At 74.3% G+C, this 55808-nt stretch carries 58 protein-coding genes (1 of these 58 running past the window's edge); 30 read left to right on the top strand and 28 right to left on the bottom strand.

The genetic code is table 11. The annotated features are described in order from the left end of the window. Positions 1–409: transposase (locus C8D89_RS26000; protein WP_133252072.1), on the top strand; the 409-nt coding region annotated here is incomplete at its 5' end. Between the two features lie 181 nt (positions 410–590). Here C8D89_RS26000 and C8D89_RS26005 read toward each other — a convergent pair. Further along, positions 591–1001, bottom strand: coding sequence for a helix-turn-helix domain-containing protein (locus C8D89_RS26005; RefSeq protein ID WP_116711051.1), 411 nt, complete (start codon positions 999–1001; stop codon positions 591–593). A gap of 156 nt (positions 1002–1157) precedes the next feature. Between C8D89_RS26005 and C8D89_RS26010 the strand changes: the two genes are divergently transcribed. The 5 genes from C8D89_RS26010 to C8D89_RS26030 all read left to right on the top strand — a co-directional run bounded on the left by C8D89_RS26010 (position 1158) and on the right by C8D89_RS26030 (position 5608). Beyond that, positions 1158–1661 carry an ATP-binding protein gene (locus C8D89_RS26010; protein ID WP_116711052.1) on the top strand — a complete coding sequence of 168 codons (504 nt, stop codon included), beginning with the start codon at positions 1158–1160 and terminating at the stop codon, positions 1659–1661. A 73-nt stretch (positions 1662–1734) separates the two neighbouring features. Then, positions 1735–4260 carry an HAD-IC family P-type ATPase gene (locus tag C8D89_RS26015; RefSeq protein WP_116711053.1) on the top strand — a complete coding sequence of 842 codons (2526 nt, stop codon included), beginning with the start codon at positions 1735–1737 and terminating at the stop codon, positions 4258–4260. Then, on the top strand, positions 4257–4913 hold the full coding sequence (locus C8D89_RS26020) for an O-methyltransferase (protein WP_116711054.1): 657 nt from the start codon (positions 4257–4259) through the stop codon (positions 4911–4913). Before C8D89_RS26015 ends, C8D89_RS26020 begins: the two co-directional genes overlap by 4 nt. 172 nt (positions 4914–5085) lie before the next feature. Continuing rightward, on the top strand, positions 5086–5277 hold the full coding sequence (locus C8D89_RS26025) for a hypothetical protein (protein ID WP_116711055.1): 192 nt from the start codon (positions 5086–5088) through the stop codon (positions 5275–5277). Continuing rightward, entirely contained in the window at positions 5261–5608 is a 348-nt protein-coding gene (locus tag C8D89_RS26030) for a hypothetical protein (protein ID WP_116711056.1), read from the top strand. Before C8D89_RS26025 ends, C8D89_RS26030 begins: the two co-directional genes overlap by 17 nt. Before the next feature lie 24 nt (positions 5609–5632). Here the strand turns inward: C8D89_RS26030 and C8D89_RS26035 are convergent, their stop codons facing one another. Continuing rightward, positions 5633–7768 (bottom strand): molybdopterin-containing oxidoreductase family protein, encoded by a 2136-nt coding sequence (locus C8D89_RS26035; protein ID WP_116711101.1) that lies wholly within the window; start codon positions 7766–7768, stop codon positions 5633–5635. Positions 7769–8019: 251 nt separating this feature from the next. On the opposite strand from C8D89_RS26035, the gene C8D89_RS26040 reads away from it, so the two are divergent. From C8D89_RS26040 to C8D89_RS26050, 3 genes are all read left to right on the top strand, one after another. After that, a complete protein-coding gene (locus C8D89_RS26040) occupies positions 8020–9000 on the top strand; it encodes an AraC-like ligand-binding domain-containing protein (RefSeq protein ID WP_165825951.1) in 981 nt (326 codons plus the stop codon). A 118-nt stretch (positions 9001–9118) separates the two neighbouring features. Beyond that, on the top strand, positions 9119–9457 hold the full coding sequence (locus C8D89_RS26045; RefSeq protein WP_116711058.1) for a hypothetical protein: 339 nt from the start codon (positions 9119–9121) through the stop codon (positions 9455–9457). 193 nt (positions 9458–9650) lie between these two features. Next, complete coding sequence (locus tag C8D89_RS26050; protein WP_116711059.1) at positions 9651–10406, top strand: GAF and ANTAR domain-containing protein; 756 nt, start codon at positions 9651–9653, stop codon at positions 10404–10406. Positions 10407–10411: 5 nt separating this feature from the next. On the opposite strand, the gene C8D89_RS26055 is transcribed toward C8D89_RS26050, so the two are convergent. Further along, positions 10412–10618, bottom strand: a complete 207-nt coding sequence (locus C8D89_RS26055; RefSeq protein WP_116711060.1) for a hypothetical protein — start codon at positions 10616–10618, stop codon at positions 10412–10414. Positions 10619–10814: 196 nt separating this feature from the next. Here C8D89_RS26055 and C8D89_RS26060 point away from each other — a divergent pair, with 196 nt between their 5' ends. From C8D89_RS26060 to C8D89_RS26070, 3 genes are all read left to right on the top strand, one after another. Then, positions 10815–12131 (top strand): hemolysin family protein, encoded by a 1317-nt coding sequence (locus C8D89_RS26060; RefSeq protein WP_116711061.1) that lies wholly within the window; start codon positions 10815–10817, stop codon positions 12129–12131. 71 nt (positions 12132–12202) lie between these two features. Next, entirely contained in the window at positions 12203–12556 is a 354-nt protein-coding gene (locus C8D89_RS26065) for a GNAT family N-acetyltransferase (protein ID WP_116711062.1), read from the top strand. Further along, entirely contained in the window at positions 12553–12894 is a 342-nt protein-coding gene (locus C8D89_RS26070; RefSeq protein ID WP_116711063.1) for a UBP-type zinc finger domain-containing protein, read from the top strand. The genes C8D89_RS26065 and C8D89_RS26070 overlap by 4 nt, the downstream gene beginning before the upstream one ends. Here the strand turns inward: C8D89_RS26070 and C8D89_RS26075 are convergent, their stop codons facing one another. After that, positions 12895–13602 (bottom strand): FAD-binding oxidoreductase, encoded by a 708-nt coding sequence (locus C8D89_RS26075; RefSeq protein WP_116711064.1) that lies wholly within the window; start codon positions 13600–13602, stop codon positions 12895–12897. A gap of 28 nt (positions 13603–13630) precedes the next feature. Next, positions 13631–14242 carry a sulfite oxidase-like oxidoreductase gene (locus C8D89_RS26080; protein ID WP_207787441.1) on the bottom strand — a complete coding sequence of 204 codons (612 nt, stop codon included), beginning with the start codon at positions 14240–14242 and terminating at the stop codon, positions 13631–13633. A gap of 205 nt (positions 14243–14447) precedes the next feature. Between C8D89_RS26080 and C8D89_RS26085 the strand changes: the two genes are divergently transcribed. From C8D89_RS26085 to C8D89_RS26095, 3 genes are all read left to right on the top strand, one after another. After that, on the top strand, positions 14448–14858 hold the full coding sequence (locus tag C8D89_RS26085; protein WP_116711065.1) for a GlcG/HbpS family heme-binding protein: 411 nt from the start codon (positions 14448–14450) through the stop codon (positions 14856–14858). 66 nt (positions 14859–14924) lie between these two features. Then, a complete protein-coding gene (locus tag C8D89_RS26090; protein WP_207787442.1) occupies positions 14925–15986 on the top strand; it encodes an LLM class flavin-dependent oxidoreductase in 1062 nt (353 codons plus the stop codon). Between the two features lie 46 nt (positions 15987–16032). After that, on the top strand, positions 16033–17124 hold the full coding sequence (locus C8D89_RS26095) for an Ldh family oxidoreductase (RefSeq protein ID WP_116711066.1): 1092 nt from the start codon (positions 16033–16035) through the stop codon (positions 17122–17124). Positions 17125–17745: 621 nt separating this feature from the next. Here the strand turns inward: C8D89_RS26095 and C8D89_RS26100 are convergent. Further along, the gene (locus tag C8D89_RS26100) at positions 17746–18981 is read right to left on the bottom strand and encodes a PucR family transcriptional regulator (protein ID WP_243418391.1); all 1236 of its coding nucleotides are present in this window, start codon (positions 18979–18981) and stop codon (positions 17746–17748) included. A 146-nt stretch (positions 18982–19127) separates the two neighbouring features. Between C8D89_RS26100 and C8D89_RS26105 the strand changes: the two genes are divergently transcribed. The 5 genes from C8D89_RS26105 to C8D89_RS26125 all read left to right on the top strand — a co-directional run bounded on the left by C8D89_RS26105 (position 19128) and on the right by C8D89_RS26125 (position 24174). After that, positions 19128–19961, top strand: coding sequence for an ABC transporter ATP-binding protein (locus tag C8D89_RS26105; RefSeq protein WP_116711104.1), 834 nt, complete (start codon positions 19128–19130; stop codon positions 19959–19961). Further along, complete coding sequence (locus C8D89_RS26110) at positions 19958–20740, top strand: ABC transporter ATP-binding protein (RefSeq protein ID WP_116711068.1); 783 nt, start codon at positions 19958–19960, stop codon at positions 20738–20740. The genes C8D89_RS26105 and C8D89_RS26110 overlap by 4 nt, the downstream gene beginning before the upstream one ends. A gap of 25 nt (positions 20741–20765) precedes the next feature. Beyond that, positions 20766–21644 (top strand): branched-chain amino acid ABC transporter permease, encoded by an 879-nt coding sequence (locus C8D89_RS26115; RefSeq protein ID WP_116711069.1) that lies wholly within the window; start codon positions 20766–20768, stop codon positions 21642–21644. 98 nt (positions 21645–21742) lie between these two features. Beyond that, complete coding sequence (locus tag C8D89_RS26120; protein WP_116711105.1) at positions 21743–22837, top strand: branched-chain amino acid ABC transporter permease; 1095 nt, start codon at positions 21743–21745, stop codon at positions 22835–22837. Next, on the top strand, positions 22834–24174 hold the full coding sequence (locus C8D89_RS26125) for an ABC transporter substrate-binding protein (RefSeq protein ID WP_116711070.1): 1341 nt from the start codon (positions 22834–22836) through the stop codon (positions 24172–24174). Before C8D89_RS26120 ends, C8D89_RS26125 begins: the two co-directional genes overlap by 4 nt. Here the strand turns inward: C8D89_RS26125 and C8D89_RS26130 are convergent. The 6 genes from C8D89_RS26130 to C8D89_RS26155 all read right to left on the bottom strand — a co-directional run bounded on the left by C8D89_RS26130 (position 24171) and on the right by C8D89_RS26155 (position 30542). Next, the gene (locus tag C8D89_RS26130; RefSeq protein ID WP_116711071.1) at positions 24171–25001 is read right to left on the bottom strand and encodes an oxygenase MpaB family protein; all 831 of its coding nucleotides are present in this window, start codon (positions 24999–25001) and stop codon (positions 24171–24173) included. The genes C8D89_RS26125 and C8D89_RS26130 overlap by 4 nt on opposite strands. A gap of 4 nt (positions 25002–25005) precedes the next feature. Then, entirely contained in the window at positions 25006–26142 is a 1137-nt protein-coding gene (locus tag C8D89_RS26135) for an acyl-CoA dehydrogenase family protein (RefSeq protein ID WP_116711072.1), read from the bottom strand. 20 nt (positions 26143–26162) lie between these two features. Next, on the bottom strand, positions 26163–26858 hold the full coding sequence (locus tag C8D89_RS26140; RefSeq protein WP_116711073.1) for a GntR family transcriptional regulator: 696 nt from the start codon (positions 26856–26858) through the stop codon (positions 26163–26165). Positions 26859–26972: 114 nt separating this feature from the next. Beyond that, a complete protein-coding gene (locus C8D89_RS26145) occupies positions 26973–28298 on the bottom strand; it encodes an MFS transporter (protein ID WP_116711106.1) in 1326 nt (441 codons plus the stop codon). A 52-nt stretch (positions 28299–28350) separates the two neighbouring features. Continuing rightward, a complete protein-coding gene (locus C8D89_RS26150; protein WP_116711107.1) occupies positions 28351–29187 on the bottom strand; it encodes an IclR family transcriptional regulator in 837 nt (278 codons plus the stop codon). Positions 29188–29351: 164 nt separating this feature from the next. After that, positions 29352–30542: a cytochrome P450 gene (locus C8D89_RS26155; protein ID WP_207787443.1), complete on the bottom strand. Its 1191-nt coding sequence runs from the start codon at positions 30540–30542 to the stop codon at positions 29352–29354. A gap of 148 nt (positions 30543–30690) precedes the next feature. On the opposite strand from C8D89_RS26155, the gene C8D89_RS26160 reads away from it, so the two are divergent. Continuing rightward, positions 30691–31935: an aromatic ring-hydroxylating dioxygenase subunit alpha gene (locus tag C8D89_RS26160; protein WP_116711075.1), complete on the top strand. Its 1245-nt coding sequence runs from the start codon at positions 30691–30693 to the stop codon at positions 31933–31935. Then, a complete protein-coding gene (locus C8D89_RS26165) occupies positions 31932–32930 on the top strand; it encodes a PDR/VanB family oxidoreductase (protein ID WP_116711076.1) in 999 nt (332 codons plus the stop codon). Before C8D89_RS26160 ends, C8D89_RS26165 begins: the two co-directional genes overlap by 4 nt. Before the next feature lie 201 nt (positions 32931–33131). On the opposite strand, the gene C8D89_RS26170 is transcribed toward C8D89_RS26165, so the two are convergent. The 11 genes from C8D89_RS26170 to C8D89_RS26220 all read right to left on the bottom strand — a co-directional run bounded on the left by C8D89_RS26170 (position 33132) and on the right by C8D89_RS26220 (position 42439). Then, a complete protein-coding gene (locus tag C8D89_RS26170) occupies positions 33132–33746 on the bottom strand; it encodes a hypothetical protein (protein ID WP_116711077.1) in 615 nt (204 codons plus the stop codon). Between the two features lie 2 nt (positions 33747–33748). Beyond that, complete coding sequence (locus C8D89_RS26175) at positions 33749–34255, bottom strand: hypothetical protein (RefSeq protein ID WP_116711078.1); 507 nt, start codon at positions 34253–34255, stop codon at positions 33749–33751. Positions 34256–34348: 93 nt separating this feature from the next. Further along, positions 34349–35128 (bottom strand): SDR family NAD(P)-dependent oxidoreductase, encoded by a 780-nt coding sequence (locus tag C8D89_RS26180; RefSeq protein WP_243418392.1) that lies wholly within the window; start codon positions 35126–35128, stop codon positions 34349–34351. 22 nt (positions 35129–35150) lie between these two features. Further along, a complete protein-coding gene (locus C8D89_RS26185; RefSeq protein WP_116711079.1) occupies positions 35151–36185 on the bottom strand; it encodes a uroporphyrinogen decarboxylase family protein in 1035 nt (344 codons plus the stop codon). 22 nt (positions 36186–36207) lie between these two features. After that, a complete protein-coding gene (locus C8D89_RS26190; protein WP_243418393.1) occupies positions 36208–37104 on the bottom strand; it encodes a dioxygenase family protein in 897 nt (298 codons plus the stop codon). Positions 37105–37171: 67 nt separating this feature from the next. Continuing rightward, positions 37172–37981, bottom strand: a complete 810-nt coding sequence (locus C8D89_RS26195) for a citryl-CoA lyase (protein WP_116711081.1) — start codon at positions 37979–37981, stop codon at positions 37172–37174. Further along, positions 37978–39156 carry a CaiB/BaiF CoA transferase family protein gene (locus tag C8D89_RS26200; protein ID WP_116711082.1) on the bottom strand — a complete coding sequence of 393 codons (1179 nt, stop codon included), beginning with the start codon at positions 39154–39156 and terminating at the stop codon, positions 37978–37980. The genes C8D89_RS26195 and C8D89_RS26200 overlap by 4 nt, the downstream gene beginning before the upstream one ends. Before the next feature lie 89 nt (positions 39157–39245). Further along, a complete protein-coding gene (locus C8D89_RS26205; RefSeq protein ID WP_116711083.1) occupies positions 39246–39449 on the bottom strand; it encodes a ferredoxin in 204 nt (67 codons plus the stop codon). Between the two features lie 43 nt (positions 39450–39492). Next, on the bottom strand, positions 39493–40680 hold the full coding sequence (locus C8D89_RS26210; protein ID WP_116711084.1) for a cytochrome P450: 1188 nt from the start codon (positions 40678–40680) through the stop codon (positions 39493–39495). 92 nt (positions 40681–40772) lie between these two features. Beyond that, complete coding sequence (locus C8D89_RS26215) at positions 40773–41462, bottom strand: alpha/beta hydrolase (protein WP_116711085.1); 690 nt, start codon at positions 41460–41462, stop codon at positions 40773–40775. Next, positions 41459–42439 carry an AraC-like ligand-binding domain-containing protein gene (locus C8D89_RS26220; protein WP_116711086.1) on the bottom strand — a complete coding sequence of 327 codons (981 nt, stop codon included), beginning with the start codon at positions 42437–42439 and terminating at the stop codon, positions 41459–41461. The genes C8D89_RS26215 and C8D89_RS26220 overlap by 4 nt, the downstream gene beginning before the upstream one ends. A gap of 180 nt (positions 42440–42619) precedes the next feature. Here C8D89_RS26220 and C8D89_RS26225 point away from each other — a divergent pair, with 180 nt between their 5' ends. From C8D89_RS26225 to C8D89_RS26235, 3 genes are read left to right on the top strand one after another with little or no spacing between them, the layout of a single operon-like run. Next, positions 42620–43600 (top strand): VOC family protein, encoded by a 981-nt coding sequence (locus C8D89_RS26225; RefSeq protein WP_116711087.1) that lies wholly within the window; start codon positions 42620–42622, stop codon positions 43598–43600. Then, positions 43597–44658 (top strand): alpha/beta fold hydrolase, encoded by a 1062-nt coding sequence (locus C8D89_RS26230; RefSeq protein WP_243418394.1) that lies wholly within the window; start codon positions 43597–43599, stop codon positions 44656–44658. The genes C8D89_RS26225 and C8D89_RS26230 overlap by 4 nt, the downstream gene beginning before the upstream one ends. Further along, on the top strand, positions 44655–45860 hold the full coding sequence (locus C8D89_RS26235) for an acyl-CoA dehydrogenase family protein (protein ID WP_116711088.1): 1206 nt from the start codon (positions 44655–44657) through the stop codon (positions 45858–45860). Before C8D89_RS26230 ends, C8D89_RS26235 begins: the two co-directional genes overlap by 4 nt. Before the next feature lie 12 nt (positions 45861–45872). Here the strand turns inward: C8D89_RS26235 and C8D89_RS26240 are convergent, their stop codons facing one another. Further along, positions 45873–46679 (bottom strand): IclR family transcriptional regulator domain-containing protein, encoded by an 807-nt coding sequence (locus C8D89_RS26240; RefSeq protein ID WP_116711089.1) that lies wholly within the window; start codon positions 46677–46679, stop codon positions 45873–45875. Positions 46680–46912: 233 nt separating this feature from the next. On the opposite strand from C8D89_RS26240, the gene C8D89_RS26245 reads away from it, so the two are divergent. After that, positions 46913–48364 (top strand): amidohydrolase family protein, encoded by a 1452-nt coding sequence (locus C8D89_RS26245; protein ID WP_116711090.1) that lies wholly within the window; start codon positions 46913–46915, stop codon positions 48362–48364. A 59-nt stretch (positions 48365–48423) separates the two neighbouring features. Here C8D89_RS26245 and C8D89_RS26250 read toward each other — a convergent pair whose 3' ends face one another. Next, positions 48424–49083 (bottom strand): hypothetical protein, encoded by a 660-nt coding sequence (locus C8D89_RS26250; protein ID WP_116711091.1) that lies wholly within the window; start codon positions 49081–49083, stop codon positions 48424–48426. A 276-nt stretch (positions 49084–49359) separates the two neighbouring features. Further along, positions 49360–49545, bottom strand: a complete 186-nt coding sequence (locus C8D89_RS26255) for a hypothetical protein (protein ID WP_133252073.1) — start codon at positions 49543–49545, stop codon at positions 49360–49362. A 97-nt stretch (positions 49546–49642) separates the two neighbouring features. On the opposite strand from C8D89_RS26255, the gene C8D89_RS26260 reads away from it, so the two are divergent. Further along, the gene (locus C8D89_RS26260; protein WP_116711093.1) at positions 49643–50443 is read left to right on the top strand and encodes an enoyl-CoA hydratase/isomerase family protein; all 801 of its coding nucleotides are present in this window, start codon (positions 49643–49645) and stop codon (positions 50441–50443) included. Between the two features lie 134 nt (positions 50444–50577). Beyond that, positions 50578–51954 (top strand): MSMEG_0569 family flavin-dependent oxidoreductase, encoded by a 1377-nt coding sequence (locus C8D89_RS26265; protein ID WP_116711094.1) that lies wholly within the window; start codon positions 50578–50580, stop codon positions 51952–51954. Positions 51955–52038: 84 nt separating this feature from the next. Here C8D89_RS26265 and C8D89_RS26270 read toward each other — a convergent pair whose 3' ends face one another. Beyond that, the gene (locus tag C8D89_RS26270) at positions 52039–53274 is read right to left on the bottom strand and encodes a fatty acid desaturase family protein (RefSeq protein WP_116711095.1); all 1236 of its coding nucleotides are present in this window, start codon (positions 53272–53274) and stop codon (positions 52039–52041) included. A 107-nt stretch (positions 53275–53381) separates the two neighbouring features. Beyond that, on the bottom strand, positions 53382–54506 hold the full coding sequence (locus tag C8D89_RS26275; RefSeq protein ID WP_116711096.1) for a ferredoxin reductase: 1125 nt from the start codon (positions 54504–54506) through the stop codon (positions 53382–53384). Positions 54507–54674: 168 nt separating this feature from the next. Here C8D89_RS26275 and C8D89_RS26280 point away from each other — a divergent pair, with 168 nt between their 5' ends. Next, entirely contained in the window at positions 54675–55454 is a 780-nt protein-coding gene (locus C8D89_RS26280) for a MerR family transcriptional regulator (protein WP_116711097.1), read from the top strand. Next, a protein-coding gene (locus C8D89_RS26285; protein WP_116711098.1) for a sigma-70 family RNA polymerase sigma factor crosses the window boundary here: on the top strand, positions 55451–55808 show its beginning. It continues 677 nt past the right edge of the window; only the first 358 of its 1035 coding nucleotides appear in the window; it begins with the start codon at positions 55451–55453; its stop codon lies beyond the right edge, outside the window. The genes C8D89_RS26280 and C8D89_RS26285 overlap by 4 nt, the downstream gene beginning before the upstream one ends.

Raw genomic sequence — 55808 nt, forward strand, 5'->3', positions numbered from 1 at the left:
CGCTGAGATCTACCTCAGCCAGCCGGGACTCGGGACCGTGCTGGGCGCCCGGGTGCTCGCCGAGTTCGGCGACGACCCGCACCGCTACCAAGATCACAAGGCTCGCCGGAACTACGCCGGCACCTCCCCGATCACCCGCGCCTCGGGACGCAGGACCGTCGTGCTCGCGCGCTACGCCCGCAACCGCCGCCTCGGCGACGCGGTCCACCAATGGGCGTTCTGCGCGCTGAACGCCTCTCCCGGCGCGCGGGCCTACTACGACCAACTACGCGCCCGCGGCACCAGCCACCACGCCGCGCTACGACAGCTCGGAAACCGCCTCGTCGGCATCCTGCACGGCTGCCTCAAGACCCGAACCCGCTACGACGAGACCAACGCCTGGGCCCACCGGCAGGCCGCCGCCGCTTGACCTCCCGCCCCATGGGATGTCTGAGGCGCCGCGGGGGACCCTTCGGGAACCGAAGCGTTCCCGCCACCCCCACGACCCGCCGACCACGGCGGGCGGTGTCACACCGCAGGCACCACCAGGTCCGCGTCGGTGTCGCCGTCGGTGCCAGGAGGTCACGCCACGCGCGGCGGACACGGGTGCCTCAACCGCCGTCGTCGACGACGCCGGCATCCGACTCCCGCACCAGCACCGACGCCCGCTGGCGTGTCACGCCGAACAGGGCCGCGATGGCGTTGATCGACAGCCCCTCGGCATGCAGCGAGCGGGCCTCCTCCCGGCGCCACCGGCTGCCCGCGCGGTTCAGGCCGTCCAGGGCCTCCGAGACGAGCTCGACGATCAACGGCCGCGCCTCGGCCGACACCGCCTCACGCCAACTGCAGTCGGCGGCGCGGAGAGCCCGCAACTGCTCGCTGCGCTCCAGCGCGGCCTGCAGGCCCGCGACGCAGGCGGTGAGCTCCTCGGCGAGGCCGGCCAGCGCCGCGTCCGCGGTGTCGGCGTCCTCCACCGACGCCGCTCCCGCCCCGTCCGCCACCGCGCTCCCCGATCCGGTCATGCTCGCCAGGGGACAATACCTGTTGCACGCGACACCCATTGCGGCTCCTCGTGCCCCATTGATTCTGTGACACTCTGTGGATAGCCGCCGGTGCAGACCGCGCGCCTGCTGCCCCGAACGAGTGTTCCGGCCCCAGACCGAGAGATCGGAGGACTCATGTCGACACTGTCCGCAACAGTAGACCTCCCGGTCACCGCCTACACCGTCCGTGATGCACGCGCCCTCACGTTGGCGCTGGTCGCCGCGTGGGACAGCGGTGTCTCCCGCGAGGACCTGGCCCTGCTCATCGACGACCTCACCGCCGACGTCGTCGACCACGCGAGCGCGGAGGCGAGCCTGGTGCTCGAGCTGAGCCTCGCCGACGAGCTGCTCCGGGTCGGCCTGGTCGACGGCAGTGCCGTGCGGCCCGTGGCCGATGACGTCACCCGGCTCGGGGGCCACTGGGCGCTCGCGCACCGCTGGGGCGACGAGCCCTACCAGAACGGGCACCGCGTCTGGTTCGAGCTCCTCCCGCCGCTGCCCGGCCCCGAGGCGGGCGGCGTCGTGGCCGGCCCCGCGGACATGGCGGTGTTCGCCGCCGCGCTCACCGCGGCGGTGGGCACGATCGACGGGGTGGTCGCCGAGCCGGCCGGGGTCGCACCCGAGTCCGGCACCACCTGACCCGCCCCTTCAGCTCCGCGTCAGGCGCAACGAGGACGATCGTCCGCGTGCGACACGGGGAGCGGGGGACCGGATGACGACGGCGACCGTCGAGGGCCTGACCGAGGCGCGGGCCCGCGAGCTCGCCCGGGAGGGCCGGGCGAACACCCCCGTCTCGGGCTCGGGCCGCACCACCGCCCGCATCCTGCGCACGACCGTCTTCTCGTTCTACAACAACACGCTCTTCGTCATCGGGATCGCGCTGCTCGCGCTCGGGCGCTACAGCGACGCCCTGGTCAGCGTCGGTCTCGGCATCATCAACGCGGCGCTCGCGGCCGTCCAGGAGCTGCGCGCCAAGCGCCAGCTGGACCGCCTCCAGTTGCTGGCGCGCGAGCCGGTCACCGTCGTGCGCGACGGCACCGAACGGCAGGTCCCGCCGTCGGAGGTCGTCGTCGGCGACCTCGTGCGCGTGCGCACCGGGGACCAGGTGGTGGTCGACGGGCCGCTGGTCACCGCGGACGGGCCCGGCGCGCGCGTGGAGGTCGACGAGTCGCTGCTCACCGGCGAGTCCGACCCGATCGCCAAGGCCGTGGGCGACGTCCTGCTCTCGGGCAGCTCGTGCTCGGGCGGGGAGGGGCTGCAACGCGCCGAGGCCGTCGGGGCGGACAGCCACGCCGGACAGCTCACGATCGCGGCCCGCGCGGACACGACCGCGCTGACCCCGCTGCAGTGGCGCATCGAGCTGGTGGTGCGCATCGTCATCACCCTCGTGCTGCTGATGAGCGGCGCGATCCTCGCGCAGGCCGCCCTCGACGGCTCGACCGTGCTGCGCTTCGTGCAGACCTCCGCCGTGCTCTCCGGCCTCGTCCCGTACGGACTGTTCTTCCTGATCGCCGTGGCCTACAGCGTGGGTGCCGCGCGGATCGCCGGCCGCGGCGCGCTCGTGCAGCGGACCAACGCCATCGAGGCCCTCAGCCGCGTCGACGTCGTCTGCACCGACAAGACCGGGACGCTGACGAGCGGACGGCTCACCCTCGCCGAGATCGTTCCCGCCGGTGGCGACGAGGCCCGCGCACGCGAGCTGCTCGGCACGTTCGCTAGGTCCGTGTCGAGCACCAACGCCACCGCGTCCGCGCTCGCCGCCGACGAGACCCTGCCCGGGGACCGCCGCGAGGTCGTCGACGAGGTCGAGTTCCGGTCCTCGCTGCGCTGGAGCGGGATCACCCTCGCCGACGGCACCTCGGTGGTGCTCGGGGCGCCCTCGACGGTGCGTCCGGCTCTCACCGACGCCGACCTGGTCACCGACGACGCCGTCCGCCGGCGTACCGACCAGGGGCTGCGGGTGCTCGTGCTGGCGCGCGGCACCGGCCCGCTGCGCGACGCGGGCGGCCGCCCGCGGCTGCCGCGCCTGCGCCCGGTGGCGCTCGTCGCGATGGCCGACGAGCTGCGCGACGGCGTCACCGACGTGCTGACCGGCCTGGCCGCCGAGGGCGTGGCGGTCAAGGTCATCTCGGGCGACGACCCCGACACCGTCGCGGCGCTCGCCCGCCGCGCCGGCCTCGACGCACCCGGTATCGCGGGCGCGCAGCTCGCCGCCCTCGAGGGGCACGACACGACGGCGTTCGACGAGGCGGTGGACACCCACGGCGTCTTCGGGCGCGTCGTCCCGGAGCAGAAGGAGAAGATCGTCGCGTCGCTACGCCGCGGCGGGCACCGCGTGGCGATGGTGGGGGACGGCGTCAACGACGCCCGCGCGCTGAAGCAGGCGGAGGTCGGCGTCGCGATGCGTTCGGGCAGCTCGGTCACCCGGGACGTGGCCGACATCGTGCTGCTCGACGACTCGTTCACCACGCTGCCGCCTGCGCGCACCGAGGGACGCCGCATCATCGCCGGTGTCAGCAGCTCGATGTACCTGTTCCTCGCGCGGGTGGCGACGCAGATGCTGGTCATCCTCACCGTCACCCTGCTCGGCCTCGGCTTCCCCTACACCCCCACGCAGGTCGGGCTGACGCTCTTCACCGTCGGCGTGCCGACCTTCTTCCTGACGATGTGGGCGCGCCCGAAGCCCCCGCAGGAGGACCTGCTGGTCTCGCTGGCGCGGTTCGTCATCCCGGTCGGCGTGCTCACCGCCGGGTTCGGCACGGCCATCTACGCCTTCCTGTATCAAAGAGTGACGACCGGGCTCTCGGGGACACCGTTCCCGCGCGCGGTCGACCTGTTCGAGAGATACACCGGCCTCACCTACGGCGTCGACGCGGACTTCGTCGAGGCGTCAGCCACCCTGGGAGCCCAGTCCGGTCTCTCGATCTTCGTGTCCACCAGCTCGCTGATCCTGATCCTGTTGCTCGAACCGCCACAGCGACTCTTCACGGCGTGGGCACCGGTGAGCGAGGACCGCCGACCCCTCTGGCTGGCGCTCGGGCTGTTCATCGCCTTCGCGGTCGTGCTGCTCGTCCCGGCGACCCGCGCGTACTTCGGCCTCACGGCGCCGGACCCGCCAGTGGTCAGGACCGCGGCACTCGGCGTGGTGGCCTGGTTCATCACGCTGAGCCTGGTGCTGCGCCACCGCGTGCTCGAGCGGGTCCTGGGCCTGTACCAGCGGCCTACGGTCGGGGCATGAGCCCGACTCCCGACGACGTCGACGTGTTCTTCACCGACCGGCTGCACCTCGAGGACGACGCCCTGCGGGCCGCGCGCGACCGGGCGCACGAGGCCGGGCTGCCCGACATCGCCGTGACGCCGGGCCACGGCGCGCTGCTGGCGCTGTTGGCGCAGGTCACGGGCGCACGGCGGGTGCTCGAGGTCGGCACGCTCGGCGGCTACTCGACGATCTGGCTCGCCCGCACGGTCGGACCCACGGGACGGGTGACGAGTTTGGAGATCGACCCGCACCACGCCGAGGTCGCCCGCGCGTGCGTCGACGCGGCGGGCGTCGGCGACCGCGTCGAGATCGTCGTCGGGCGCGCGCTCGACACGCTGCCGGCCGTGGAGGGGCCGCTGGACCTCGTCTTCGTCGACGCCGACAAGGAGAACAACGCCGCGTACGTGCGCGCGGCGCTGGAGCTCACGCGTCCGGGCGCGGTGGTCGTCGTCGACAACGTCGTGCGCGAGGGCCGGGTCGCCGACGACACCGACGACTCCCCCACCGTGCGCGGGATCCGGGAGGTCGTGGACCTCGTCGCGGCCGACCCGCGCCTGGACACCGCGACCGCGCTGCAGACCGTCGACCGCAAGGGGTGGGACGGCCTGCTCCTCGCCCGCGTGACCGGCTGACCACCGGCTGTCTCGGTCCAGAACCCCCTCACCTGGCGCGGGCCCCGTGACCTGGCCCACCATGAAAGAACCGTGTTCAGATCGCGAGCAACGGTCGATCCTCCGTGCTCGGTCCGGGGCCTCGCGGCTCCCGCGCGCACGGCCCCGGTGGTGGACGAGGAGGTCCCCGCCCATGTGGCACCTGCACTGGCGCGCCGACACGGCGCGCCGGACCCGCCCGGCCGAGTCGGCCGGCGACGGGACGCGCGCCGTCCGGCGCCGCCCCGTCCCCGCGCGCGGCTCGTTCCAGCACGTCTGGCACGACACCCCCGCCGCCGCGCAGGCGGGCGACGTCCCGGAGTCGGTCCGTGTCCGCGGACGCTGACGCCGGGCCCGATGTGCGGGCGGAGGAGCGGCCGGACGAGCGGACCGAGGCGCGGGCCGAGGAGTGCCGCCGCGCCGCCCGCGCGCTGGCCCCGTGCACGCGTCACGACGGCGGACTGACCCTGTCCGGGTCGTCCGCGGCGGCGCTCGCCGAGCTCCTGCGGGTACTCGCGCGCGACGGCGCCGACGTCACCGACGCCGTGGTGCGCGCGGCCCGGCGGCTGCACGCCGAGGCGCAGGCCCAGTCGGGCACGCCGACCGCCGCGACCGCCGGGGCTCCCGCGCCGCGGGCCGCGGCCGACGCGGCGCCCGGGAGCCTCGCGGCGCGCTGAGCCGACCGGCCGCACAGGGGAGCCTCACACCGGCGTGACCTCCACCCGTGTGTCCGAGAACGTCGGCGCGTTGCCGAGGTCGGCGAAGGCGAACGGGTTGACCGCGTTGACCGTGCTCTGGTCCTTCGCGTTCTTGGGCCACGCGCCCATCGGCGCCACGGCGACCCCGGGCGCCACCTCGTCGCTCACCCGCGCGAGCGCGACGAACCGGCCGCGGTCGTTGTGGACCGCCACGTAGACCCCGTCGACGATGTCGCGGGCCGCCGCGTCCGCGGGGTGCAGCGTCACGGTCTGCTCGCCCTGCACCCGCTTCTGCATCGCCTGGTCGCCGGCACTCGAATTGAGGTAGGCGTGCGACTTGGGCGAGATCAGGTTCAGCGGGTGGCTGTCGCCGGTCTCGCGCGGGGGGACGTAGTGCGGCAGCGGGTCGACGTACCCGCCCGGCTGGTACTCCTCCGACAGCTGGCGGAACAGCGGGACGACGAAGTTGCCGGCCGCCTCGAGCGCCGACGAGCGGAACTCGGTCCTCCCCGACGGCGTCGGGAACCCGCCGTCGGCGTGCGGGCGGTACTCGTCGGGGCCGGGCAGGTTCAGCCGGGCCCAGCCGCTCTCGCGGAGGGACTCCAGCGTGATGCCCTCCATGACCGGCGACGACCAGTCGTACGCCTGGGCCAGGAGCTCGGAGTCCGACAGACGGAAGTACTCGTCGTCGAAGCCCATCCGGGCGGCGAGGCGGCGGAACAGCTCGGTGTTCGGGACGGCCTCGCCCTCCGGCGCGACGGCCGGGGTGTTCAGCGTGACGTAGAAGTGGCCCCAGCTGAACATGATGTCGTGCTGCTCGAGCTGGGTGGTCGCGGGCAGCACGATGTCGGCGTGGCGGGCCGTGTCGGTGAGGACGTGGTCGCTGACGACGGTGAACAGGTCCTCCCGGGCCAGGCCGCGCGCGACCTTGTCCTGCTCGGGGCAGACGACCATCGGGTTGGAGTTGTAGACCACCAGTGCGGTGATCGGCGGGTCGAGCGGGAGCTCGCCGGTCAGCGCCCGGCCGATCAGGTACTGGTTGACGACCCGCGTACCGGGCGTGGCCATCTCCGGGTGGATGAACGCCGGCCAGTTCACGGGGTGCGCCCAGAGCGGGAGCTGCAGCAGGCCACCGCCGACGTGGCGCCAGGCCCCCACCAGCGCGGGCAGGCAGGCGATGGAGCGCACGGTCTGGCCGCCACCCGCGTGCCGCTCGATCGCGACGCCGATACGGATCAGCGAGGGGTCCGTGGTGGCGTACTCGCGGGCGAGCGTGCGGATGTCGTCCGCGGGGATGCCGGTCTCCTCCGACGCCCACTCCGGCGTGTACTGCCGGACCCGCTCGGCCAGCTCCTCGTAGCCGAGCGTGTGCTCGCGGACGTAGTCCTCGTCGGCCAGCCCCTCGCCGATGATCACGTTCATCATCGCCAGGGCGAGGGCGCCGTCGGTGCCCGGGCGGATCGGGATGTGCCAGTCGGCGCGTCGGGCCGTCTTGTGCCGCACGGGGTCGATGACGACGACCTTCGCGCCCCGCTTCTGGGCCTCGGCGACCACCGGCCACAGATGCAGGTTGGTCGAGACCATGTTGCAGGCCCAGATGATGATGTAGCGGGAGTGCACGAGGCTCTCGGGGTCGACGCCCGCGGTGGCGCCGACCGTGGCGGCGTAGGCGGTGCAGGCCCCGGAGTCGCAGTAGGTGCGCTCGGTGACGGTGGCGCCGAGTCGGTGGAAGAACGCGTCGCCGACCGACAGGCCGTTCAGGATGCCCTGCGTGCCCAGGTAGCTCACCGGCATGACCGTCTCCGGCCCGTGCTCGGCGATCTTCGCCCGGAACTGCTCCGCGATCGTGTCGAGGGCTTCGTCCCACGTGATCTGCTCGAAGCGCCCGCTGCCCTTGGGCCCGGTGCGGCGCATCGGGTGCAGCACGCGGTCGGGGTCGTAGACCTTGTCCTGGTAGTTGTTGACCTTGACGCACAGCCCGCCGCGCGTGAACGGGTGCTCGGGGTCGCCGCGTACGCCCGTGGCCACGCCGTTCTCGACGGTCACGACCATCGCGCAGGTATCGGGGCAGTCGTGCGGGCAGGCCGCGCGCACCGTGGTCGTGGTGGGCGTCAGCGGCAGGTCGTCGAGCGCGGTCACGGGGGCTCCCGGGGGCGGCACGGGCGGCGGGTGACCGCCGCGTCGGTGGTGGGCCGGGCGGTCGGCGACGACCGCGATCCCGGCAGCCTGCGCGACGCCGGGGGGCGGGCGCTTGTCGCTGCGCGACGGATCAGGCACGCTGCGCGCCGAGTCCGGCCCGGCTCCCGTTGACCGACGACGCCGCGCTCCCTAGCGTCGAGCCACCTCGTCGAGCACCCTGCGAGCCGCCCGTGGCGACCACCACCCGCCCCGTGGGTCCCGTCCCACGGCCTCCCGCGATCGCGCGCGCCGCCGGCGCGTCCGCGGTCGAGGGCCGTGCCGACCGGCTGGACGGCTGGCGCGACCTGTTGCGCGAGCACTTCGTGGCCCTCGACGTCCACGCCGACGGCGACGCGCCGTTCGGCGGCACGGTGCGCAGCAGCCCGCTCGGGCACCTCGCGGTGGCCACGGTCGGCTCCACCGGCCAGGACTGCATCCGCACACCCGGCCTGGCCCGCCGCGACGCCGACGCCTACCTGCAGGTCGGGATGATCGCCCGCGGCCGGGCGGTGGTGCGCCAGGACGGGCGCGAGGCCCTGCTCGGACCCGGCGCCTACGCGATCTACGAGACCGGCCGGCCCTTCGCGTGGCGGTTCCACGGGCCGTGGCGGCTGCTGGTGTTCACGTGGCCGCGCGAGCTCGTGGGCCTCGACGAGGACACCTCGCGCGCGGCCACCGCGCGGGCGCTGGGCGGTGACCGCCTGGGCGGGATCGTCGGGCGCACGCTCGCCGACGTCGTCGCCACACCGCCGAGCCTCTCCCCCGCCGGCGGCGACCGGCTCGCGACCGAGCTCGCCGACCTCGTCGGCACGGTCGCCGGCGAGGCACTGCGGCGCGACGACGTCCCGGGGCCTCGCGGGGCCGCCGAGCTGCGCACCCGGGTCGAGGCGTTCGTCGCCGAGCACCTGGAGGACCCCGACCTGGGGCCGGACATGATCGCCCGCGCGCACTTCGTCTCCACCCGCCAGCTCCACCGTGCCTTCGCCGACGCCGCGACGACCGTCGGCCGACTGGTGCGACAGCGGCGCCTGGAGCACGGTCGGCGGGAGCTGGCGGACCCCCGCCTCGCCGACCTCTCGGTCACCGACGTCGCGCTGCGCTGCGGCTTCTCCGACCTCGCCGCGTTCAGCCGCGCGTTCAAGGACGCCTTCCACGAGCCGCCGAGCACCTTCCGGCGCCGTCACGGCGGGTGACCGCGCGCTCGCGGAGGAAATTGCCTGGCCGGCGGGGAACATCCGGCCCCGCCCGCACCGTCGAAGTGCCGAACGCCCACCACGACGGGCACCGAGCACCCACAGGAGCGAGCAGGCCATGAGCACCGACACCAACGCCGGGGACCGCCACTTCGCCGCCGACGGCAACATCTACGAGGCCGACGGCACCGTGGTCGGCACCTACCAGCTCGACGAGCACGGCCACCTCGCCTCCACCTCCACCGACGAGGACGGCAACGGCTACATCGACACCGTCGTCGCCGACACCGACCACAACGGCACCTTCGAGACCGGCGTGGTCGACACCAACGCCGACGGCTACGGCGAGACCGTCCTGGTCGACACCGACGACGACGGCGACTTCGACTCGGCGGCGGTCGACACCGACGCCGACGGCACCTTCGAGACCACCGCCACCGACCCGGACGGCTTCTGACCAATGTGAGCGGACCTCGCGCCTCCAGGCGCGAAGTTCGCTCACATGGGCGGGCGTGTCCGCACCGTGACCCGGCAGCGCCCCGGTGGTGACCGCCCGGTAGGTTCTCCCGCCGAGCACGGTGGTTGAGACGCTCACGCCACCGGAGGTGCTGTCCCGTGCGCGGGACCAGGATTCTCCCCGGAGTGAGCGCATGCCCGCCGTCGGCGACCAGCCCGCGATCCCCGGTCGCGACGCGCGACCGCCCGCCCCGGCGGACCGCGGACTGAACGCGGTCGCGGGCCTGCTCGAGCGCCTGGCCGACAGCCCGGGGGACGCCGACGCCGCCGACCGCGTGGTCTGGGCCGCGGCCGAGCAGGCCCTCCCCGCGCTCACCGGGGTGGCCGGGTGCGGGGTGACGGTACTGCGCCACGGCGTGCCCGAGTCGATCGCCCGCGACCTCGCGCGATTCACCCGGCTCGAGGACGTGCAGTACGCGGCCGCCGAGGGCCCGGTCGTGCAGGCCCTGCGCGAGCATCGGGTGATCACCGCCGACCGGACCGCGGCCCGGACCTGGCCCGCCTACGCGTCGTGCGCCGACGAGCTCGGCGTGCGGTCCTGCCTCGTGGTCCCGCTGTCCGCGGACGGGCGGGCGCTCGGCAGCCTCAACCTCTACGCGACCGACCCGGACGCCGACCTGTGCGCGGCACAGCCCGCCGCCCGGCTCGCCGCGGACCTCGCGTCCACCGCGCTCGCCTCGCAGCTCCGCCACGCCGCCTCCGTGAAACTGGCCGACGAGCTGCGCACCGCCCTGGAGTCACGGGCGGTGATCGAGCAGGCCAAGGGCCTGCTGATGGCGCGCGGCCACGACGACGCCGAGGCGTTCGCGGTGCTGCGCCGGATGTCGCAGAACCACAACATCAAGCTCCGCGAGGTCGCCGCCCTCGTCGTCGACCTCGCGCGCAGCTGAGGCTCCTACTCCCAGGTCTGGTGACGCCGGTACGCGGCGACCACCCCCGGTGGGAGCGGGCCCACGCTGGGCACCGGCAGGCCCTGCTCGCGCGCCCACATCCGCGCGGCCTCGATCATCCCGTGGACGTTGCCCTTGCGCACCGGCTCGTCGGCGTCGTGTCGCTCGAGCGGCTTCGTGGGCTCTCGCCGAGCCCCGGCATCCGCAGCCATCGCACACCTCCGATGACGTCGTCGTCATCGTCGTCCGTCGGTCCCGGCCGTCGGCGGGGACCACCGCCCTGCCCGGCGGTCCGTCGAGGTTACCCCGGTCACACCGTCGCGACGCGTTCGCCGCCCGTGCGGCCCCGAATGCCGGGCGCACCGCCGTCCGACTCCTCCGGAACCTCCCGGCTGGGAGGATCACGGCGTGGACGTCGCGCTCGAGATCGGGCTGGTACTGCTGTTCGTGCTGGTCGGCGGCTTCTTCGCCGCCGCCGAGATCGCGCTCGTCTCGCTGCGGGCGGGGCAGGTGTCGGCGATGGAGGAGCGCGGCGCGCGGGGCCGGGCGGTGGTCCGCCTGCGCGGCGACTCCAACCGGTTCCTGTCCGCGGTGCAGATCGGCGTGACGTTCACCGGCTTCTTCGCCTCGAGCTACGGCGGCGCGACCCTCGCCACGCGCCTCGCGCCGGGGCTGGAGGGGCTCGGGCTGCCGATCGCGCTCGCCACGACCCTCGCGCTCGTCCTCGTCACCGCGTTCGTGTCGTACCTGTCGCTGGTCGCCGGCGAGCTCGTACCGAAGCGGCTGGCGCTGCAGAAGCCCGAGGCGGTGTCGCTGACCACGGCCCCGGTGCTCGACCGCCTGGCCTCGCTGACCCGCCCGCTCATCTGGCTGCTCTCGGTGTCGACCAACGCGGTCGTGCGGGTGCTCGGCGTCGACCCCAGGCAGACCGAGGACGAGGTCAGCGAGGACGAGCTGCGCGACATGGTGCGCACCACCAGCGCGCTCACCGCCGCCGAGCGCCGCCTGCTGAGTGACGCCTTCGCAGCCACCGACCGCGTCATCAGCGAGGTCATGGTGCCGCGCACCGAGGTCGACTTCCTCGACGCCGACGTCACCGCGGCCGACGCGGTCGCCCACGTCAGCGACCGGCCCCACTCGCGCTACCCCGTCATCGGCGAGTCCGTCGACGACGTCGTCGGCTTCGTCCACGTCCGTGACCTGCTCACCGCGCGCCCCGGCGCCGACGGCACCGCGCCGCGGCTGCGCGACCTCGCCCGCACCGTGACGGTCCTGCCCGGTAGCAAGCCCGTGCTCGACACCCTCTCGCTGATGCGCCGCGGCGGCGGGCACCTCGCCGTCGTCGTCGACGAGTACGGCGGCACCGACGGCATCGTCACCGTCGAGGACCTCGTCGAGGAGATCGTCGGCGAGATCCGCGACGAGTACGACCCCAAGGCGGTGCCCGCGCGGCCGCTCGCCGAGGGCGTCCACGAGGCCGACGGCCTGCTGCACCGCAGCGACGTCGCCGAGCAGACCGGGGTCACGCTGCCCGAGGGGCCGTTCGACACCCTCGGCGGGTTCGTGCTGCAGGAGCTGGGGCGGATGCCGAAGGTCGGGGACGTCGTCGAGGACCTGGGCCACCGCTTCACCGTCGCCGCCGTCGACGGTCGACGCGTGGCCCGGGTGCGCATCACGCCGCTGGCCACCCACGGCGCCGAGGCGGAGGGCCGCCGCGAGTCCTGAGTCACCGGCGGGGCGCCCCCGGCGGGAGCAGGATGGGAAGCGGTCGTGCCACCGCACCGAGGAGGAGACCGATGGACGACGAGAGCGACGTCCGGGTGGACGAGGACCTCGACCGCGGCGCGTTCGTATTGCGTGTCGACGGTGTCGAGGCAGGACGGGCGGACGTGCGGCGCCGCCGGGGCGACGCGCCGGCGATCGTGCTGGTGCACACCGAGGTCGACGAGGCGTACGCCGGTCGGGGGCTGGCCGGCCGGGTCGTGCGCGCGGTGTTCGACGCCGCCCGCGCCGAGGGTGTCGCGGTCGTGCCGCGCTGCCCCTACGCGCAGCGGTGGCTGCGCTCCCACCCCGAGTACCTCGTCGACGTGCCGCCGCGCGACCGCGCGGAGCTGGGCCTGAGCGAGCCGCAGACCGAGGAGGCGTCGTGACCACGGAGATCGACCCGCACGCGCTGCCGTCGGGTACGGGCTGCGTCGAGTGCGAGGAGTCCGGTGGCTGGTGGTTCCACCTGCGCCGCTGCGCCGCCTGCGGGCACATCGGCTGTTGCGACTCCTCGCCGGGCCAGCACGCCACCCGCCACGCCCGCGAGCACGACCACCCGATCCTGACCAGCTTCGAGCCGGGCGAGGACTGGTTCTTCGACGACCGCGACGGATCGGTGATCCACGGCCCCGTGCTCGCCGGGGCGCAGAACCACCCGGAGGACCAGGGCGTGCCCGGGCCCACGGACCGGGTGCCGGCCGACTGGCGCCGCCGGCTGCACTGATCAGCCGGTGGGGCCGAACCGCTCCACACGGATGGTCCCGGCGGGCTGGCCCGCGTCGACGAGCAGCGTCTCCATCGCGCCGGTGAAGCGCGCCGAGCCGCACAGGTAGACCGTGGTCTCGGGGTCGACGAGCGCGGCGATCGCCTCGGCGTCGAGGCGCCCGGCGTGGTCGGCACCGGGCTCGCGGGTCAGGGCGATGCGGGCGCCGGCGGCCTCGAGCTCGCCGGCGTAGGGCAGCCGGGCGCGGGTGGTGGCGCTGACCGCGAGGCGCAGCCGCTCGGGGTGCCCGAGGTCGACGCCGTGGCGCAGCATGCCGACCAGCGGGGCCACGCCGCTGCCGCCACCGATCCCGATCGCGGGGGTGCGCCCGCTCCAGACGAACCAGCGCCCGATGGGCCCGCGCACCTCGAGCTCGTCGCCCGGCTCGACGACGTCGGCGAGGTAGGTCGACACCTCGCCGTCGTCGATCCGCTCGACGAACAGCTCGACGAGGTCGTCCGCGGGCGCCGACGCCACCGAGTACGAGCGCTGCGCGGTGTAGCCGTCGGGCGCGCGCAGGCGCACCACGTAGTGCTGGCCGGGGTGGTGCTGGACGCGCTCGGGCACCGCGAACCGCAGCACCACGGCGTCGACCGCGGGGTGCGCGACCTCGACGACCCGCGCGTCGCGCCACCGCGCGGCCGCCCGCCGGTCGTTCGGCCCGCCCACGCGATCGTCGGGGGCACCGAGACCGTCGTCAGTCCCCGTCGAAGCGCTGCTCGCGCCAGGGGTCGCCCCGCTGGTGATAGCCGTTCACCTCCCAGAAGCCGGGCTCGTCGTGGTCGAGCAGGGTGATCTTCGTGATCCACTTGGCGGACTTCCAGAAGTACAGGTGCGGCACGAGCATGCGCACCGGCCCGCCGTGCTCACGGGTCAGCGGCTTGCCCTCGTGCTCCCAGACCAGCCACGCCTTGCCGCCGCGCACGTCGTCGAGCGGCAGGTTGGTGGTGTAGCCGGTGGTCGACGTCTCGACGATGAACTTCGCCTCCGGCGCCACCCCCACCGCGTCGAGCAGCGTGTCGACGGAGATGCCGGTGAAGTTGGTGTCGAGCTTCGACCACGTGGTCACGCAGTGGATGTCGCCCGCGTAGACCGACGGCGGCAGCAGCCGCAGCTCCCGCAGCGTCCAGGTCGTGGGGGTGTCGACGAGGCCGTCGACGGTGACCGTCCACCGGTCGGGGTCCACGCGTGGCGTGGCCTCCGCGGTGAGCACCGGCCACCCCGCGCCCACGTCGTACTGCCCCGGGGGCAGTCGGGGGTCGCGCTCCCGCCGTCGGCCGACAAAGCCCCGCGTGGTCGCCACGATCATCACTCCGTCTCGACCGTCGTCCTGTGACTCGCCGCCGACAGTAGTGAACAACCGTCCCGCCGTGCCTCGTCGACGACGCATTCCCACGTGACCCCGGCGACGGCACGGGGTCGACGGCGACCCGGTGCCGTGGCCACGATGGGGCGCGACGTCGACCCATCCGGCGTGCTCGTGTCCCGCACCCCTCCGGAGAGGACCGACACCCATGCGCACGATCGAGACCGTCACCCTGGAGGACGCCCGCCGCGTCATCGCCGCGGGCGAGCAGGAGGCCGACAGCCAGGGTCAGCCGATGAACATCGCCGTCGTCGACGCGGGCGGGGTCCTCGTGGCGCACGTCCGTCAGGACGGCGCCTGGATCGGGAGCGTCGACGTCGCCATCAACAAGGCCTTCAGCGCGCGGGCGTTCGACGTCTCGACGCAGGGCCTCGCGGAGAACGCCCAGCCCGGCGGCCAGTTCTACGGCATCCAGGACTCCAACCACGGTCGCATCATGATCTTCGCGGGCGGAGTGCCGCTGATGTCGGGCGACGCCGTGGTGGGCGCCGTCGGCGTCAGCGGCGGCACCGGGGACCAGGACCAGGCCGTCGCCTCCGCGGCGGCCGCCGCCCTGTAGGGGGAATCGCGGGACGGGAGCGGCGGTTGTCGACGACCAGACGGTCCCGTCCCGCGAGGAGCTGCCGTGCCGACCCCGTCCGAGCCGCTCGAGCAGCTGGGCTTCCTCACGATCGGCCTGTTCGACGGGGACGACCCGGCCCCGGGCATGGAGAGCACGCTGCGGGTCATCGAGCTGGGCGAGCAGCTCGGCTTCGACAGCGCCTACCTGCGACACCGCCACTTCCAGACCGGCATCTCGTCCCCCGTGGCGATCATGGCGGCGGCCTCGCAGCGCACGCGCCACATCGCGATGGGGACGGCGGTCACGCCGCTGGCCTGGGAGAACCCGGTCCGCCTGGCCGAGGACCTCGCGACCGTCGACCTGCTCGCCGGCGGCCGCATCCACCCCGGGGTCTCGGTCGGCCCGCCGATGAACTGGGAGCACGTGCGGGGCGCGCTCTACCCCGACACCGCCGACGCGGAGGACTTCTCCTACGAGCGCGTCCTCCGGTTCGTGCGGCACCTGCGCGGCACGCCCGCGAGCACGTTCGCCGGGACGCGGGGCACGGAGCAGTTCTCCGCCCGCGTCGAGCCCCACTCCCCCGGCCTCGCCGACCGCGTCTGGTACGGCGCGGCGAGCCGGCGGTCGGCGGCATGGGCCGGCGAGCAGGGCCTCAACCTGCTCACCAGCAGCGTCGTCAGGCCCGAGCCCGCCGACGAGCGCTCCGACGGCACCTGGGACTTCGCGGCGATCCAGGCCGAGCAGATCCGTGCGTTCCGCGCCGACCACCCCGCCGGGGCGCGGGCGCGCGTGTCGCAGGGCCTGGTCGTCATCCCCACCGACTCGGCCACCGCCGCGCAGCGCGCGACGTACGCGGCGTACGTGGAGGCCCGGCAGCCGCGCACGGCCCGTCCGCAGGGACCGGGCCTGCTCTTCGCCCCGGACCTGCTGGGGACCTCGGCGGAGATCGCCGAGGCGCTGTACGCCCATGCCGGGTTCCGCGAGGTCCGCGAGGTCGTCTTCGCCCTGCCGTTCAGCTTCGAGCACGACGACCACGTGCAGATCCTCAGCGACATGGCCACGAAGCTCGGCCCGGCGCTGGGGTGGTCGCCGACGGTGGGCCGACCGGCGGTCGCGGCCCGTTGACACCGCGGGGGTGAACGTGCAAAGACGGCGTCGGACGGAGGCGGCGATGGCGCACGACCCCCACGGACCGGACCGGACGGTGGCCCCCGGCGAGCTGCAGCGGTGCCTGCAACGGGTCTTCGAACGGCTCGGGCTCGATGGCGAGGACGCCGGGCCTCTCGCCGGCCTGCTGCTGGACTCGGAGCTCCGCGGGCACCGCGATCACGGTGTGGCGGCCGTGGGGATCCTGGGCGACTTCTACCGGGGCGGGTCGCTCAACCCGCGTCCGCAGGTCCGGGTGGTACGGGAGACCCGCGGCGCCCTGCTGCTCCACGGAGACCGGGGCTGCGGCCCCGGCGCCCCCGCCCGGGCGATGCAGTGGTGCATCGACCGCGCCCGCGAGGGCGGGGGCGTGGCCGCGGCCGCCCTCGACGCATGGCAACTGCTCGTCGCCGGCCCCTCCGTGCGACGCGCCGCGGAGGCGGGCGTGGTCGGCTTCGCCTGCACGAACTTCGCCCCGCTGGTGGCCCCGCCCGGAGGACGCTCCGCCGTCTTCGGCACCAACCCGCTCGCGTACGGGCTCCCCACCCGGCGGCATCCGCCCGTGGTGCTGGACATGTCCACCAGCACCAGCTCGATGCAGAAGGTCCGGCTGGCCGCAGAGGGCGGGTCGACGGTGCCCGAGGGCATCGTGCTCGACGCCGACGGCGAGGCTGCCGTCGATCCGCAGGCGCTGTTCGCCGGCGGATCGTTGGCGCCGCTGGGCAGCCCCCTCGTCCCGCACAAGGGGTTCGGGCTGGCCCTGCTCGTCGATGCCCTCACCGGGGTGCTGAGCGGGGGCCGGTTCGCCCGCGAGGTCGAGCGAGGTCCCGCGGCGTGCTTCTTCGCGGCGCTCGATCCCGAGTGGTTCCTCCCCGGCGGCGAGTTCGCCGCACGGATGGACGAGCAGATCGACCAGGTGAAGGCGACCCCGGTCAGGGCCGGTTGCTCCGAGATCGTCGTTCCCGGAGAGGGCGGCGAACGACTGCGACAGCAGCGCATCGCCCAGGACTCGATCCCGATCTCCGACGCGAGCTGGCGACTCCTCGCCGCCCGCTGCGAGGAACTCGACGTCGCTCTCCCCGGCTTCCGCAGCGACGGACCGACGGTGCCGTCCTGATCGCCGACGAGACCGTAGCCCGCCAACGCCGCGTCGTCGTCCACCCCGGCCGGGCCGGCGTCGAGGTGTCGGCGGCGACCACCTCCCGGTCGTAGCCGCCGCGCGCGCCGTGCTGGGGGTCGGGCTGGGCGTCGGCGTCGATGATCCACTCCTAGGCCCACCGTGTGACCTGGACCGCGACGTGCTCCCAGCGGCGAACACCGCGGCCAGCCGGCGCTTCTGCCTGTCGGTGAGCAGCGAGAGCCGGGTGCGCAGCACACGGAGCGCGGTAGAGCGGGTCCCGGCGCGGCCGCGGTGCCCGAAGGGTGCCCTGCTGGGCGGCGCCCCTGGGTCGGTGAGCTGCACCCGGTCGCCCGGGCGGAACGGGCCCGACCGCACGGGGCCGCGCTCCTCGTCCGTCACCGATCCCTCGTCCTGCACGATGGTCCACCCTGGGGACCGGCCCCACGGGGCGGACGAGGGGCACGTTGCGCAGGCCTGAGCCCGCGGCCCCTGTCGATCATGCGATACGTACCCCTCGCGTCGGCGGAGCGGCGGAGATCGCTCGTGCTGCTGCGGCGACCTCGTGAGCGTGTGAGATGGCCGCCTGCCCTCGGAGGAGAAGCGACGTGGGCATCCTGATCAGCGCCCCGCGAGCACCGCGAGCGAGAGCAGCAGCCGGTCCCGGGGTTCGGCGAGCCGGCGTGCGGTCAGCGCCTCGATGCGCGAGAGCCGGTACATGACGGTGTTGCGGTGGCAGTACAGGCTCGCCGCGGCGTGGGTGGGCGAGCCGCCCTGCGCCAGGACCACCTCGAGGGTCCGCAGCAGCGTGCGCCGATCGGCCTGAGGCAGATCGAGCAGGCCGCCGAGCACGACGCGGCGCAGCCGCTCGGCGACCTCCGGGCTGTCGGCGAGCAGGGCCTCGGGCAGGCGGTCGTCGAGCACGGCGACGGCGGGGTGCTCCGCGTCGGGGGCCCGCGCGTCGAGGGTCCGCGCGGCGAGGCGGGCGAGCCGGCGACCGGCGTCGACCCCGGCCAGGCCCGCGACCGGCGGGGACACGCCCACCGGCCCCGACGCGCACGGCTCGAGGAGCTCGGCCACCTCCCGCGCGGCGGCGGTGGCCTCCCGCCCGCTCCCGCCGAGCGCGACCAGGCCCACCACCTCGGCGCGCCGCGGGTGCCACAGCGACGCGTAGCCCGCGGTGAGCAGGGTCTCGCGCGGGGCGCGCAGGGGGTCGTCGGAGATGTCGCCGACCGGCGCGACGACGCAGGCGAGGTCGCCGTGCTCGGGCAGCCCCAGGGTCAGGGCGGCCTCGCGGGCGTAGGCCGGGTCGCTGCCCCGCCCGTCGAGCAGACCCTCGACGACCGAGTAGCGGCGGCCCAGGTCGCGGCTGTGCTGCCGGGCCTCTTCGTCGCGGTAGGCGTCGACGAACCGGGCGGAGCTGCCGTCGATCATCCGCCACACCTGGTCGGCGACATCGAGCAGCGCGCGGTCGTAGGCGCCGCCGTACCGGTCGCGCGACGCCGCCCGCATCCGGTCCCACAGCAGCCGTCCGCACAGCCGGTAGGCGCGCAGCACCACCTCGAGCGGCACGCCCTGGCGCGCCCGCCGGTGCGCCGTCGCGACGGTCAGCGACGCCGGGTCGGTGTCCGGCGGCACGTCCCCGCTCAGCACGAGCAGCGCCCGCTCGAGGTTGGCGCGGCAGGTCTCGCGCACGTCCTCCCGGATCGGGATCCCCAGCTCCCGGTAGATGTCCTCCCGGTCGAGGATCATGAGGGTCAGCTGGTCGGCGAGGCCGTCCACGTCGTCGCGCAGGGCACGACACAGCACGCCGAGGGCGTCCGCGGACGCCTCCGATGACCCCGTGACCTGCGCCACCGCCGCAGGATGCACCCAGCGTTCCCACATCGAGAAGCCCGTCGTGCTCGGGGCTGCATGACCCAGGTCACATGTAGTGCTCCGAGCCCATGGCCCCCATTGGGCGATGCGCCCAAGGTGTGAGCGGTCGAGTACGGGAGGTGACCATGACGTCCGCCGTGCACCAGCCGCCGGCCGCGGGCGGTCCGGGAGCCGCCCCGGCTTTCGCCGTCGAGGACGTCACCGTGCGCTTCGGCGGCCTCACCGCCCTGGACGCGGTCTCGCTCGAGTTGGGGGCGCGCGAGGTGCACGGGGTCATCGGACCCAACGGCGCCGGCAAGACCACGCTGCTCAACGTCTGCTGCGGCTTCCAGCGCCCGGACTCCGGGACGCTCTCGCGCGCCGGGCGCCCGCTCGCCGCCCTCGCCCCGCACCAGCTCGTGGACCTCGGGATCGCCCGCACCCTGCAGGGCGTCGGCCTGTTCCGGGGGCTGACCGCGCTCGAGAACGTCATGGTCGGCGCCGACCGCCACCGCCGCGCGGGCTTCCTCGCGGCCCTGCTGGGACTCCCGCGGGCCGAGGCCGACCGCCGCGCGCTGGCCGAGCGCGCACGGAGCGCGCTCGCCGAGGTCGGCGCCGCCGACGTCGCCGACCGCCTCCCCGCCGCACTGCCCTACCCGGTGCGCAAGCGCGTGGCGCTGGCGCGCGCCCTGGTCGCCGAGCCGGAGATCCTCTTCCTCGACGAGCCGGCCGGCGGGCTGGGCTCCGACGACATCGACGAACTCGCCGGGCTGATCCGCCGCCTCGCCGAGCGCGCGACGGTCGTGCTCGTCGAGCACCACATGGATCTGGTGATGGCGGTCTGCGACCGGATCACCGTTCTCGACTTCGGGCGGGTGATCGCGGTCGGCGATCCGGCGGCGGTGCAGGACGACCCGGCCGTCGCCGCGGCCTATCTCGGCGAGGAGTCCGCGCGCGGGGACGAGGGAGGGACGGCGTGACCGCGCCCGAACGCCGCTCCGAACGTCCAGCCCCGCGATCCACCGCCCCGCCGGCCCTCGTCGTCGAGGGACTGACCGCGACCTACGGCCCCGTCACCGCGCTGCGGGAGGTGTCGATCCCGACCGAACCCGGGCGGGTGACCGCGGTGCTCGGCGCCAACGGCGCGGGCAAGACGACGCTGCTGCGCACGATCTCCGGGCTCGTGCGGCCGCAGGCGGGGCAGGTGCGTCTCGGTGAGCGCGACCTGACCGGCGCCGCGCCGGAGACCGTCGCCGGCGCGGGCGTCGCCCACGTGCCCGAGGGCCGCGGAGTGATCACCGAGCTGACCGTCGAGGAGAACCTGCGTCTGGGGTCCCTGCTGGGCCGCCGCCGCGCCTCCGGGCGCGGGGGGCCGGCCCGGGGATGGTCGCTGGACGACGTGCTGGAGCTGTTCCCGGCGATCGCCGAGCGCCGGCGGCGACCGGCGGACACGCTCTCGGGCGGCGAGCGCCAGATGCTGGTGATCGGGCGGGCCCTGCTCACCGAGCCCGACGTGCTGCTGCTCGACGAGCCCTCGCTCGGGCTGGCCCCGCGCGTCGTCACCCAGATCTTCGCGGTACTGCGCGACCTGACCGAGCAGCACGCCCTGACCGTCGTCCTGGTCGAGCAGAACGCCCGCAGTGCCCTCGAGGTGGCCGACACGGGCGTGGTGCTCGCCCTCGGTCGCGTCGTCGCGGTCTCCGAGGCCGCCGAGCTGGCCGCGGACCAGGCCCTGCGCCACGCCTACCTCGGCTTCTGAGCCGGACCGACCCGGGAGGAGCCCCGTGCAGCAGTTCCTCGACCTGACCCTCAGCGGGCTGTCCCAGGGCGCGATCTACGCCGCGTTCGCGCTGGCGCTGGTGCTCATCTGGCGCTCCACCCGTGTCGTGAACTTCGCGCAGGGCGCGATGGGGATGTTCACGACCTACCTGGCGCTGCTCGCCGTCGACGCCGGATGGTCCTACTGGGCGGCGCTCCTGCTGGCGCTCGGGTCGGGCCTGCTGCTCGGGGCGTTCATCGAGCGGGTGGTGATCCGCCCGGTGGAGAACGGCCCGGAGCTCAACCCGGTGATCGTGACCCTCGGGGTGTTCATCGCCCTGCAGGCGCTGGCCTCCCTGCTGTTCGGCGCGCAGTACCGCTCGTTCCCCGCCCCCTTCGGCCTCACCGGGTTGCAGGCAGGCTCGGTCAACCTCGCCATCACCCCGTACGGGCTGTTCACCATCGGTGCCGTCCTCGTCACGATGATCGCGCTGGTCGCCCTGTTCCGGTTCACCGACCTCGGGCTGCGGCTACGGGCGTCGGCATTCAACGGGGAGGTCTCGCGCCTCCTCGGGGTGCCGGTCGGGCGGATGCTCACCCTCGGCTGGGCGCTGGCGGCGGTGGTGGGCTCGCTGTCCGGGCTGCTCATCGCGGGGGGTGAGCTCGTGTGGCCGGCCTACATGGACCCGTTGATCGTCTACGGGTTCGTGGCCGCGGTGCTGGGCGGTCTCGACAGCCCCGCGGGCGCGGTGATCGGCGGCGTCGCGATCGGCCTCGCGCTCTCCTACGTCAGCGGCTACGCGGGCTCCGAGTTCGCCGGCCTCGCCGCGCTGCTCATCCTCGTCGCCGTCCTGCTCGTCCGGCCGGCCGGGCTCTTCGGTCGCGCGACCGTCCGGAAGGTCTGACCGTGACCGACACCGAGGCCGCCGCCGACGTCCCCACCCCCGGCCGCCCGCAGCCGTCCGGTCCGCCGGCCTCGCGCTGGTCGGCGCTCGTCGCTCGCGTGCGCAGGCCCGGCACGCCGCTCGGTCGCCACCTGCGGGGGCTGGTGATCGGCGCGGTCATCGTGATCGCGCTGCTGGAGCTGGTCAGCCCGTTCCGGGTCTCCCAGATCACCACGCTGTCCTACTACGTCGTCGCCTGCGCGGGTCTGACCCTGCTGACCGGGATCAACGGTCAGATCTCCCTCGGCCACGGCGCCCTGATGGCCGTCGGGGGCTACACCACCGCCCTCCTGCTCCCCGCCGGCCTGCCGTTCCTGGTGGCGATCCTCACCGGTGCCGTGGCCGCCGGGATCGTCGGCATCATCGTGGGGGCGGCCGCGGCCAAGCTCCACGGCCCCTACCTGGCCGGAGCGACCCTCGCCCTCGCCGTGGGTCTGCCCGGGCTGGCGCTGGCCTTCGCCGACACCCTCGGCGGCGAGCAGGGCCTGACGGTGGACGTGCCGCGCCCGCCCGCGTGGTTCGCCGACGCCCACTTCTTCCTGTTCGGCAGCGACCCCTCGACGACGCAGTACCTCGCCTACATCGGCGCCCTGGTGGCCGGGCTCGTCCTGTTCCTGCTGGCCAACCTCCACACCTCCCGCTACGGGCGGGTGTGGCGGGCGGTCCGCGACGACGAGGTGGCCGCGGAGCTCGCGGGGCTCCGGCTGGGCCGGCTCCGGGTGCTCGCCTTCGTGGTCAGCGCGGTGTGCGCGGGCCTGGCCGGCGGAGTGCTGGCCCTCGCGACGCGCCTGGTGGCGCCGAGCGGCTTCACGATCGTGCTCTCGCTCTCCCTGATCGCCGCGGTGGTCATCGGCGGGCTCGGCAGCCTCACCGGCGCCGTGCTGGGCAGCGCGGTGATCGTCTTCCTGCCGCCGCTGGTCACCGGCCTGGGCGCGCGGGCCGGGCTCTCCGACGTCCAGGCCGCCGAGCTCGCGCCGCTGACCTACGGGCTCGTCCTGGTACTGGTGATGATCTTCGCTGCGGACGGGGCAGCGGGCCTCGTGCGCCGTCTCGGCGGCCGGCTCCGGCGGCGTCAGGGACCAGGAACAGGACCGCCGCGGTCGGGGCACGACGCAGCGCAGGAGTCGGACGACGCAGCGAGGAGGACGTCATGAGGGTGCGACCGGGAGCGGCGGCGACGCGGATCGCCGCCGTCGCCGCCGTGCTGGCGATGGTGCTGGCCGGATGCGGGGCGGGCGGGCGGTCGGAGGACCCGGGCGGGGCCTCCGACGTCGGCGTCACGCCGACCTCGATCAAGGTGGGGGCCCACTTCCCCCTGACCGGTGTCGCCGCCCCGGGCTACAGCGAGATCCCGACGGGCACCCGGGCCTACTTCGACTGGGTCAACGCCAACGGCGGGGTGAACGGCCGGCAGATCGAGTACATCTTCCGCGACGACGCGTACACCCCCACCCAGACGACCCAGGTGGTCAACGAGCTGGTCCTGCGCGACCAGGTCTTCGCCGTCACGGGCGGGCTGGGCACGGCCACGCACGGGGCGGTCCTCGACTTCCTCAACAGCGAGGGCGTGCCCGACCTGTTCGCGTCGTCGGGCTCCCTGCTGTGGAACCAGCCCGAGCAGAACCCGATGACGTTCGGCTGGCAGCCCGACTACGAGGTCGAGGGCAAGATCCTCGGCCAGTACATCGCCCAGACGTACCCGAACGCGCGCGTCGGCCTGCTCCTGCAGGACGACGACTTCGGCCGCGACGGCGAGGTCGGCGTGCGGCGCACGCTGAACACGCAGATCGTGTCGGTGGCGCGGTACACCTCGGGCGCCACGGACATCACCCCGCAGGTGTCGCAGCTGCAGGCCCAGGGCGCGGACCTCGTGATCGGCTTCACCGTGCCGTCGTACACCGCGCGCAGCCAGCTCGCGGCCCAGCAGCTGAACTACCGGCCGCAGTGGGCGTACAGCAACGTCGGGTCCGACCCGACGCTGGTGGGCGGGCTGCTGCAGCGGCTGAGCCAGGGCCAGAGCGGCCCGAACCCGCTCGAGGGCGTGCTGACCACCAAGTACCTGCCGGGCCCGGAGGAGACGAACGACCCGTGGGTGCAGCTGTTCTCCCAGGTCTGGGCGGCCCACGGTGACGGCGGACCCCTGACCAGCTTCCGGATCTACGGCATGTCCGAGGCGTACACGTTCGTGCAGGCCCTGCAGGCCGCCGGCCCGGCGCCGACGCGCCAGGGGCTCGTGGACGCCGTGGAACGCCAGGGCGGGGGTCCGGACGGCTTCCGGGGTCCGGCCTACCCGCCGTTCCGCTACGGGCCGGACTCGCACGCGGGCATGGCCGGCGTCGCCGTGGCCCGCCTGCAGGGCGGCAGCACGGTGCCGCTGACCCCGGTGCGCCTCACCGACAACGGGGACGCCCCGATCACCGACGCGCCCGCGCAGGAGCGTCCCGCCCCGCCGCCGCAGGGCATCCCGACGGTCGTGCCGACCGGGAGCTAGACGAGCGGCAGGCCGAGCCGGCGGCGGATCCGCAGGTCGGTGAGCGCCGTGGTGTAGGGCACGCCCCGCACCGGCCCGGGCAGGCGTCGCACGACGCCCCCGAGCCGGCGCAGGCGGCCCTCGAAACGCTGCTGGTCCGCCGCCGACCACTCCAGCCCGAGCAGTGAGCGGAACGGCTCGTGCAGGAAACCGGTGGTCCAGAACCGTCGCGACGACGCCGTGGCCCGCCGCAACGGTCGCGGCAGGTACGCGCCGGCGATCAGCTGCGCGAGGTGGTCGCGCACCGCGTCGTCGATGCGGACGTACGTCAGGCCGTCGGCCCACGCGACGTCGAAGGCGTCGCGGTCGGCGGGCCACTGCTCGGGACGCATCTGCAGCGTCGTGCCGAGCACCGCGCACTCGCGGAACACCGCGTCGGGCAGCCGCGTGCCCGGCGCACCGGCGAGCAGCCCCCACGTGTCCTCGAACGCGCGGTAGAGGCACAGCGCCACCCAGCGCTGCAGCTCCGGGTCGAACGCGTCGTAGTCCACCGGGCTCGCCTCGGTGCTGTGCACCTGCGCGTGCGAGCGCCCCACCGCCCTCCGGTAGGCGAGCCGCTCCTCGTCGGTCCCGAGCAGGGCGACCGCGAGGTAGGCAGTGGTGGTCCGGAAGCGGTGCACCGGGTGGAGCATCACGTTGCCGGAGTCCACCCGACTCTCGGCGACCCCGTGCCCCACGCCGGGCCACCCGAGCTCCATCACGACGTTGGCGGTCGCCGCCAGCACGACGGGCCCCAGCACGAGGTCCCGGGCCGAGCGCGGCACCGGCGGGACGCCGGTCCGCAGCATCGGTCTACAGGCCCAGGGTCTTGCCGATGATGTCGCGCTGGATCTCGCTCGTGCCGCCGTAGACGGTGGAGACCACGCTCTGGCGCAGCAGCCGCTCCATGCCGTACTCGGTGGCGTAGCCGTAGCCGCCGAGCATCTGCATGCCCTCGAGCGAGAGGTGCTTGGCCAGCTCGGTGGCCTTGAGCTTCGCCATCGACGCCTCGCGCGGGAACAGCGCCCCCGGGTTCTCGTCGATCGTGCGGGCCGTGTCGTGCACGAGGAGCTTCGTGCACGCGAGCTCCGTGGCGTTGTCGGCGATCCGGTGGCGCATCGCCTGGAAGCTGCCGACGGGCCGCCCGAACTGCTTGCGCTCCTTGACGTAGGCGAGCGTGTCGTCGAACGCGCGGCGTGCGAGCCCGAGCATGAGCCCGGCGAGGATCATGCGCTCGAGGTTCAGCCCGGCCATGAGCTGGCGCCAACCCTGCCCCTCGGCGCCGACGACGGCGTCGGCGGGCAGGTGGCAGTCGGTGAAGTAGAGGTCGTTGACCTCCTTGCCGCCCATGGTCTCGATGCCGTGGATCTCCAGCCCCTCCGCGTCGGTGGGCACCATGAACATCGTCAGGCCGTCGTGCTTGCCGCCCTCGGTCGAGGTGCGCGCGACGAGCAGGATGTGCGACGAGATGTGGGCGTTGGAGCACCACGTCTTCTGGCCGTTGACCACCCAGCCGTCCTCGGTCTTCTCGGCCTTGCACGTCAGGCCGCCGACGTCGGAGCCCGCGCCGGGCTCGGACATCGAGATCGCCAGCAGCTCGCCGTTCACGACGTCGCCGAGCAACCGCTGCTTCTGCTCCTCGGACCCGCTGCGCTCGAGGGCGGCCGCGGTGATGATCGTCGTGCCGAAGCCGCCGATGGGGATCTGGTGGTACGAGGTCTCCTCGAGGAAGACGAGCAGGTCGGTCATCGACCCGCCCGACCCGCCGTACGCCTCCGGCAACGCGATGCCGAGCCAGCCCTGCTCCGCCATCTTGCGGTAGATCTCCATCGAGTGCGGGCCCTCGGCGGTCAGCTCGTCGCGCCGCGCCTTGTCGGGCACCTCGCGCCGGGCGAACTCGCCGATGGCGTGCGCGAGGTCCTGCTGCTCCTCGGTCAGGGTGACGGGCATCGTCGGTCCTCCGGTTCTCGTCAGTGCTCGTCGGCGCCCCAGAAGCCGACGGCCTCCAGGTGGGCCACGAGGAGGTCACGCCCGTCGAGGACGTGGGCCTCCATCGCCGCCCGTGCGGTGTCGGCGTCGCCCGCGGCCAGCGCCGCGAGCAGGCGCCGGTGGGCGTCGACCGTGGCGGTGCGCCAGGCGCGGCGGTCGGTGTAGAAGCGCGGCGGCAGGTAGTGCGCGGCCCGCCCGACGAGCCACGCGAGCTTGCGGGCGCCCGCCGCACGGTTGAGAGCCGCGTGGAACCGGTGCTCGGCCCCGGCGAGGGCGAGGTCCTCGCCCCCGGGCTCCTCGATCAGCGCGTCGACCTCGGCAGCGAGGCCCTGCAGCCCGGCCAGTCCGCCGGCGTCGAGGGCCCCGGCCGCGCGCGCCGCGAGCTCGCCGGTGAGGTGCGCCTGAACGGCGAACAGGTCCGCGACGTCGCCCCGGTCCAGCGGCGCGACGACGAAGCCGCGTCGCGGCAGCGCCCGCACCATGTCGTCGGCGCGCAGGGCCTGCAGCGCCTCGCGCACGGGCGTGGGGCTCACGCCGAGATCGACGGCGAGCCGGTCGGGCCGCAGGAACGTCCCGGGACGCAGGCCCCCGGAGAGGATCCGCTCGCGCAGCAGCAGGGCCACCCGCTCGGGCAGCGCCGGAGCGTCCCCGAGCAGCGCCGTGCCGGAATCGCTCACCGGTTGACGATATCCTATGGGATTTGTCGCGACCAGGTGACGCGAGAGATCAGCAGGCCGGAACGCACCTCACGAGGTGCTCGCGAGGTACGTTCCGGCCTGGTGATCTCCGGGTCAGGCGACGCGGGCCTCCCCGGTCACCGCGGCCTGCCGACGTCGCGTGAAGCGGGCGGCGACGACCGCCCCGACGCCGGTCAGCACGGTGATGAGCACGAGATAGCCCGAGGCGCCGACGATGCCCAGCGGCGAGGCGAGCAGCAGCGTCGTGAAGATCGGGGCGAGGGCGCCACCGACGATCGAGCCGAGCTGGTAGCCCACCGACGCGCCGCTGTAGCGGACCTCGGTGGGGTAGCACTGCGCGGCGAGCGCGGCCGACGGCCCCCACATCGGGGCCGAGGCCCAGCGGGCGCCGGCCACAGCCAGGGCGATGAGCACGAGCGAGCCCGTCGCGAGCAGCGGCAGGAACACCGCGGCCACCACGGCGGTGGCGATGCTGCCGGCGACGATCGTGCGGCTGAGGCCCCAGCGGTCCGCCCTCGCGGAGAACCACAGGATGATCGGCACCTCGAGCACCGCCACGACGAGCACGATCGCGATGAGCGCGGCCCGCGGGAGCCCGAGCTGCGAGTTGCCGTACTGGATGGAGTACGTCGCGGCCATGTAGCCGATGCCCGTGATGCCGGTGAACATCGCGATGCCGCACAGCACCTGCGGGAAGTGATGGCGCAGCACGGACGCGAGCGGCAGCGCCATCGAGCCGGTGCGCTTCACGGCGACGAACTCGGAGCTCTCCTCGATCTGCAGCCGCACGTAGAGCCCGACGCCGACGAGCAGGGCGCTCGCCAGGAACGGGATGCGCCAGCCCCAGGACGCGAACGCCTCGGCGGGCATCGCGGCGGCCAGCACCAGGAACGCCGCGTTGGACGCGATGAGCCCGATCGGCACGCCGAGCTGGGGGAAGCTGCCGTAGAAGCCGCGCTTCGACTCCGGCGCGTGCTCCACCGAGATGAGCACGGCACCACCCCACTCGCCGCCCACCGCGAAGCCCTGCACGAGGCGCAGCACCACGAGCAGCACGGGCGCGAGCACTCCGATGGTCGCGTAGGTGGGCAGCAGGCCGATCAGCGTCGTCGCCACACCCATGGTCACGAGCGTGGTGACCAGCGTGGCCTTGCGCCCGATGCGGTCGCCGAGGTGCCCGAAGACGACGCCGCCGATCGGCCGCGCGACGAAGCCGACCGCGAAGGTCGCGAACGCGGCGAGCGTCCCGGTGAACGTCGAGGTCTGCGGGAAGAACTGCGGCGCGAAGACCGTCACGGCGGCGAGGCCGTAGATGTAGAAGTCGTACCACTCGATCGACGTGCCCACGAGGCTCGCGAACGCGACCTTGCGGACCTCGCGCCCGGATCGCTCCGGGGATGCGGGTGGGGACGTGGCCATGGGGGCCCTCCAGAACGGGTTCGGTGGTCGTGCGGGGTCGTCGGCGGGGTCGTCAGCGGGGTCGGCGAGGGCGCCGGCCGGCGGCGAGCGCGTGGGAGACCCCACCCGCGCTCGTGCGCACCAGCGGCGCGAGCACCGAGACCGGCGGGTTGCCGTGGTGCGCCACGACCGACAGCGCGGCCACGACCTCGCCGGTGGCGTCGCGGACCGGTGCGGCGACCGACGTCGCGTCGCTGGTGATCTGGCGCTCGCTCACGGCGTAGCCCCGCGTGCGCACGGCGGCGAGGGTCTCCCGGATACGGGCGGGGTCGGTGAGCGTCCAGGGGGTGTGCCGCGTGAACGGCCCCTCGAGGACGCGCTCGACGACGTCCGGCGGCGCGTGCGCGAGCAGGACGAGCCCGACGCCGGTGGCGGTCATGGCCCACCGGCCGCCGACCCGGATGTGCACCCCGACCGCCTGGGTGCCGGCGAGGCGCTCGACGTAGACGATCTCGTCGTCCTCGCGCACCGCGAGCTGCACGTTCTCGCGCGTCACCGCGCACAGGTCCTCGAGGTAGGGCAGGGCGCGCTCCCGGAGCCCGGGGCCGCGCGGGGCGAGCGCGCCGACCTCCCAGAGCCGCAGGCCCACCTGGTAGCGCCCGGCGGGATCGCGCTCGACCGCGCCCCAGGTCTCGAGCGCGGCGACGAGACGGTGGGCCGTCGACAGCGGCACCCCGGACCGCCGGGAGATCTCGCTCAGGGTCAGCGTCGGGCGCTCGTCGGAGAACGCCTCGAGCAGGCGCAGCGCCCGGGCCACGACCGGCCCGGTCGAGGCGCGCTCCGGGACCGCGATCGACACGGCGTCCGGCGAGGATCCGTCGACGGGGCCCCCGGGGCGCGTGACGGCCATGTCCCCTCCGGTGACGTCGGCGGCACTCCCGCCGCCCACTCCTCGCGTCGGCGGCGGGCGCCCGGAACCGAACGTTCCGGGCACGGGATCGCCGGAGTGTGCGAGCCGTCACGCCGCGCGACCAACCGCGGTTTCCGGATGGCGGAAGGCCGATGGCGCACCGTTCAGGCGGCCACCAGGCGCACCGGCACCGTCGCGAACCCGCGCAGCCAGTTCGAGAGACGGGGCCGCGACTCCCCCGCCGGTGCGATCCGCGCGACCCGGCTCGCGAGGGCGCCCAGCAGCGCCTCGGCCTCCATCCGCGCGATCACCTGGCCCACGCAGTTGTGCACGCCGCCACCGAACGCGGTGTGCCCCGTCGCACCGCGGTGCAGGTCGTAGTCGTCGGGCGCCTCGCATCGCCGCGGGTCCCGGTTCGCCGCGCCCAGCATCAGGAGCAGCTTCTCGTCGGGGCGGACGACGTCGTCCCCGAGGGTGACCTCGCGGGTCGCCGTGCGGCCGATGACCGGGCTCGGGGTGTGCAGGCGCAGCCCCTCCTCGAAGGCCGCCCGCGCGAGGCCGGGGTCGGCGTGCAGCGCGTCCCACTGCGCGGGCCGGCGGGCGAGCTCGTGGATCGCCGAGGCCAGCGCGAGGATCGTCGTGTCGATGCCGGCCGACAGGAACGAGCGGACGAGCAGTGCGGCGTCGTCGGCGGAGATGTCGCCGGCGTCGGCGTAGGCGTAGACGGCGGCGCCGATCCCGCCCTCGGTGAGGGCCTCGCGCCGCATCTGCCAGGCCACGTACTCCCGCGCCCCGCCGGCCCGCCGCTCGGCCTCGGCCCGCAGCTGGTTGTGCGGCCCCATCGACTCGAAGTTCAGGGCCGCGTAGGGCAGCAGGTGCTCCCGGCCCTCCGGGGCCATCCCGACCGCGTCGGGCAGGACGGTCATCGGGAAGCGCTCGGCCAGGACGGTCGCCGCGTCGACCGCGCCGTCGGACCGGGAGGCGGCGACGGCGTCGTCGACGACGCGCTCCGCGACGGCGGCGAAGCGCCCGGCGAGCCCCGCCAGCGCGCGCGGCGCCAGGACCTTGTTCATCACGCGGCGAGCGGCCGTGTGGGCGGGCGGGTCGGCGTCGAGCAGCACGCTCGGCGGCCGCCAGCCCTCGCCGCGGCGGATGTCGGCGAGCCCGGTGCCGGCCGCGGACGACCACGTCGACCAGTCGCGGAAGATCGCGGCGACGTCCGCGTGCCGCCCGGCGGCCCACACCCGGTGCGCGGGCAGCCACACGAGCGGGGCGGCCTCGCGGACCGCGGTGTCGGTCGGGACGGGGTCGGCGAGGACGTCGAGGGCGAACGGGTCCACGTCGAGCTCCACCACGGCGTGAAGGGAACCACCGGCACCGGGCGTCGGGCAGGCCGCCGGAGCCGATCTCCCGCATGCCGGGAGACGGCGTGGCGGGCACGGGCGCGCCGTCCGCACCCTCGCCCCAACCGCTGTCCGGCACCGCACCACCCGAGGAGTGCCCGTGACCACGACCACACCCCCTGGGCCGACCGCGACCGCTGCACCCGCCCAGCCCCTGCGGGCCGCCCCCGACACCTTCGCCCGCCGCGAGTGGCCCCGCGCCGCCTGGTACGCCGCCGCCTACGACGTCGAAGTGGGCGCGCACCTGCTCCCCCGGACGGTGGCCGGCGCGTCCCTCGTGCTCTTCCGCACGCCGTCGGGCGAGGCACGGGCGCTCGAGAACGCCTGCTGGCACCGCCTGCTGCCGCTCTCGGAGGGCACGCTGCTCGGCGACGAGGTCATGTGCGGCTACCACGGTCTGCGCTACGACGCCGACGGCCGGTGCACGTTCATGCCCTCGCAGAAGACCGTCAACCCGTCGGCGCGGGTGCGCTCGTACCCGGTGGTGGAGCGGCACCGCTTCGTCTGGGTCTGGACCGGCGACCCCGCCGACGCCGACCCGGCAACGATCCCGGACCTGCACTGGAACGACGACCCCGCGTGGGCCGGCGACGGGCGGCTCATCCACGTCGACTGCAGCTACAAGCTGATCGTCGACAACCTCATGGACCTCACCCACGAGACGTTCGTGCACGGCGGCAGCATCGGGCACCGCTCGGTGGCCGAGTCGCCGTTCGAGGTCACCCACGGCAGGGGCACGGTCACCGTGACCCGCTGGATGATCGACGTCGAGGCGCCGCCGTTCTGGGCCCGGCAGCTGGAGTGGCGCGGGGCTCCCGCGGGCAACGTCGACCGCTGGCAGATCATCCACTTCACCCCGCCGTCGACCATCGCCATCGACGTCGGCGTCGCCCCGACCGGCACCGGCGCCCCCGAGGGTGACCGCTCGGCGGGCGTGAACGGCTTCGTCCTCAACACGATGACCCCGGAGTCGCCCACCTCCACCCACTACTTCTGGGCCTTCGCGCGGAACTACGCGCTGACCGACCAGCGGATCACCACGCTGCTGCGCGACGGCGTCTCGGGCGTGTTCGCCGAGGACGAGGAGGTGCTCGCCGCCCAGCAGCGCGCCATCGACGCGCACCCCGAGAAGGACTTCTACAACCTCAACATCGACGGCGGTGCCATGTGGGCGCGTCGCATGATCGACCTGATGCTCGCCGCGGAGGACCCGTCCTACGCCGAGGCCGGTGACCGGGCCGCGCGCGACATCGCCGAGCACCACCGGAACGACGCGGGCGACGGCGCGGAGCGCGAGGTGGCGCGGGCCCGGGCGGAGGCCGAGCGCGCGCGGAGCGGGTCGTGAGCGGCGCTGGGACGTTCGTGCCCGCCACGGTCCGCGCGGTGCGGGCCGTCGCCGACGAGGTGCGCCAGGTCGAGCTCGTGCCCGACGACGGTGCCCGCCCCTACCCGCCGGGCAGCCACCTCGACCTCGCCCTCGAGGTCGACGGGCTGCCGGTGGTGCGGTCGTACTCGGTGGTGGGCGCCGCGCCCGACGACGGCGCGTACCGGATCGCGGTGAAGCTGCTGCCCGAGAGCCGCGGCGGCTCGCGCCGGGTGCACGGGCTCGCCGCCGGCGACCGCCTCGAGCTGCGTCACCCCACCAGCCACTTCGAGCTCGACCCGCGGCGCCCCGGCTACCTCCTCGTTGCCGGGGGCATCGGCATCACCCCGCTGGTGGGGATGGCCGAGGTCCTCGCCCGGCGCCATCCCCACCAGGCGCCGGTGCGCCTGGCCTACGCCGGGCGCCGCCGCGCCGCAATGCCCTTCGTCGAGCACCTGCGCGCCCTGCTCGGCGACGACGCCGTCGTCACCGCGGCCGGCGAGGACGGCGAGCGGCTCGACCTCGCCGCCGAGGTCGCGGCCCTCCACGCCGACGGCGAGGCCTACCTGTGCGGGCCGCCGCGGCTGACCGACGCCGTACGGGCGTGCTGGGAGGCGCAGGGACGGCCCCCACGGCGGCTGCGCACCGAGACGTTCGGTACGGCCGGGCGCCACCCCACCGAGCCGTTCGACGTCGAGGTCCGCGACCACGGCCTGACCGTGCACGTCCCCCGGGACCGCACCCTGCTCGGCGCCCTGCACGACGCCGGGGTGGGGATGGTGTGGGACTGCCTGCGCGGGGAGTGCGGGCTGTGCACGGTGCGGGTGCTGGGGCGCTCCACCGACGGGCAGCCCGTCGTCGACCACCGCGACGTCTTCCTCGACGCGGCCGAGCGGGAGGACTCGACCCGGCTGTGCGCCTGCGTCTCCCGCGCCGTGGGCGGGCGTCTCGCGATCGACACCGGCTACCGGCCCTGACCGCCTCCGCACGCCGCTCGACGCTTCGGCCGGCTTGCCCCGCCACGCCGGCGACCGGGCATCCAGCTCGCGCAGCAGCGGGTCGCCCTCGACGAGCAGCCGCTCGCCCCGGGCCACGGCGTGGGCGAGGTGCTCGTCGTCGAGCCTCCGGTACGCCGCGCCCCGCCCACGGCGGCGGACGTCGTACCAGCACCCGCCGGCTCAGCGACGACGGCGCGCCTCGTCGGCGGCCTCCGCGAGCTCGAGCGCCTCGGCCTTCTTCTCGGCCGCCTCGCGCTCGGCGGCCACCGCCTCGGACTCCTCGGCCACCCGTGTGCGGCGCGCCTCGTGCGCGTCCTCGTCGATCCGCTCGTGCGCCTGCTCGCGGTCGCGCTCGGCCTGCTCCTTGCGCTGCTGTTCGCGCTCCTCGGCCTTGCGGGCGCGCTGCCGACGCTCCTCCTCGAGGCGCTGCTGCTGCCCCTGCTTCTGGGAGCGCACCTGCTCGCGCTGCTGCTGGTCGGCCTCACGCCGCTCCTCCAGGCGGTCGTCGGCCACCTCGCGGCGTGCGTCGGCCGCCTGCTCGCGCTCCGCGGCCTCGCTGCGCTGCCGCACGCGCGCGTCCTGCACGTGGCCCTGACCGGCGAGCTCCGGGTCGCCGAGCACCGAGCCCAGGACCTGGCGCACCGTCGCCTCGACGGAGTCGAAGGCCAGCGTCGGACCCCACTCGCGGTTGTTCCCGTTGCCCGTGACCTGTGCCAGCAGGCTCACCGGCACCCGGGCCACGCCGAAACCGACCGACACCAGCGTCCGCGGCACGGCCGCCACCGGGTTCGCCATCGCTACGACTCCTCCACGTTCTCGAGCACCTCCGCATCGCGGCGGGCACGTTCGGCTCGGACTTCCTCGTCCCGGGCGCGCTGCTCGGCGGCGGCGCGCTCCGCCGCGGCGTCGACCTCGTCGCGCCGCAGCTCCTGCTCGCGGGCCTGCGCGACCTGCTCGGTGGCCTGCTTGCGCACCCCCGTGTCCTGCGCGGCCGCCTGCTGCTCGCGGTCGCGGTCCTGCTCGGCGCGCTCCTCGCGGGCACTCGCGGCGTCCTCGGTCGCCAGCCGCTCGCGCTCGACCCGGAGTTCCTCCTCCTTCGCGCGGGCCTCGGCCTCCTCGCGCTTCTGCTGCGCGAGCTCGTCGGCCCGGTGCGCCTCCTTCGCGGCGTCGGCCTTCTCCTGCTGCAGCTCGCCCTCGGCCCGCAGATCCTGGTTGTCGCTGATCGCGCCGGCGGCCTGCTTCACGGCGCCGGCGATGCGCTGGCCCGCGCGCGTCGCCTTGTTCGACTCGGCCGGGTCGGCCATGGGCTCCTCCTCGCTTCGACGCGTGAGAAGTACGCGTGAGTAGCCCTGGTACCCGTTCCGCGCCGGACTCGATCACCGGAAGGGGTTCGCTGATCAGTCCGCCATCGTCAGGCCGCCGCTGACCGACAGGACCTGTCCGGTGACGTAGGCCGCGCGGTCGGAGGCGAAGAACAGCACGGCGTCGGCGATCTCGGACGGCTGCGCGACGCGGCGGAACGGGATCGCGCGGACCAGCCCCTCGCGCACCTTCTCGGGCAGCGAAGCGAGCAGCGGGGTGTCGGTGGGCCCGGGACACACGCAGTTCACGGTGATGCCGTGGCGCGCCATCTCGCGCGCCAGCGACTTCGTGAACGCGATGACCCCGCCCTTGGTGCCGGCGTACACGGTCTCGCCGAGGCTGCCGACGCGGCCGGCGTCGCTCGCGATCGTGACGATGCGCAGCGACCGCCCGGCACCCGAACCGGCATCCGGACCGGCGGCGAGCACGCTGGTCAGCACCGCGTGGGACAGGCGCACCGGGCCGAGGAAGTTCACTGCCGTGAGCTGCGTCCACAGCGCGTCGTCGCCGGCCATGAACGGCTCGACGCGGTCGAAGCCCGCGGCGTGGACGAGGACGTGCGGTGGACCGTGCTGCGCGACGACCTCGTCGCGCAGCGCCAGCACGGCGGCCGGGTCGGCGAGGTCGACGACGTGCGCGGTGGCGCCGGCCCCGAGCGCGGTCACGGCCGCGCGTACGCCCTCGGCGTCGCGGTCGGCGGCCGCCACGGTGGCGCCGGCGGCGGTCAGGGTCCCGGCGATCGCCCGGCCGATCCCCGACGCCGCGCCGGTCACGAGCGCCGTGCGCCCCGTCAGGTCGATCTCCGCGCCCGCCACGGCGGCAACCTACCGGGCCGCGTCAGCCCCGCTCGGCGCGCAGCAGCGCCGCCCCGCCCGCCAGGGCCCGCATCTTGCCGGAGGCCGCGTCCCGGGGCAGGTACTTCAGCCCGCAGTCGGGGGCGAGCACGAGCTGCTCGGGCGGGAGCAGGTCGAAGGCCCGGCGCGCGCGGTCGGCGACCGTCTCGGGCGTCTCGACCGCCGGGTCCGACAGGTCGAGCACTCCGAGGATGATCGTCTTGTCGGTGAGATCGCGCAGGACACCGAGGTCGAGGCCCGACTGCGCGGTCTCGATGGAGATCTGGTCGACGGGTGTGCCGGCCAGCTCGGGCAGGAACGAGTAGCCCTCCGGGCGTTCGTGGATGATCGCGGCGTACCCGAAGCAGATGTGCACCGCGGTGGTGCCCTCGACCCCCTCCAGCGCCGCGTTCAGCGCCGCCAGCCCGTACTCCCGCGCGGCCTGCGGGCGGGCCTGCATGTAGGGCTCGTCGATCTGCACGACGTCCGCGCCGGCGGCGAACAGGTCGCGCACCTCGGCGTTGACGGCCGCGGCGTAGGCCAGGGCCGCCTCGCCCGGGTCGCCGTAGTGGTCGTCCTGGGCCTGCTGCGACATGGTGAACGGCCCGGGCACGGTCATCTTGATCGTGCGGTCGGTGGCGGCGCGCAGGAAGCGCAGGTCGTCGACCTGGATCGGCGCCGGCCGGTGGATGGGGCCGGTGATCCGCGGGACGGGGTTCGGGTGCCCGCTGCGGTCCGGCGCCGAGCCCGGGTTGTCGACGTCCACGCCGTCGAGCGCCGTCGCGAAGTGGTTCGAGTAGCTCTCGCGCCGGATCTCCCCGTCGGTGACGATGTCGAGGCCGGCGTCCTCCTGCGCCTTGATCGCGAGGAGCGTCGCGTCGTCCTGGGCCTGGGCGAGGAACTCCGGCGCGACGCGCCACAGCTCCTTCGCGCGCACCCGCGGCGGGAAGCGCCCGGCGAGCCTGCCGCGGTCGATGAGCCAGTCGGGCTGGGCGTAGCTGCCGACCAGCGACGTCGGCAGCAGGGGAAGCGGGGGCACGGGTCCTCCGGTCACGGGACGGTCAGGACGGCTGGTCGGACGCGGGCCGGTCGGACACCGGCTGGTCGGATACCGGCTGGAGGACGAAGTCGTACACGGCCTCGCACCAGGGCACGTCGCTGCGGCCGCCGTCCGGCGTCGGCCCGGGCTCGCGCTCGGTGAACGTGACGACCAGCTCGCGCTTGACGCCGAAGACGACGTCGCTGTCGAGGTAGGGCGCGTCCTCCTGGAACAGGTGCGTGATCAGTGGCTCGTAGCCCGGCACGTTGAGCAGGAAGTGCACGTGCGCGGGGCGGTAGTGGCTGATCTCGGTCCGGGAGATCAGGCGGCCGACGGGGCCGTCCATCGGAATCGCGTAGCCCAGCGGGGCGATCGTGCGCACGCAGTAGGTGCCGTCGGCGCGGGTCGTGTACTTCGCCCGCAGGCGGGCCTCGTCGACCTCGGGCAGCTGCGACTCGTACGCGCCCTCGGCGTCGGCCTGCCAGACGTCGACGACCGCCCCGCCCACCGGCGTCCCGTCCAGCGCGCGGACGGTGCCGTGGACGTAGAGCGGGGTGCCCGGCACCCCGTCGGACATGTCGCCGCCGAAGTCGAGCTCCGGCGAGCCCTCGATGAAGAACGGACCCAGCACGGTGGCGGGTGTCGCGCCCGGGCCGAAGCGGTTGTTCTGCTGCACCACGAGCATGGACAGGCCGAGCACGTCCGAGGCGAGGATGAACTCCTCCCGCTTCTCGTCGCTGATCTGCCCGACCTCGGTGAGCCAGCGCATCGCGGCCATCCACTCGGCCTCGGTGAGGCCGTTCTCGCGGGCGAACGCGTGCAGGTGGCGCACCAGCGAGCTCATCAGCTGGGCGACGCGCGGGTCGTGCGCGGTGGCCCAGCGGGCGGCGGCGAGATCGGTGATCGTCTCCTCCGTCACGGTGGTGGGGGTGGCGGTCGGAGTGACACTGTGCGTGACCGGGTGCGCCATCGCGCCCTCCTCGATCTCAGAGCCCGTCGGGGCTGTAGGGGTCCGGGTCCACGGGCCGGTTGCGGAGGTCGACCGACAGGAAGATGTCGTTGGCCACCGGGTGGCGCAGCTCCTCGGCGAGCTGGCCGATCAGCCCCGCGGTGCGGGCGAGCAGGGCGAACGCGCGCAGCAGCTCGAGCGGCAGCCCGAGGTCGGCCAGCGCCGCCCCGCAGACGCCGGCGCCGTTGAGCGGCAGCGTGCGCCCGAGCACCTGCGGGTGCACCCGCCCGATCGCCGCGAACAGGGCGAGGTGCGGCCCCGTGAGGCCCTCCTCCGCGGCGATCTCCATCAGCCGCGGGGTGCGGGGGTCACCGTCCTTGTGCACGTGGTGCCCGAGGCCGGGGACGAACCGCTTCGCCTCCCGCTGCCGCTGCACGGTCTCCAGCGCCAGCGCGTCCCACCCGGCGTCCTCGGTGGGCAGGGTCTCCTGTCGTTCGAGCACCTCGTGCAGGAACCGCCCGCAGTCCTCGGTGACGCCGAGGAACCGCGAGCCGCCGGCGAGCAGGCCCGCGGCGAGCGCCCCCTGCACGGAGTCGGGCGCCGAGAGGTGGGTCAGCCGCGTGATGATCGCGGTGGGCGTGAAGCCGTGGTCCGCCAGGGCGGCGAGCACGGCCTCGAACACCCGGGTCTCGCCCGGCGTCGGGCGGCGCTGGGTGGCCAGCCAGAACGCCAGCTCGCCGAACCCCACCTCGCCCATGACGTCCCGCGCGAGATCGTGCCCGAGCAGGGTGATCGTCTCGCGGGACGACGCGCCCAGCGCGGTGGGGTACTCCCTCTGCTCGCTCACGCCCGCCCCCCGGAGAGCCAGCGGCGCAGCTCCTCGCCGTGCTCGTCGAGCTCGGGCGGCGGCAGCTCGTACGTCGCCGGGGTGTCGGAGAAGCGGATGGGGTTGCGTGTGGTGGGCACCGCCCGGTCGCCCTCCCCCACCGTGACGACCGGATCGAGCCCGAAGCGCTCGGCGATGGCGAAGCCGCCCGCGACGGAGTTGATCGGCCCGCAGGGCACGCCCGCGGCGACGATGAGGTCGAACCACTCCTCCGCGCCGCGCGTCGAGAGCGCCTTGACGAGGATCGGGCGCAGCTCCTCGCGGTTCGCGGTGCGGTCGGCGTTGCGCACGAAGCGCGGGTCGTCGGCCAGCTCGGGCATGCCGAGCACCTCGCACAGCTTGCGGAACTGGCCGTCGTTGGCCGCGGCCACGATGAGGTCGTTGTCGGCGGTCGGCAGCGGCTCGTAGGGCACGACGCTGGGGTGCGCGTTGCCCATGCGGTGCGGCACGACGCCGCCGGCGACGTACGCCGAGCTCTGGTTGACCATCCCCGACATCGCCGAGGCGAGCAGCGAGAGCTCGACGTGCTGGCCACGGCCCGTGGCGTCGCGGTGGTGCAGCGCGGCGAGGATGCCGATCAGCGCGTCCTTGCCCGCCATGACGTCGAACATCGAGATGCCGGCGCGGTAGGGCGGGCCGTCCTTGTCGCCGGTGAGGCTCATCAGCCCCGACACGGCCTGGACCATGAGGTCGTAGCCCGGGACGTGCGCGCCGCCCGAGGAGCCGAAGCCGGAGATCGAGGCGTAGATCAGCCCCGGGTTGTGGGCGGCGAGCGAGGCGTAGTCGAGCCCGTACTTGGCCATGCCGCCGGGCCGCAGGTTCTCGATGAGGATGTCGGCGCGGCGGGCGAGCTCCCTGGCAAGCTCGACATCCCCCGGGTCGCGCAGGTCGAGCGCGACCGAGCGCTTCCCGCGGTTGATGCCGAGGTAGTAGGTCGACGTCTCGTCCCGCGTGGGCGGCATCCACGTGCGCGTCTCGTCGCCCTGGGGCGACTCGACCTTGACCACCTCGGCGCCCAGGTCCGCCAGCAGCATCGTGGCGTAGGGCCCGGCGAGCACCCGCGAGAAGTCGGCCACCAGGAGCCCCGCGAGCGGACCTCCGCGCGCCACCGCGTCGGGGTGGTCCTCCTGCACCATGCGTCCCGCCCTCCGTCCGCTGGCCGGACACCTGTCCGCCGTCGCCGAGAAGCCTGCTCGCGGCGCCCGAGATCGTCAAGTCCCGGGCGTCAGGTCCCCTCGGCGAGGCGCAGCGCCGCGACCGGGCAGACCGCGACCGCACCGCGGCCGGCGCCCTCGAGCTCGGCGGGCAGGTCCTGCCCCTCGTAGTGGTGGGTGAGGTATCCGTCGTCGTCCAGCTCGAAGATCGCGGGCGCGCGCTCCTCGCACTGCCCGTGACCCTCGCACCGGTCGTAGTCCGCCTCGATGCGCATCGCTCGCTCCCTGGACGTGGTGGACGGGGTGGCGCGCCGGCGCTCAGTCGGTGTGCACCGTGACCGGGACCGAGGCGAAGGCGCGGATCAGGTTGTTGAGGGCCCGCTCCGGCTCGCCGAGCTCGAAGCGGGTGACCGTCCGGAGCAGCGCGGTCAGCAACGCCTGGATCTCGAGCTTGGCGAGGCCCTGCCCGGCGCACCCGTGCTCACCGAAGCCGAAGCCGAGCTGCTCGAGCGCGTCGGGGCGCGCCACGTCGAACGTGTCGGGATCGGCGAAGTGCCGCTCGTCGCGGTTGGCCGCCGCGTACAGCACGAGCACCCGGGCGCCCGCGGGTACCGCGACGCCGCCGATCTCGGTGTCCTCCGCCGCCAGCCGCCCGAACCCGCGGATGGGCGACTCGAGTCGCACGACCTCCTGCACCGCGTTCGCGACCAGGTCGGGCTCGGCACGGAGGCGCTCCCACTGCTCCGGGTGGGTACCGAAGAGCCAGATCGCGCTGCCGACGGCGCTGATCGTCGTGTCCAGCGAGGGCGCGAGGTAGTCGAGCATCAGCATCATGCACTGCTCGTCGGTGACCTCCCCGCGGTCACGCGCCTCGAGCACGCTCGCCCCCAGGCTGCCGGGCAGCACGTTGCCGTCACGCACCAGGGCGGCGCCGTAGGCGGCCATCTCGCCGCACTGCGGCAGGGCCGCCTCGGCGCGGGCGTTGAGCGGGCCGAACGAGTCGAAGTTCGCCCCGGCCCACCGCAGCAGGTGCTCGCGCCCCTCCTCGGGCCAGCCGATGAAGTCCGGGACGATCGACAGCGGCAGCGCCCGGGCGAGGTCGCCGACCGCGTCGAACGACCCGCGTGCCACGAGGTCGGCGACGAGGGCGTCGGCCGCGTCGGTGACGACCTGGCGCATCGGGCGCAGGGCGCGGGGGGTCAGGCGGTGCGCCACGATCCGCCGCAGGTGGGCGTGCCGCTCGCCGTCGCTGGCCAGCGTGCACCCGAGGATCGCCGCGTTGGCCGGCTCGTTGAGAGCGATCCCCTCGGCCGACCGGAACACCTCCGGCGTCGCCAGCACGTGCTTGACGTCGTCGTAGCGGGCCACCGCCCACGCGTCGTGGGCCCGCAGGTACACCGCGGGACCGAGGTCACGCAGGGCCCGGTAGTGCTCGTAGGGCTCCCGGAGGGCGGCGTCGGTGTAGATGTCGGCGTCGTACTGCGGCGTGGTCTGCACGGTCGTCATCGGCGGTGCGGTCCCCCGGGCTCCGACTGGCGCGGACACCTGTCCGCTGAACGACGACCGACCCTCCCCAGCGGTGGACGCGGTGTCAACCGTCACGCGGCGGCGTCGGCGAGCCGCCGCAGCAGGGCCGCCGCGGAGTCCACCTCGTCGTCGGCGACCTCGTGGGCGCGCCCGGGCTGCACGCGCAGCTCGACCTCGGCGCCGCGGTCGCGCAGCAGCGTGCCCAGCTCCTCGGTGGCCGCCAGCGGCACCCACGCGTCGGCGTCGCCGTTGGTGAGCAGCACCGGAAGGCCGGTGAGCGACCCGGGTGCGGACCCGGTCCACCGCTCGGTCCCGGGCGGGCCGAAGGCGGCCCCGGTCCAGATCAGCGCGCCGGCCCACCGGCGCTGCCCGCGCAGCAGGTGGTCGGCGACGAGGCAGGCGCCCTGGGAGAACCCCGCGAGCACCGTCGAGCCGGCGCCGTGCCCCTGCGCGGCGAGGGCGTCGGCGAGCCCGTCGACGACGGCGGCGGCGCGGTCGCGCTCGGCGCGGGTCTCGGAGAGCGGGTCGTGGACGCGACCGGCGTACCAGGAGCGTCCGGGGGCGGCCGGGAGGACCCAGGTCACGGCCACATCCGGCAGGCGCGCCGCGAGCCGGGTGACGACGTGGTCGCGCATCCAGGCGGGGTCCTGGTCGCGGCCGTGCAGCAGCACGACGGCGAGCGTCCCGTGGCCCGCCGGCGCCCCGTGGACCTCCACCCCGGGCGCCTGCAGCGCCGCTGTCCGTGCGGCCCGAGCCGTCACGCCGTCCCGTCCAGCATGACCCGACGGTAGGCCACCGGCGTGCGCCCCGTGGCGGCCTTGACCAGCTGCCCGAACCGTGTCGCGTTCGTGAAGCCCCAGCGCAGGGCCACCGCCGACACCGGGGTGTGGGCCTGACCCGGGTCGGCGAGGTCGGCCAGGCAGCGCTCCAGCCGGCGCTCCCGGATGGTGCCCGCCACCGTCCGCCCGTCCTCGGCGAGCAGCGCGTGCAGGTGGCGGGTCGAGACGAACATCGCGGCGGCGACGGCGCGCGGTGACAGGCCCGGGTCGGCGAGGTGCTCGTCGATGTGCCGGTCGATGCGGGCGCGCAGCTCCTCGTGCGGGTCCGGGGTGCCCAGCAACCCGCGGCGCGCGAGCTCGTCGTCGAACAGGGTGCGGGCGAGCTCGGTGGCGTGGCGCGCGGCGGCGAGGACGCCCTCGGACCGGACCCCGCCCCCGGGACGCTCGAGGCCCTCGTGGAGCCCGGTGAGCAGGCCCGCGACCGCCGGGGCGAGCCCGTGGGCGGCGTCGAGCGTGGTCGCGGTCAGCTCCCCGGCCCGCCGGTGGCCGCCGAGCCCGTCGGTCGGGAACCGGAAGCACAGGCTGCGGTAGCCCTCCCCGCTGACGATCTCCACGGGGCGGCTCGAGTCGTAGAAGACCAGGTCACCCGGTCCCACCCGGGCCAGCCGGTCGTCCTGGCGGAACTGCGCGGTGCCGGCGAGCTGCAGCGAGAGCAGGTAGTCGGCGGGGCCGTCGTCGATGTGCTCGGCGGCGCGCACCGCCCGGTGGGGCCGGGACGTCATCGCGATCAGCGACGCGTCGCCGAGGCGACGGCGGCGGATGCTGCCGCGGAACCGCTCGGGCGCGGAGCACTCGACGTGGAAGGGCAGCAGCGCCCCCGTCACGGCCCCGCGCCAGGCCTGGACGTCACGGACGTCGCGGGCGTCACGGGGGTCACGGACCTCGTCGTCAGCGTCCATCAGCGTCGATCAGCGTCCATGGGGAGCACCTCCGACGCGGAGGACGGCCGGTCGTCGTCCGCCGACCCCCGCGCCGTGCAGCGGGCGGAGATGTCCGTGCACTGTAGCGAGAGTCACGAGACCGGGACCACACCTAGCGTCCGCCGGGCGAGCTCCAAGCCCCGGCCACGAGGAGGTCCCGTGTCCCACATCCGCGGTTCCCACCACACGACGCTGTCGGTGGGCGGCGCCCAGGAGGACGTCGACTTCCACGTCGACACGCTGGGCATGCGCTTCATCAAGCGCACGGTGCTCTTCGACGGCTCGCTGCCGATCTACCACCTGTACTACTCGAACGCGGCCGGCGACCCGTCGGCGGTGCTCACGACGTTCCCGTGGCGCCAGGCCGGACTGGTCGGGCGCCGCGGCACCAACCAGGCCCGCGAGGTGCTGCTCGCCGCTCCGGCGGACTCGTTGGACTACTGGGAGCGGCGGCTCACCTCCCGCGGGGTCGAGGTGACGAACACCGAGGTGTTCGACCGGCGCCGCCTGGAGTTCCGCCACCCCTGCGGGATCGAGTACGCCCTGGTCCCCGTCGACGGCGACCCGCGCGTCGGGCACCCCGGGCAGGGCGTGCCCCCGGAGTACGCGATCCACGGCATCCACGGCACCGGCATCCACGTCGCCACCCCCGAGCGCATGGTCGAGTTCTCCGAGGAGGTCTTCCACTCCCAGGGCAAGCTCGTCGAGGACGGCGACCGCGCCACGTACCAGGTCGGTCAGGACAGCCACGGCAACCACGTCGAGCTGATCGCCGACAACGCCGACGACCAGGGCACCTGGCGCTACGGCGCGGGGACCTTCCACCACGTCGCCTGGAACCTGGAGACCCTCGCCAACCAGGACGACCTGAAGTTCGAGATCGAGGGCAACGGCTACACCGACATCTCCGAGCTCAAGGACCGCAAGTACTTCAAGTCGGTCTACGTGCGCACCCCCGCCGGGGCGCTGTTCGAGCTGGCCGTGACCCACGCCGAGGGCGGCTGGACCTGCGACGAGTCGCCCCACGAGCTCGGGCAGCACTTCCAGCTGCCCGAGCAGTTCGAGCACCGCCGCGAGGAGATCTTCTCGAAGCTCGAGCCGATCGAGACCCCGGTGGCCCCCGACGAGGAGGAGTCGTGAGTGCCCTCGCGAGCGCGTCCGGCCACGCCCCGGCCCCCGTCGCCGCCCCGCCCTGGGCCACGACCCCGCCGACGACGGGCCGCCGCGGGTACTTCTGGGTGCCGGGTGAGCGCGTGAGCGACACGGCCGGGGTGGTGCGCCAGAAGGGCCCGATGTTCGTGTCGTGGGAGGCGCCGGCGCAGGACACGGGCCGGCTGCCGGTCGTGCTCGTCCACGGCGGCGGCGCGCAGGCCACCGACTGGTGGGACACCCCGGACGGGCGGCCGGGCTGGGCGGCCGGCTTCCTCGCCGCGGGGCACCCCGTGCTCACCGTCGACCGGCCCGGGCACGGCCGGTCCCCGGCGCACCCGGACGTGGTCGGGGCCCCGGGCCCGCAGTTCGACTACGGCACGTGCCGGGTGCTGTTCACCCCCGACCGGCCCGACCACACCCGCTGGCCCCTGGACCGGGACGACGAGGCCGCCGCGGACCGGCTGATGGCGCCGCTCGGGGCGCTGCCGGCGGACCTCGCCGAGTCCCAGCGCCTGGACGCCGACCGCCTGGCGGGCCTGCTCGACGCCGTCGGCCCGGCGATCGTCGTCACCCACTCCGCCGGCGGTCCGGCGGGGTGGCTGCTCGCCGACCGGCGTCCCGGGCTGGTGCGGGCGCTCGTGGCGGTCGAGCCGATCGGGCCGGCGTTCGCCGATTTCCCCGGCATCGGCACGCTCGACTGGGGTCTGACCGCCGCCCCGCTGACCTACGACCCGCCCCGCGCGAGCGCCGCCGACGCCCGCGCCGCCGACCCCGCGACCCTGCGCGTCCCGGGGCTCGCGGGCCTGCCGGTCGCGCTGGTCACCGGCGGCGCGTCGATGTTCGCCGACTTCGCCGACGACGTCGTGGCCTCGCTCGCGACCGCCGGGGCCGACGTCGAGCGCGTCCACCTGCCCGACCACGGCGTGACCGGCAACGGCCACGCCCTGATCTACGAGACCAACTCCGACGAGGCCCTCGCCGTGGTCCTGCGCTGGCTCGACGCGCGGGACCCGGCCCCTGGCCCGGTCGCCCTGGAGGAGTCATGACCGACCAGCTCGTGCGCCCCACCGCGACGCCGACCGACCTGCACCCCGGCGACCGCTTCGACGAGGTCATGGCGCGGATCCGCGAGCTCGACCCGCTGCTGCGCGAGGAGGCCGAGGACAACGAGGCCGGCCGCCGCCTCACCCCGCGGGTGGCCGAGGCGCTGCACGCGAGCGGCGTCTACACGATGAGCATGCCCCGCGAGCTCGACGGGCTCGAGTTCACGCCGCGGCAGGTCATCGCGGCCATCGAGGCGCTGTCACGCGCCGACGCCTCGACCGGCTGGGTCGTCATGACGCTGCAGATGGCGATCGGGACCACGGCGGCCTACCTCGGGCGCGAGCCGTTCACCGAGCTCACCGAGGCGCACGGCGACCGCACCCTCGCGGCGGGCCAGGGCACCCGACCCGGCCGGGCGCGCAGCGTCGAGGGCGGGTTCCTGCTCTCGGGCTCGTGGTCGTTCGCCTCCGGCCTGCACCACGCCACGCACATCCACACCGCGGCGCTGACCGACACCGGCGAGGTGCGGGTGTTCACCCTGCCCAAGGAGCAGGTGACGATCGTCGACGACTGGGACGTCATGGGCCTGCGGGCGACCGGCAGCGTCGACTACCACTGCGAGGACGTCTTCGTCCCCACCGAGTACACCTACGTCGCGACCACCACCGAGCCGCTGCTCGGCGGCCCGGTGTTCCGGCTGGGCCTGGCCGCGTTCGCGAGCCTCCAGCACGTCGGGTGGGCCCTCGGCGTCGGGCGGCGGCTGCTCGACGAGATGCAGGCTGTCGCGTCGGCGAAGACGGGGACCCGCAACGCCGGCGTCGACACCAGCGAGTTCCACGCCGACTACGCCCGGGCCGAGGCGACGCTGCGCTCGGCCCGCGCCTGGAACCTCGAGGTGTGGGCCGACATCGAGGCGTCCCTCGACCGCGGCGAGGAGCTGAGCGCCGAGCAGGACACGCTCCTGCGGCTCGCGCTGCACACCGCGACCATGGCGGCGCAGGACGTGGGCCGGACCGTGTACCAGTGGGCGGGCACCACCGCCCTGCGCAGCGGTCCCCTCAACCGGGTCTTCCGCGACCTGCACGGCGGCACCCAGCACGTGACCTCCGGGCCCGCGGTCCGTCACGGCTGCGGGCGCCACCTGGCCGGGCTCGCGCCCGGCGCGACGTGGGTGTTCCTGGACCTGGTCGAACCGGCGTCCTGATCGGGAGGGCCCTCAGGAGGCCGGCAGCGTCCGCCGCGGGAGCGCCGCACGCCGGGCGAAGTCGGCGGAGATGTCGCCGGCGGCCTGCAGCAACAGGGGGAGGTGGTGGGAGAGCAGGTGGTCGACCGACGTCTCCGCCGCGTGGCAGTTGACGTTGACGCCGGCGATCACCCGCCCCTCGCCGTCGCGCAGCGGCGCCGCCACCGAGCGGATGCCCGCGGCCAGCTGCTCGTCGGTGAGGGCCCACCCGCGGGCGCGCACCTCGCGCAGGGCGGCATCGCGCTCCTCGCGGTCCGGCCGCCAGCGCGGGGTGAGCCCGGAGCGCGTCGGCTCGGCCAGCACCCGCTCGAGCTCGTCGGGCGGCAGCGCCGCGAGCTGGACCTTGCCCAGCGAGGTCGCCAGGGCCGGGAAGCGGGTCCCGATCTGCACCGCCAGTGACACGATCTTCGGCACGGCGACGCGGGCGACGTAGACGATGTCGGAGCCGTCGAGCTGGGCGATCGAGCAGGACTCGCCCGTGCGCTCGACGAGACGCTCGAGGTGCGGGCGCGCGACGTCCCACAGGCCGAGGGCGTCGACGTAGGACACGCCGAGGTCGAGCACGCGCGGCGTGAGCGTGTACCCCCGCTCGCCGGCGCGGACGTAGCCGAGCTCGGCGAGCGTGAGCAGGATGCGCCGTGCGGTGGGGCGGGCCAGACCGGTCGCCGACGCCACCTCGGCGAGCGTCATCACCGGGCGTACCGCCGAGAACGCGGTGATGACGTCGAGCCCGCGCGCGAGCGCCTCGATGAAGTCGGGTCCCGCTCCGTCCCGCGGCACGGCGCACCACCCACTCCCTGTCCTGCGGGACCCCGGCCTCCGGGGACGACCGCACCGTAGCCGGTCGACCGCCTGGCGGACAGGCACAGCCCCCGCCGGTCGCGGAGCGATCCCGAGGCCCGGTCGTTGACACCGGGACGACCCTGCACGACAGTGATCGGCGTCATGTGACCGACAGCCGGACGCACGTCCGTCGATGTCGCCGGCGGATGTCCCAGCGAGGAGCCCACGTCATGACCCAGTCCACGGGCGCGACCGCGTCGTCGGCGCGCCGCCCCGTCGTCCTGCGCGGCGGCACCGTGCTCACCGTCGACGCCGCGCGGACGGTGCTCGTCGACCACGACGTCCTCGTCGTCGACGACCGCATCGCCGCGATCGGGCCCGATCTCGAGGTGCCGGACGGCACCGAGGAGATCGACGCGCGGGGCGGCGTCGTCATGCCCGGGATGATCGACACCCACCGCCACATGTGGCAGACCGCGATGCGCGGCTACGGCGCCGACTGGACGCTGACGCAGTACTTCGTCTGGAACTACCTGGAGTGGGGCAAGGTCTTCCGCCCCCAGGACATCCACGCGGGCGGCCTGCTCGCGGCGCTCGAGGCGATCGAGGCCGGGGTCACCACCTGCGTCGACTGGTCGCACAACCTGCAGACCCCCGACCACGCCCACGCCGCGGTCGACGCCCTCGCGGCGGTACCCGGCCGGTTCGTGCTCGCCTACGGCAACATCCAGGACGCGCCGGCGAACTGGACCGCGAGCTCCGGGTTCCGCGACGTCCTCGAGCGCCGCCGCGGCGACGTCGAGGCCTTCCAGCTCGCCTTCGACGTCACCGGCGACCCGTCCTTCCCCGAGAAGCCCGCGTTCGAGGTCGCCCGCGAGCTCGGCCTGCCGGTCACCACCCACGCCGGCGTGTGGGGCGCGACGAACGACGACGGCATCCGGCTCATGCACGAGCACGGGTTCATGGACCCGCAGACGGTCTACGTGCACGCCGCGACGCTGTCCGCGGACTCCTACCACCGCATCGCCGCCACCGGCGGCTCGGTGTCCGTGTCCACCGAGAGCGAGCAGAGCGCCGGCCAGGGCTACCCGCCCTCCTGGGTCCTGCGCCGCCACGACATCCCGATGTCGCTGTCGATGGACACCTCGGCCTGGTGGAGCGGTGACCTGTTCTCCGCCATGCGCTCCACGCTGAGCGCCGACCGCTGCCGCGAGCACCTCGAGGCCCAGTCGAAGGGCGAGACCGTCACGCACCACGCGCTGCGCGCCGAGCACGTCGTCGAGATGGCGACGCGCGGCGGCGCCCGCGCGCTGGGGCGCGAGGCCGACCTCGGCAGCGTCGAGGTGGGCAAGAAGGCCGACCTGGTGCTCATCCGCAACGAGCACTCGCCCGTGATGATGCCGCTGCTGCACCCCCACGGCCACGTCGTCTTCCAGGCGCAGCGCGGCGAGGTGGAGGCCGTGCTCGTCGACGGGCGGATCGTCAAGCGCGACCACCGCCTCGTCGGCGTCGACCTGGCCGCGGCGCGCCGCGCGGTCGAGCAGACCGTGGAGCACCTGCGGAGCACGCTCGGCGAGGAGGCCTGGAACCAGGGCATGAACCCCGACATCCCCGAGACCAAGATCCTCGACAATCCGTACACCTACACCGAGTACCGCTCGGCGGCGACCCACAAGGTGTGACCGACCGACGACGGCCCCCGCACCGAGCCCGGTGCGGGGGCCGTGTCGCGATACGCAGCTCAGCCGGCGTTGCGGCCCTCGCCGGCGTCGGCCGACTTCCCGGAGCCACCGGCTCCGACGATCGACCCGCCGACGGCCGCCACGAAGGCGACGCCGAGCCACAGGGCGGTCCACCCGGCGGCGGTCTGCACGGCCTGCACGGTGGCACCGGCACCCCCGGCCGCCACAGCGCCCACCGAACCCACGGTGCCGGCCAGCACCGTGCCGCCGACCGCTCCGAGGACGATCAGCACGACCGTGGTGAGCCCCCAGATCATCGCGCCCTGGAGGGCGGGGTCGGCCGACGCGGCGCGCTGCGACCCCGAGGCGGTGCCGCCGGCGAGGCCGCCGACGAACAGCGCGATGATCGCCAGCACGGCGCTGACGATGCTCGCGGCGGCGCCGGCTCCGGCGCCGTCGACGCCGAGCGAGAGCCAGCCGAACGCGGTGAACAACATCTCCAGCACGATGAACACCGGCACCGCGACGATCGTCCCGGTCCAGGCCGGGCCCCAGCGCGTCGGACGCCCGGCACCCTCGTCGCGAGCAGGCTCCTCGGACGTGTGGCGGGGCTGCTGGTACGACTGCTGGTACGACTCAGGGTAGGCGCCCGGTGCACGAGCAGTGGTCGGCGTGCCCTCGCCGTTCATCTCGCGGGTGCTCATGTCGTGAGCGGTCATCGCAGACCTCCTCCTGCCGACTCGGTCCGGCCGCGCGCGGCGGCCGGCGTCCCGGCCGATCGGAGATGCCGGGGCGGTGCCCGGCGGGTCGCCGACCGGCCCGCACGGCTGCACGCGTCAACCGACACGCTCGGTTGCCCGGGCCACCGTCGCCCGACCCGCGCCGTGACGACGGTCTCCGCGACGAGATCCCGTATCGGGTCACCGTCGCGCGCCGTCCGGGCCGTGCGCAGAGCGCCGCTCCCGTCGAGCGGAAGACCTGCCGGGGTCGCGGTGTCAGCCGCCGCCCGGCGTCGCGTCCGGGTCGTCCGAGCGCATCTTCTCCTCGGCCTCGCGGGCCTGGCCGTGCAGGTCCGGGTTGACCTCGCGACGGGCAGCCTCCTCGGGCTCGTCGGCGGTGGGGCGCGGGGCGTTCTCGCCGGGCTGGGTCATGTCGACCTCCTCGCGTGTCGTCGTGTCCATCCGTGGACCGGGCCCGCCGGGTCCCCGGTCGGCGCCGATCGACATGCCGGGGTCCCCGTGATCGGATCCGCGCACATCGACGGCGAGGGAGCGCGACGTGGGGCTGGACGGCTACGAGCAGTTGACCTTCACCCGCCGGGAGCACGGGGTCCTGCTGATCACGATCGACCGGCCGGAGAAGTACAACGCCGCCGACGAGCAGCTGCACGGGGAGCTCGCGCGCGTGTGGCGCGACGTCGCGGCCGACCCGCGAACCCGGGTGGCCGTGGTGACCGGGGCCGGGAAGGCGTTCTCCGCCGGCGGTGATCTGGCGATGGTCGAGCGCATGGCCGGCGACTACGACCGCGTCCAGCACATGCTGCGCGAGATGTCGGACCTGGTCTACAACATGATCGACTGTGAGAAGCCGATCGTCTCGGCCGTCAACGGGGTGGCCGTCGGCGCCGGTGTGGTGGTCGCGCTGCTCGCCGACGTCGCGATCGCCGCCGAGGACGCGAAGCTGGGCGACGGCCACGTCAAGCTCGGCGTCGCCGCGGGCGACCACGCGGCGATCATCTGGCCCCTGCTCGCCGGCATGGCCAAGGCGCGCTACTACCTGCTCACCGGGGAGATGGTCACCGGCGCCGAGGCCGAGCGTCTGGGCATGGTGGCCAAGGCGCTTCCGCGCGACGCGGTGCTGGACGAGGCCCTGCGCGTCGCCGACGTCCTGGCCACGGGCTCGCAGCCGGCGATCCGCCTGACCAAGCGCGCCCTGAACAACTGGCTGCGCGCCGCCGGGCCGACCTTCGACCAGTCCGCGGCCTACGAGATGTTGACCTTCATGGGTCCCGACGTGGTCGAGGGCCACACCGCGCTGCGGGAGAAACGGGCGCCGCGGTTCCCCTCGGCCACCGACTGAACGGACGGGGCGCGTCCGTTACACCCGGCAACGACGGCGCAGTCCGTCGGCAACCGAGCGGCAACAGCCCCTGCGCACGCTGATCACACCGGCCCGAGCGGGCCGGACGACCCCGCGTGACGCAGGAGTGACCCATGGCGCTGTCCACCGACACGGCTCCGGTGATCGTGGCTCCTCGGCTCCCCGCCCGACCCGCGGCGCCGGAGGACCTCGCCGGGCGCCACTGGCCGGTGGCGGTGATCGGCGCAGGGCAGGCCGGCCTGTCGATGAGCCGGTGCCTGCAGCGGCGCGGGATCGACCACGTGGTGCTCGAGCGCGCCGAGGTGGCCCATTCGTGGAAGACCTACCGCTGGGACACGTTCTGCCTGGTCACGCCCAACTGGCAGTGCCGGCTGCCCGACTTCCCCTACGGCCACGGAGGACACGGGGGCGACGACCCGCACGGGTTCATGGTGCGCGAGCAGATCGTCGACTACCTCGAGGCCTACCGCGCGTTCGTCGACCCGCCGGTCGTCGAAGGCGTCGAGGTCACCCGCCTCACCCGCGACGAGCGCGGCACCTATCACCTGTCGACGAGTGCCGGCGGACTCACCGCCGACCAGGTCGTCGTCGCCACCGGCGGCTACCACACGCCGATCGCGCCGCCGCTGTCCCAGCCGCTGCCCGCGGAGATCACCCAGGTCCAGTCGCAGGACTACAAGAACGCCGCGCAGCTGCCACCCGGCGAGGTCCTCGTCGTCGGCTCGGGTCAGTCCGGCGCGCAGATCGCCGAGGACCTGCACCTCGAGGGCCGGCAGGTCCACCTGGTCGTCGGCGACGCCCCCCGCGTCGCGCGGTTCTACCGCGGCCGGGACGTCACCGACTGGCTCGCGGAGATGGGCTACTACGACATGCCCGTCACCGAGCACCCGCGCCGCGAGGCCGTCCGCGCGCAGGCCAACCACTACGTGACCGGGCGCGACGGCGGCCGCGACATCGACCTGCGCGCCCACGCCCGCGACGGCATGCGCCTCTACGGCCTGCTCACCGACCACCGTGACGGCGTGCTGCACTTCGACACCGACCTGGCCCGGCGGCTCGACCACGCCGACGAGGTCTCGGAGTCGATCAAGGACACGATCGACCGGTACATCGCGCAGGAGGGGATCGACGCCCCGGTCGAGCAGCGCTACACCCCGGTGTGGCGGCCCGAGCGCGAGGTCACGCACCTGCGCCTCGCCGCCACCGGCATCACCTCCGTGGTGTGGTGCATCGGCTTCCGCCATGACTTCCGCTGGATCGACGTGCCGGTGTTCAGCGGCCGCGGCGCGCCGGCCCACACGCGCGGGGTCACCAGTTCCCCGGGCCTGTACTTCCTCGGGCTGCCGTGGCTGTGGACCTGGGGCTCCGGGCGCTTCTCCGGCGTCGGGCAGGACGCCGAGCACCTCGCCGAACGCATCGGTTCCCGCCGCGGGCTGACCGGCACCGGCCCCCGCGGCGACGTCTGCAACGTGCTCGCGCTGGGTTCCTGAGCACCGTGCACGAGTCAGCGGCGTGGCGTTCCGGACACCGGGTGTCCGCAACGCCACGCCGCTGGCACACGCGGGCCGGGGAGCCTAGGCCTGGGTGGGGTTCGACGGCCCCGGATGGCCCGGGGTGTTGGTCGGCGCCGGCGGGGTCTGCGGGGTCTGCGGCGTCTGGTCGCCGGTCGACGGGACCGCGCCGGCGTGGCGGGGCAGGCCGAGGGCCTGCCGCTTCTGGGAGGCCTCCCGCATCTTCCTGGCGGGCAGCGAGAGCCGCCAGATCGAGCGGGTGGCCTGCCAGAACTGCCGCGGGAACGAGCCCGTGGTGTAGGGCAGCTCGTACTTCTCGCACAGCGCCCGGACGCGGTCCTGGATCTCCGGGTACCGGTTGGACGGCAGGTCCGGGTACAGGTGGTGCTCGATCTGGTAGCCGAGGCTGCCGGACATGACGTGCATCAGCCGGTTGCCGGTGAAGTTCGCCGAGGCGAGCAGCTGGCGCAGGTACCACTCGCCCTGCGTCTCCTGCTCCAGTTCCTCCTCGGTGAACACCTCGGCGCCGTCCGGGAAGTGCCCGCAGAAGATGATCGCGTAGGACCAGATGTTGCGGATGAGGTTGGCCGTGAGGTTGGCCGTCGCCGTCGGGCGGAAGTTCTTGCCGGTCAGCGCCGGGAAGAGGATGTAGTCCTTGCCGATCTGGCGGGCCTGCTTGACCAGGATCCCCTTGAACTTCTTCTTGAACTCCTCCGGGTCCTCGATCTGCCACTTGACGAGGCCGTCGATGTCGAGGTCGTGGAGCGACACGCCGTACTCGAACGCCAGCATCAGCATCGCGTTCACGACGGGCTGGGTCAGGTAGTACGGGTGCCACGGCTGGTCGGACCGGACGCGGAGGATCTCGTACCCGACGTCCTTGTCCTTGCCGATCACGTTGGTGTACGTGTGGTGCAGGTAGTTGTGGGAGTGCTTCCACTGGTCGGCCGGGCAGACGTTGTCCCACTCCCACGTCGACGAGTGGACCTCCGGATCGTTCATCCAGTCCCACTGGCCGTGCATGACGTTGTGGCCGATCTCCATGTTCTCGAGGATCTTGGCCACGGCCAGCGTCAGGGCGCCGGCCCACCACAGCTCACGACGGTGGCTGCCGAACAGCATCGCCCGCGCGGCGACGTTCAGCCGGCGCTGGATCGTGATGAGGCGCCGGATGTAGGTGGCGTCCTCGTCGCCCAGCTTCTCCTCGATGTCGGCGCGGATCTGGTCGAACTCGCGTCCGAGGGCCTCCACGTCGGCCTCGCTGAGGTGGGCGAACTCCTTGACGTCCGCGATGGCCATGGATCGTTCCTCTCCTCCGACAGCGGGTCGGTCGGTTCCTCGTCGACGATCGGGGTCGACGATCGGATCGGTCGGGGTCGGGCGTGCCGGACGTGCCGGACGTGCGGTCAGACGTCCAGGACGACGTCGCCGGCAGCGGCGCCGATGCACGTCTGGATCTTGATGGCGTCCCAGTCGGCGCCGCCGCTGCCGTCGGCACGCTGCTCGGAGCCGTCGCGCAGGTCGCGCACGACGCCCTCGCGCAGCGGGACGACGCAGGTGTGGCAGATGCCCATGCGGCAGCCGAACGGCAGCTGCAGCCCGGCCTGCTCGCCGGCCTCGAGCAGCGTCGTCGCGCCGTCGATCTCGACCTCCACGCCCGACTGGGCGAAGCGCACGGTGCCGCCCTCGGCCTCGCCGCCGGACATGTCGACCGAGAAGCGTTCGACGTGCAGCTGCTCGGACAGCCCGGCGTCCTCCCAGACCCGCTCGGCCTCGTCGAGCAGGGAGTTGGGGCCGCAGACCCAGGCCTGGCGCTCGCGCCAGTCGGGGCAGAGCTCGGAGAGGTTGTCCAGGTCGAGGTGGCCCTCGGCGCGCGTGAACTGCTTGTGCACCCGCATGCTCTCGTGGCGTTTCGCGAGCTGGTCCAGCTCGTCGCCGAAGATCAGGCTGTCCTCGTCCGGCGCGGAGTGCGCGACCAGGACGTCGGGCATGGTGCCGCGCCGGTCCAGCGTGCGCAGCATCGCGATGATCGGGGTGATGCCGCTGCCGCCGGTGAGGAAGAGCATCTTCTCCGGCGGCGGGTCGGGCAGCACGAACTCGCCGCGCGGCGGGGCCAGCCGGACGATCGTGCCCGGCGCGAGGCCCTCCACGAGGTGCTTGGACAGGAAGCCCTCGGGCATCGCCTTGACCGTCACCGACAGGTGACCCTGGTCGCGCCTCGGCGGCGAGGTCAGCGAATAGGACCGCCAGTGGAACCGGCCGTCGACCTGCACCGCGATGCCCACGTACTGGCCGGCCTGGTGGTCGAACGACCAGCCCCAGCCGGGCTTGATGACCAGGGTGACGGCGTCCTCGGTCTCGGGGACGACCTTGACGACCTTGCCGCGCAGCTCGCGCGCCGACCACAGCGGGTTGACCAGCGACAGGTAGTCGTCCGGCAACAGCGGGGTGGTGAAACGGGAGGCGATCTTGCGGATGCGGCGGACCCCGCGGGGAAGCCGTCCAGGAGTGGTGCCCTCGGCATCGCTCATGGTGCTCACCTCCAGAACACTACACGGAACCAGCGGTACCGGAAACCGAGAGTAACAGCAAGAGTGCGGTCGGTTCCCGAATGACCAGTCTTCACCGCGATGAAACATCGACAGGTGTCATATGTCGTCCGGCGATGACACGAGGCGCGCAGACTAGCCTGGGAGCTCGTGGACACGGGGCACGCGATGACGATCGACGTGCTCGCGCGCCGTGCGGGCATGACGGTGCGCAACGTGCGGGCGCACGCCGCCCGCGGGCTGCTGCCTCCGCCGCACCTCCAGGGGCGGACGGGGTACTACGGTCCCGAGCACCTCTCCCGCCTGGACCTCATCACCCAGCTCCAGGAACAGGGGTTCGCGCTGGCCGCGATCGAGCGGCTCGTCGCCGCCACCCCGCGCCAGTCCGCGGAGGAGGCGCTCACGCAGTACCTCCACATGCTCGCGCCGTGGGCGCCCGAGCCCTCGCTGGACATGGCCGCCGACGAGCTCCCGGGGTGGCTCGGGGTGCCGATGGACGACCAGACCTGGCGGACGCTGCTCGACGCCGGCACGGTGCAGCGCCTCGAGGACGGGCGCGTGCGCGTCCCGAACCCCGGCCTCGTGCGTGCCGGCGCGGAGGCCGTCCGCCTGGGCATGCCCGCGGAGACCCTGGTGGCCGTCTACCGCGACCTGGCCACCCACGTCACGGCCGTGACCACGAGCTTCGTCGACCTCTTCCGCCGCACGGTGTGGGCGGACTTCGTCCGTGACGGCCTGCCGCACGACCGTCAGCAGCAGGTGCGCGACGTCGTCGGCGCCCTGCAGCCGGTGGCCGCGCAGGCCCTGCTGGCGACGTTCCGGGAGGCGATGCCTGCCGCGATCTCGGTGTTCCTCGACGAGGTGTCCGACACCTTCGAACAGGGAGCTCCTCCCGCGGGCGAGGAGGGTCCGGCAGACTCCGAGCGGTGAGCGAGACCCTCGCCGCGTCGGACGACGCCGCCGACGATCTCGCCGTCGATCTCGACCTCGCCCGCGGCGGCGACGACGCCGCGTTCGGACGGCTCGTCGCGCCGCTGCGCCGCGAGCTGCACGCGCACTGCTACCGCATGCTCGGCTCGGCGCACGACGCCGACGACGCGCTGCAGGACGCGCTGCTGCGGGCGTGGCGGGGGCTCGGGCGCTTCGAGGGCCGCAGCTCGCTGCGCACCTGGCTCTACACCGTGGCCACCCGAACGTGCCTGGACCTCGTCGACGCCCGCGGCCGTCGCGCGCTGCCCGTGGACCTCGGCCCCGCCAGCGACCACGTCGTCACCGGGGACGTCC

The organism is Actinomycetospora cinnamomea (genome assembly GCF_003096675.1).
GTDB classification, from domain to species: Bacteria; Actinomycetota; Actinomycetes; order Mycobacteriales; family Pseudonocardiaceae; genus Actinomycetospora; species Actinomycetospora cinnamomea.

Excerpts from the sequence above, each read along its gene's own strand:
- C8D89_RS26005 (WP_116711051.1), bottom strand. The coding sequence starts at position 1,001 with ATGACCGGATCGGGGAGCGCGGTGGCGGACGGGGCGGGAGCGGCGTCG.
- C8D89_RS26010 (WP_116711052.1), top strand. The coding sequence starts at position 1,158 with ATGTCGACACTGTCCGCAACAGTAGACCTCCCGGTCACCGCCTACACC.
- C8D89_RS26015 (WP_116711053.1), top strand. The coding sequence starts at position 1,735 with ATGACGACGGCGACCGTCGAGGGCCTGACCGAGGCGCGGGCCCGCGAG.
- C8D89_RS26020 (WP_116711054.1), top strand. The coding sequence starts at position 4,257 with ATGAGCCCGACTCCCGACGACGTCGACGTGTTCTTCACCGACCGGCTG.
- C8D89_RS26025 (WP_116711055.1), top strand. The coding sequence starts at position 5,086 with ATGTGGCACCTGCACTGGCGCGCCGACACGGCGCGCCGGACCCGCCCG.
- C8D89_RS26045 (WP_116711058.1), top strand. The coding sequence starts at position 9,119 with ATGAGCACCGACACCAACGCCGGGGACCGCCACTTCGCCGCCGACGGC.
- C8D89_RS26050 (WP_116711059.1), top strand. The coding sequence starts at position 9,651 with ATGCCCGCCGTCGGCGACCAGCCCGCGATCCCCGGTCGCGACGCGCGA.
- C8D89_RS26055 (WP_116711060.1), bottom strand. The coding sequence starts at position 10,618 with ATGGCTGCGGATGCCGGGGCTCGGCGAGAGCCCACGAAGCCGCTCGAG.
- C8D89_RS26065 (WP_116711062.1), top strand. The coding sequence starts at position 12,203 with ATGGACGACGAGAGCGACGTCCGGGTGGACGAGGACCTCGACCGCGGC.
- C8D89_RS26080 (WP_207787441.1), bottom strand. The coding sequence starts at position 14,242 with ATGATCGTGGCGACCACGCGGGGCTTTGTCGGCCGACGGCGGGAGCGC.
- C8D89_RS26085 (WP_116711065.1), top strand. The coding sequence starts at position 14,448 with ATGCGCACGATCGAGACCGTCACCCTGGAGGACGCCCGCCGCGTCATC.
- C8D89_RS26095 (WP_116711066.1), top strand. The coding sequence starts at position 16,033 with ATGGCGCACGACCCCCACGGACCGGACCGGACGGTGGCCCCCGGCGAG.
- C8D89_RS26105 (WP_116711104.1), top strand. The coding sequence starts at position 19,128 with ATGACGTCCGCCGTGCACCAGCCGCCGGCCGCGGGCGGTCCGGGAGCC.
- C8D89_RS26125 (WP_116711070.1), top strand. The coding sequence starts at position 22,834 with ATGAGGGTGCGACCGGGAGCGGCGGCGACGCGGATCGCCGCCGTCGCC.
- C8D89_RS26130 (WP_116711071.1), bottom strand. The coding sequence starts at position 25,001 with ATGCTGCGGACCGGCGTCCCGCCGGTGCCGCGCTCGGCCCGGGACCTC.
- C8D89_RS26135 (WP_116711072.1), bottom strand. The coding sequence starts at position 26,142 with ATGCCCGTCACCCTGACCGAGGAGCAGCAGGACCTCGCGCACGCCATC.
- C8D89_RS26145 (WP_116711106.1), bottom strand. The coding sequence starts at position 28,298 with ATGGCCACGTCCCCACCCGCATCCCCGGAGCGATCCGGGCGCGAGGTC.
- C8D89_RS26150 (WP_116711107.1), bottom strand. The coding sequence starts at position 29,187 with ATGGCCGTCACGCGCCCCGGGGGCCCCGTCGACGGATCCTCGCCGGAC.
- C8D89_RS26170 (WP_116711077.1), bottom strand. The coding sequence starts at position 33,746 with ATGGCGAACCCGGTGGCGGCCGTGCCGCGGACGCTGGTGTCGGTCGGT.
- C8D89_RS26175 (WP_116711078.1), bottom strand. The coding sequence starts at position 34,255 with ATGGCCGACCCGGCCGAGTCGAACAAGGCGACGCGCGCGGGCCAGCGC.
- C8D89_RS26200 (WP_116711082.1), bottom strand. The coding sequence starts at position 39,156 with ATGGTGCAGGAGGACCACCCCGACGCGGTGGCGCGCGGAGGTCCGCTC.
- C8D89_RS26205 (WP_116711083.1), bottom strand. The coding sequence starts at position 39,449 with ATGCGCATCGAGGCGGACTACGACCGGTGCGAGGGTCACGGGCAGTGC.
- C8D89_RS26210 (WP_116711084.1), bottom strand. The coding sequence starts at position 40,680 with ATGACGACCGTGCAGACCACGCCGCAGTACGACGCCGACATCTACACC.
- C8D89_RS26220 (WP_116711086.1), bottom strand. The coding sequence starts at position 42,439 with ATGGACGCTGACGACGAGGTCCGTGACCCCCGTGACGCCCGCGACGTC.
- C8D89_RS26235 (WP_116711088.1), top strand. The coding sequence starts at position 44,655 with ATGACCGACCAGCTCGTGCGCCCCACCGCGACGCCGACCGACCTGCAC.
- C8D89_RS26245 (WP_116711090.1), top strand. The coding sequence starts at position 46,913 with ATGACCCAGTCCACGGGCGCGACCGCGTCGTCGGCGCGCCGCCCCGTC.
- C8D89_RS26250 (WP_116711091.1), bottom strand. The coding sequence starts at position 49,083 with ATGACCGCTCACGACATGAGCACCCGCGAGATGAACGGCGAGGGCACG.
- C8D89_RS26255 (WP_133252073.1), bottom strand. The coding sequence starts at position 49,545 with ATGGACACGACGACACGCGAGGAGGTCGACATGACCCAGCCCGGCGAG.
- C8D89_RS26265 (WP_116711094.1), top strand. The coding sequence starts at position 50,578 with ATGGCGCTGTCCACCGACACGGCTCCGGTGATCGTGGCTCCTCGGCTC.
- C8D89_RS26270 (WP_116711095.1), bottom strand. The coding sequence starts at position 53,274 with ATGGCCATCGCGGACGTCAAGGAGTTCGCCCACCTCAGCGAGGCCGAC.
- C8D89_RS26275 (WP_116711096.1), bottom strand. The coding sequence starts at position 54,506 with ATGAGCGATGCCGAGGGCACCACTCCTGGACGGCTTCCCCGCGGGGTC.